Origin of the sequence: Pseudomonas sp. 58 R 12, from assembly GCF_900005865.1 — a bacterium.
Taxonomy (GTDB): domain Bacteria; phylum Pseudomonadota; class Gammaproteobacteria; order Pseudomonadales; family Pseudomonadaceae; genus Aquipseudomonas; species Aquipseudomonas tritici.
Window position 1 is genome coordinate 623,211 of sequence record NZ_CVTP01000016.1, and the last position, 56,936, is coordinate 680,146.

53 protein-coding genes (1 of these 53 only partly in view) are annotated in these 56,936 nt (G+C 59.1%); 22 read left to right on the forward strand and 31 right to left on the reverse strand.

The features are described 5' to 3' along the window. The 8 genes from BFP95_RS12195 to mnmG all read right to left on the reverse strand — a co-directional run. Positions 1-28, reverse strand: partial view of a F0F1 ATP synthase subunit B gene (locus tag BFP95_RS12195; RefSeq protein ID WP_008439543.1) — the 5' end (the start) only. It extends 443 nt beyond the left edge of the window; only the first 28 of its 471 coding nucleotides appear in the window; the start codon lies at positions 26-28; the stop codon falls past the left edge of the window. A 55-nt stretch (positions 29-83) separates the two neighbouring features. Further along, a complete protein-coding gene (atpE, locus tag BFP95_RS12200; protein WP_002555987.1) occupies positions 84-341 on the reverse strand; it encodes a F0F1 ATP synthase subunit C in 258 nt (85 codons plus the stop codon). Positions 342-474: 133 nt separating this feature from the next. Continuing rightward, positions 475-1,344 carry a F0F1 ATP synthase subunit A gene (gene atpB / locus BFP95_RS12205; protein ID WP_049710820.1) on the reverse strand — a complete coding sequence of 290 codons (870 nt, stop codon included), beginning with the start codon at positions 1,342-1,344 and terminating at the stop codon, positions 475-477. Positions 1,345-1,360: 16 nt separating this feature from the next. Further along, positions 1,361-1,768, reverse strand: a complete 408-nt coding sequence (locus BFP95_RS12210) for a F0F1 ATP synthase subunit I (RefSeq protein ID WP_003177069.1) — start codon at positions 1,766-1,768, stop codon at positions 1,361-1,363. A gap of 148 nt (positions 1,769-1,916) precedes the next feature. Beyond that, entirely contained in the window at positions 1,917-2,789 is an 873-nt protein-coding gene (locus tag BFP95_RS12215) for a ParB/RepB/Spo0J family partition protein (RefSeq protein WP_065875572.1), read from the reverse strand. A gap of 9 nt (positions 2,790-2,798) precedes the next feature. Next, the gene (locus tag BFP95_RS12220) at positions 2,799-3,596 is read right to left on the reverse strand and encodes a ParA family protein (RefSeq protein ID WP_049710818.1); all 798 of its coding nucleotides are present in this window, start codon (positions 3,594-3,596) and stop codon (positions 2,799-2,801) included. Between the two features lie 18 nt (positions 3,597-3,614). Further along, the gene (gene rsmG, locus BFP95_RS12225) at positions 3,615-4,259 is read right to left on the reverse strand and encodes a 16S rRNA (guanine(527)-N(7))-methyltransferase RsmG (protein WP_065910158.1); all 645 of its coding nucleotides are present in this window, start codon (positions 4,257-4,259) and stop codon (positions 3,615-3,617) included. Next, on the reverse strand, positions 4,256-6,148 hold the full coding sequence (gene mnmG, locus BFP95_RS12230; RefSeq protein WP_065875670.1) for a tRNA uridine-5-carboxymethylaminomethyl(34) synthesis enzyme MnmG: 1,893 nt from the start codon (positions 6,146-6,148) through the stop codon (positions 4,256-4,258). The genes rsmG and mnmG overlap by 4 nt, the downstream gene beginning before the upstream one ends. Before the next feature lie 563 nt (positions 6,149-6,711). Between mnmG and BFP95_RS12235 the strand changes: the two genes are divergently transcribed. The 3 genes from BFP95_RS12235 to BFP95_RS12245 all read left to right on the forward strand — a co-directional run bounded on the left by BFP95_RS12235 (position 6,712) and on the right by BFP95_RS12245 (position 10,692). Further along, complete coding sequence (locus tag BFP95_RS12235) at positions 6,712-7,218, forward strand: sigma-70 family RNA polymerase sigma factor (RefSeq protein WP_065875574.1); 507 nt, start codon at positions 6,712-6,714, stop codon at positions 7,216-7,218. Then, a complete protein-coding gene (locus BFP95_RS12240; protein WP_065910160.1) occupies positions 7,218-8,162 on the forward strand; it encodes a FecR domain-containing protein in 945 nt (314 codons plus the stop codon). The genes BFP95_RS12235 and BFP95_RS12240 overlap by 1 nt, the downstream gene beginning before the upstream one ends. A gap of 91 nt (positions 8,163-8,253) precedes the next feature. Further along, on the forward strand, positions 8,254-10,692 hold the full coding sequence (locus BFP95_RS12245; protein WP_065910162.1) for a TonB-dependent siderophore receptor: 2,439 nt from the start codon (positions 8,254-8,256) through the stop codon (positions 10,690-10,692). A 17-nt stretch (positions 10,693-10,709) separates the two neighbouring features. Here BFP95_RS12245 and mnmE read toward each other — a convergent pair whose 3' ends face one another. The 5 genes from mnmE to rpmH all read right to left on the reverse strand — a co-directional run bounded on the left by mnmE (position 10,710) and on the right by rpmH (position 14,659). Further along, positions 10,710-12,080: a tRNA uridine-5-carboxymethylaminomethyl(34) synthesis GTPase MnmE gene (gene mnmE / locus BFP95_RS12250; protein ID WP_065910167.1), complete on the reverse strand. Its 1,371-nt coding sequence runs from the start codon at positions 12,078-12,080 to the stop codon at positions 10,710-10,712. A gap of 79 nt (positions 12,081-12,159) precedes the next feature. Beyond that, positions 12,160-13,863, reverse strand: coding sequence for a membrane protein insertase YidC (yidC, locus tag BFP95_RS12255; RefSeq protein ID WP_065875578.1), 1,704 nt, complete (start codon positions 13,861-13,863; stop codon positions 12,160-12,162). 2 nt (positions 13,864-13,865) lie between these two features. Next, positions 13,866-14,111 carry a membrane protein insertion efficiency factor YidD gene (gene yidD / locus BFP95_RS28945; RefSeq protein ID WP_083207160.1) on the reverse strand — a complete coding sequence of 82 codons (246 nt, stop codon included), beginning with the start codon at positions 14,109-14,111 and terminating at the stop codon, positions 13,866-13,868. Beyond that, the gene (gene rnpA / locus BFP95_RS28950; RefSeq protein WP_020302575.1) at positions 14,104-14,511 is read right to left on the reverse strand and encodes a ribonuclease P protein component; all 408 of its coding nucleotides are present in this window, start codon (positions 14,509-14,511) and stop codon (positions 14,104-14,106) included. Before rnpA ends, yidD begins: the two co-directional genes overlap by 8 nt. A gap of 13 nt (positions 14,512-14,524) precedes the next feature. Next, positions 14,525-14,659 carry a 50S ribosomal protein L34 gene (rpmH, locus tag BFP95_RS28955; protein WP_003213577.1) on the reverse strand — a complete coding sequence of 45 codons (135 nt, stop codon included), beginning with the start codon at positions 14,657-14,659 and terminating at the stop codon, positions 14,525-14,527. A gap of 585 nt (positions 14,660-15,244) precedes the next feature. Between rpmH and dnaA the strand changes: the two genes are divergently transcribed. Genes dnaA through gyrB form a run of 4 tightly spaced genes read left to right on the forward strand, consistent with a single transcriptional unit; the run spans position 15,245 to position 21,444 of the window. Continuing rightward, positions 15,245-16,756, forward strand: coding sequence for a chromosomal replication initiator protein DnaA (gene dnaA / locus BFP95_RS12265; protein ID WP_065910168.1), 1,512 nt, complete (start codon positions 15,245-15,247; stop codon positions 16,754-16,756). A gap of 38 nt (positions 16,757-16,794) precedes the next feature. Next, positions 16,795-17,898 (forward strand): DNA polymerase III subunit beta, encoded by a 1,104-nt coding sequence (dnaN, locus tag BFP95_RS12270; RefSeq protein ID WP_065875580.1) that lies wholly within the window; start codon positions 16,795-16,797, stop codon positions 17,896-17,898. A gap of 20 nt (positions 17,899-17,918) precedes the next feature. Beyond that, the gene (gene recF / locus BFP95_RS12275; RefSeq protein ID WP_012721452.1) at positions 17,919-19,022 is read left to right on the forward strand and encodes a DNA replication/repair protein RecF; all 1,104 of its coding nucleotides are present in this window, start codon (positions 17,919-17,921) and stop codon (positions 19,020-19,022) included. 4 nt (positions 19,023-19,026) lie between these two features. Further along, complete coding sequence (gene gyrB, locus BFP95_RS12280; protein WP_065875581.1) at positions 19,027-21,444, forward strand: DNA topoisomerase (ATP-hydrolyzing) subunit B; 2,418 nt, start codon at positions 19,027-19,029, stop codon at positions 21,442-21,444. A gap of 105 nt (positions 21,445-21,549) precedes the next feature. Here gyrB and BFP95_RS12285 read toward each other — a convergent pair whose 3' ends face one another. Continuing rightward, positions 21,550-22,272: a response regulator transcription factor gene (locus BFP95_RS12285; protein ID WP_049710807.1), complete on the reverse strand. Its 723-nt coding sequence runs from the start codon at positions 22,270-22,272 to the stop codon at positions 21,550-21,552. Positions 22,273-22,557: 285 nt separating this feature from the next. Here BFP95_RS12285 and BFP95_RS12290 point away from each other — a divergent pair, with 285 nt between their 5' ends. Next, complete coding sequence (locus tag BFP95_RS12290; protein ID WP_065910169.1) at positions 22,558-23,496, forward strand: FecR family protein; 939 nt, start codon at positions 22,558-22,560, stop codon at positions 23,494-23,496. Then, entirely contained in the window at positions 23,493-25,772 is a 2,280-nt protein-coding gene (locus BFP95_RS12295) for a CHASE2 domain-containing protein (RefSeq protein ID WP_065910170.1), read from the forward strand. Before BFP95_RS12290 ends, BFP95_RS12295 begins: the two co-directional genes overlap by 4 nt. Before the next feature lie 182 nt (positions 25,773-25,954). On the opposite strand, the gene BFP95_RS12300 is transcribed toward BFP95_RS12295, so the two are convergent. The 4 genes from BFP95_RS12300 to glyQ all read right to left on the reverse strand — a co-directional run bounded on the left by BFP95_RS12300 (position 25,955) and on the right by glyQ (position 30,350). Then, complete coding sequence (locus BFP95_RS12300; protein ID WP_049710804.1) at positions 25,955-26,725, reverse strand: lysophospholipid acyltransferase family protein; 771 nt, start codon at positions 26,723-26,725, stop codon at positions 25,955-25,957. 81 nt (positions 26,726-26,806) lie between these two features. Continuing rightward, positions 26,807-27,343, reverse strand: a complete 537-nt coding sequence (gene gmhB / locus BFP95_RS12305) for a D-glycero-beta-D-manno-heptose 1,7-bisphosphate 7-phosphatase (protein WP_175403036.1) — start codon at positions 27,341-27,343, stop codon at positions 26,807-26,809. Between the two features lie 2 nt (positions 27,344-27,345). Further along, positions 27,346-29,400 (reverse strand): glycine--tRNA ligase subunit beta, encoded by a 2,055-nt coding sequence (glyS, locus tag BFP95_RS12310; RefSeq protein WP_065910172.1) that lies wholly within the window; start codon positions 29,398-29,400, stop codon positions 27,346-27,348. Beyond that, complete coding sequence (gene glyQ, locus BFP95_RS12315; RefSeq protein WP_003187265.1) at positions 29,397-30,350, reverse strand: glycine--tRNA ligase subunit alpha; 954 nt, start codon at positions 30,348-30,350, stop codon at positions 29,397-29,399. The genes glyS and glyQ overlap by 4 nt, the downstream gene beginning before the upstream one ends. Positions 30,351-30,431: 81 nt before the next feature. Here glyQ and BFP95_RS12320 point away from each other — a divergent pair, with 81 nt between their 5' ends. Further along, entirely contained in the window at positions 30,432-30,989 is a 558-nt protein-coding gene (locus BFP95_RS12320; RefSeq protein ID WP_065910174.1) for a DNA-3-methyladenine glycosylase I, read from the forward strand. Positions 30,990-31,029: 40 nt separating this feature from the next. Then, positions 31,030-31,917, forward strand: coding sequence for a lysophospholipid acyltransferase (locus BFP95_RS12325; RefSeq protein ID WP_065875586.1), 888 nt, complete (start codon positions 31,030-31,032; stop codon positions 31,915-31,917). 130 nt (positions 31,918-32,047) lie between these two features. Here the strand turns inward: BFP95_RS12325 and BFP95_RS12330 are convergent, their stop codons facing one another. The 5 genes from BFP95_RS12330 to def form a co-directional block, all read right to left on the reverse strand. Continuing rightward, positions 32,048-32,359 (reverse strand): tetratricopeptide repeat protein, encoded by a 312-nt coding sequence (locus BFP95_RS12330; protein ID WP_065875587.1) that lies wholly within the window; start codon positions 32,357-32,359, stop codon positions 32,048-32,050. A gap of 139 nt (positions 32,360-32,498) precedes the next feature. After that, positions 32,499-33,872, reverse strand: a complete 1,374-nt coding sequence (gene trkA / locus BFP95_RS12335) for a Trk system potassium transporter TrkA (RefSeq protein ID WP_065875588.1) — start codon at positions 33,870-33,872, stop codon at positions 32,499-32,501. Positions 33,873-33,894: 22 nt separating this feature from the next. Further along, positions 33,895-35,205, reverse strand: coding sequence for a 16S rRNA (cytosine(967)-C(5))-methyltransferase RsmB (gene rsmB / locus BFP95_RS12340; protein ID WP_065910176.1), 1,311 nt, complete (start codon positions 35,203-35,205; stop codon positions 33,895-33,897). Next, positions 35,202-36,155: a methionyl-tRNA formyltransferase gene (gene fmt / locus BFP95_RS12345; protein WP_065880346.1), complete on the reverse strand. Its 954-nt coding sequence runs from the start codon at positions 36,153-36,155 to the stop codon at positions 35,202-35,204. The genes rsmB and fmt overlap by 4 nt, the downstream gene beginning before the upstream one ends. A 69-nt stretch (positions 36,156-36,224) precedes the next feature. Further along, positions 36,225-36,731 (reverse strand): peptide deformylase, encoded by a 507-nt coding sequence (gene def / locus BFP95_RS12350; RefSeq protein ID WP_049710796.1) that lies wholly within the window; start codon positions 36,729-36,731, stop codon positions 36,225-36,227. A gap of 135 nt (positions 36,732-36,866) precedes the next feature. Here def and BFP95_RS12355 point away from each other — a divergent pair, with 135 nt between their 5' ends. The 3 genes from BFP95_RS12355 to BFP95_RS12365 all read left to right on the forward strand — a co-directional run bounded on the left by BFP95_RS12355 (position 36,867) and on the right by BFP95_RS12365 (position 39,413). Then, complete coding sequence (locus tag BFP95_RS12355; RefSeq protein WP_065910178.1) at positions 36,867-37,643, forward strand: peptidoglycan-binding protein; 777 nt, start codon at positions 36,867-36,869, stop codon at positions 37,641-37,643. Between the two features lie 63 nt (positions 37,644-37,706). Continuing rightward, entirely contained in the window at positions 37,707-38,801 is a 1,095-nt protein-coding gene (gene dprA / locus BFP95_RS12360) for a DNA-processing protein DprA (RefSeq protein WP_065910180.1), read from the forward strand. 54 nt (positions 38,802-38,855) lie between these two features. Continuing rightward, positions 38,856-39,413: an L-threonylcarbamoyladenylate synthase gene (locus BFP95_RS12365; protein WP_012721468.1), complete on the forward strand. Its 558-nt coding sequence runs from the start codon at positions 38,856-38,858 to the stop codon at positions 39,411-39,413. Positions 39,414-39,544: 131 nt separating this feature from the next. On the opposite strand, the gene BFP95_RS12370 is transcribed toward BFP95_RS12365, so the two are convergent. Further along, the gene (locus BFP95_RS12370; RefSeq protein WP_065910182.1) at positions 39,545-40,522 is read right to left on the reverse strand and encodes an NADPH:quinone reductase; all 978 of its coding nucleotides are present in this window, start codon (positions 40,520-40,522) and stop codon (positions 39,545-39,547) included. Positions 40,523-40,681: 159 nt separating this feature from the next. Here BFP95_RS12370 and hemF point away from each other — a divergent pair, with 159 nt between their 5' ends. Both hemF and aroE read left to right on the forward strand, forming a co-directional pair. Next, positions 40,682-41,614 carry an oxygen-dependent coproporphyrinogen oxidase gene (hemF, locus tag BFP95_RS12375; protein ID WP_065875594.1) on the forward strand — a complete coding sequence of 311 codons (933 nt, stop codon included), beginning with the start codon at positions 40,682-40,684 and terminating at the stop codon, positions 41,612-41,614. Next, the gene (aroE, locus tag BFP95_RS12380; RefSeq protein WP_065910186.1) at positions 41,614-42,438 is read left to right on the forward strand and encodes a shikimate dehydrogenase; all 825 of its coding nucleotides are present in this window, start codon (positions 41,614-41,616) and stop codon (positions 42,436-42,438) included. Before hemF ends, aroE begins: the two co-directional genes overlap by 1 nt. Positions 42,439-42,562: 124 nt before the next feature. Here the strand turns inward: aroE and BFP95_RS12385 are convergent, their stop codons facing one another. The 3 genes from BFP95_RS12385 to betC all read right to left on the reverse strand — a co-directional run bounded on the left by BFP95_RS12385 (position 42,563) and on the right by betC (position 46,678). After that, entirely contained in the window at positions 42,563-44,131 is a 1,569-nt protein-coding gene (locus BFP95_RS12385; RefSeq protein WP_065875596.1) for a SulP family inorganic anion transporter, read from the reverse strand. Between the two features lie 99 nt (positions 44,132-44,230). Continuing rightward, complete coding sequence (gene choX, locus BFP95_RS12390) at positions 44,231-45,145, reverse strand: choline ABC transporter substrate-binding protein (protein ID WP_065875597.1); 915 nt, start codon at positions 45,143-45,145, stop codon at positions 44,231-44,233. A gap of 18 nt (positions 45,146-45,163) precedes the next feature. Next, positions 45,164-46,678 carry a choline-sulfatase gene (betC, locus tag BFP95_RS12395; RefSeq protein ID WP_065910188.1) on the reverse strand — a complete coding sequence of 505 codons (1,515 nt, stop codon included), beginning with the start codon at positions 46,676-46,678 and terminating at the stop codon, positions 45,164-45,166. Positions 46,679-46,781: 103 nt separating this feature from the next. On the opposite strand from betC, the gene BFP95_RS12400 reads away from it, so the two are divergent. The 6 genes from BFP95_RS12400 to BFP95_RS12425 all read left to right on the forward strand — a co-directional run bounded on the left by BFP95_RS12400 (position 46,782) and on the right by BFP95_RS12425 (position 52,387). Further along, positions 46,782-47,732 carry a choline sulfate utilization transcriptional regulator gene (locus BFP95_RS12400; RefSeq protein ID WP_065910190.1) on the forward strand — a complete coding sequence of 317 codons (951 nt, stop codon included), beginning with the start codon at positions 46,782-46,784 and terminating at the stop codon, positions 47,730-47,732. Positions 47,733-47,763: 31 nt separating this feature from the next. Then, positions 47,764-48,093, forward strand: a complete 330-nt coding sequence (locus tag BFP95_RS12405) for a DOPA 4,5-dioxygenase family protein (protein ID WP_065875600.1) — start codon at positions 47,764-47,766, stop codon at positions 48,091-48,093. A gap of 96 nt (positions 48,094-48,189) precedes the next feature. Further along, positions 48,190-49,149, forward strand: coding sequence for a 2-dehydro-3-deoxygalactonokinase (locus tag BFP95_RS12410; protein ID WP_065910192.1), 960 nt, complete (start codon positions 48,190-48,192; stop codon positions 49,147-49,149). Between the two features lies 1 nt (position 49,150). Then, positions 49,151-49,771 (forward strand): 2-dehydro-3-deoxy-6-phosphogalactonate aldolase, encoded by a 621-nt coding sequence (locus tag BFP95_RS12415; protein ID WP_065875602.1) that lies wholly within the window; start codon positions 49,151-49,153, stop codon positions 49,769-49,771. 48 nt (positions 49,772-49,819) lie between these two features. Beyond that, complete coding sequence (gene dgoD, locus BFP95_RS12420; RefSeq protein WP_012721479.1) at positions 49,820-50,968, forward strand: galactonate dehydratase; 1,149 nt, start codon at positions 49,820-49,822, stop codon at positions 50,966-50,968. A gap of 114 nt (positions 50,969-51,082) precedes the next feature. Further along, complete coding sequence (locus BFP95_RS12425; protein WP_065875603.1) at positions 51,083-52,387, forward strand: MFS transporter; 1,305 nt, start codon at positions 51,083-51,085, stop codon at positions 52,385-52,387. 37 nt (positions 52,388-52,424) lie between these two features. Here the strand turns inward: BFP95_RS12425 and BFP95_RS12430 are convergent, their stop codons facing one another. From BFP95_RS12430 to trpB, 4 genes are all read right to left on the reverse strand, one after another. Further along, positions 52,425-54,083, reverse strand: a complete 1,659-nt coding sequence (locus BFP95_RS12430; RefSeq protein ID WP_065875604.1) for a BBE domain-containing protein — start codon at positions 54,081-54,083, stop codon at positions 52,425-52,427. Positions 54,084-54,255: 172 nt separating this feature from the next. Further along, positions 54,256-54,696, reverse strand: coding sequence for an anti-virulence regulator CigR family protein (locus tag BFP95_RS12435; RefSeq protein WP_065875605.1), 441 nt, complete (start codon positions 54,694-54,696; stop codon positions 54,256-54,258). Positions 54,697-54,832: 136 nt separating this feature from the next. Beyond that, on the reverse strand, positions 54,833-55,642 hold the full coding sequence (gene trpA, locus BFP95_RS12440; protein WP_065875606.1) for a tryptophan synthase subunit alpha: 810 nt from the start codon (positions 55,640-55,642) through the stop codon (positions 54,833-54,835). Then, a complete protein-coding gene (gene trpB / locus BFP95_RS12445; RefSeq protein WP_065875607.1) occupies positions 55,642-56,883 on the reverse strand; it encodes a tryptophan synthase subunit beta in 1,242 nt (413 codons plus the stop codon). Before trpB ends, trpA begins: the two co-directional genes overlap by 1 nt. Positions 56,884-56,936: the final 53 nt, after the last annotated feature.

The window sequence follows — 56,936 nt, forward strand, 5'->3', positions numbered from 1 at the left end:
GACCAATAATGGTTGCATTAATGTTCACGCCAATACCTCGCTCATTCGTTGCACAACACACCAATCACTCGAAAAACGAGTGATTAACCGGCGAGTTGACCAACGAAAGGGTTCGCGAAGGTGAAGAACAGAGCGATACCAACACCGATCATGGTCACGGCGTCGAGCAGGCCGGCGACGATGAACATTTTAACTTGCAGCATTGGAACCATTTCTGGCTGACGCGCGGCGCCTTCCAGGAATTTGCCGCCCAGCAGGCCGAAACCAATGGCAGTACCCAGGGCGCCCAGGCCGATCAACAGTGCAACAGCGATAGCGGTTAGACCAACTACAGTTTCCATCTTTCCTCCCGACTTTTACGTCGTATGGTTTAGGTTTTTTAGATTTTAAAGCGGTAAAACAAATCGTTTCATAGCCCTGGTGGGCCACCTTCCCGTTTCACCGGGAAGGACATCAGACTAGTCGAGACTGGCCTTAATGGTTCTCTTCGTGCGCCATCGACAGGTAGACGATGGTCAGCATCATGAAGATGAAGGCCTGCAGGGTGATGATCAGGATGTGGAACACAGCCCACGCCCACTGCAGAACGATGCCCAGGCCGCTAAGCCAGAGCAGGCCGCTGCCGAACATCACAGCGATCAGAATGAACACCAACTCGCCGGCATACATGTTGCCGAACAGTCGCAGAGCCAGGGAAATCGGCTTGGCGATCAGGGTCACGAATTCCAGCAGGAAGTTCACCGGGATCAGCAGGGCTTGAACAAAGATGTTCTTGCTGCCGAACGGGTGCAGGGTCAGTTCGCCGATGAAGCCGCCGATGCCCTTGATCTTGATGCTGTAGAAAATGATCAGCGCGAACACCGACAAGGCCATGCCCAGGGTAGCGTTCGGGTCAGTGGTCGATACCGCGCGGAATGGGATGTGCGGGTCGCCGGAGATCAGGATGGCCAGCTGAGGAATCCAGTCAACCGGGATCAGGTCGACGGCGTTCATCAGGAACACCCAGACGAAGATGGTCAGTGCCAGCGGTGCAATCACCGGGCTACGGCCATGGAAGCTGTCTTTCACGCTGCCATCGACGAATTCGACCAATACTTCAACGAAGTTCTGCAAAGCACCTGGCTGACCGGAAGTTGCCTTCTTGGCCGCCATGCGGAAAATCAGAACGAAGATCAGACCCAATGCGACCGACCAGCCCAGAGTATCCAGGTGGAAAGCCCAGAAACCCATTTCTTTGGCTTCTGCTGCGGAGTGGGCAAAGCCCCAGCCGCCATTAGGAAGCTGACCGAAGGTCAGGTTCTGCAAGTGGTGCTGGATATAGCCCGAAGCGGTTGTTTCTGCCATGGTTGCCTCAAACGCCCTAAGGTTTCGAAAGTCTTGTTTTCATTAGCAGGGGAGCGAACCAGCTGACCAGTTGGGTCAACACGAAGACGCCGAATACAGCCAGCGGCGCCAATGGCTTCACACCTGCAAAGGTCAGTGCAAACAGCACTGCCGTCAAAATCAGTTTCCCCGCCTCGCCGGCATAAAAAGACCGGACGATAGCCTGGGCTGCTCGGGCGCCGGAAAACCGAAAGGCCCTGTGAGCAAAATACATATTGGGCAGCAAGGCTATCAGGCCTCCGCAGAGTCCTGAATATCCGGCTACGACTCCATGCCCGTACCAAAGCGCCAAAGCGGCGATCAGTAAAATCACAAATTGAGCCAATAAAACCGGAAAAACGGCCAGGCGATGGAACGGCAACGTGTTTGGCGTGCGGGTTTCCATCACTTTTGCTCCTCAATGGTCGGCTGCCGGAAATCAATAACTTGGCATAATTTGTGCCGACAAAATGCGCGCAGAGTATAGGGGCGGTTCAGCCCCTATTCAACTGCCGGGTAGTGATTTCCGATCGCGCGCTACATGAGCAAATGTTTCAGCGGATGTGAGCAAGAACACCCTGAAGCTCATCCAGCGAGTTATACCCGATAACCAGTTGCCCTTTGCCCTTCTTGCCGTGACGAATTTGCACCGAAGAGCCCAGCCGCTCGGCCAGGCGCTGCTCAAGACGCGCGATATCCGGATCAGGTTTGGCCGTTTCGACCGGTGCAGGTTTGCCGCTGAGCCACTGGCGAACCAGGGCCTCGGTCTGACGAACGGTGAGACCCCGTGCGACAACGTGTCGCGCCCCTTCAACCTGTTGATTTTCCGGCAAACCGAGCAAGGCACGGGCGTGGCCCATTTCCAGGTCGCCATGGGACAACATGGTCTTGATGACTTCCGGCAAGGCGATCAGGCGCAGCAAGTTGGACACGGTCACGCGGGACTTGCCCACCGCGTCCGCGACTTGTTGCTGGGTCAACTGGAATTCCTGCTGCAGACGCTGCAAAGCGATCGCTTCTTCGATCGGGTTGAGGTCTTCACGCTGGATGTTCTCGATCAACGCCATGGCGATGGCGGTTTCATCCGGCACATCGCGCACCATCGCCGGGATGGTTTCCTTACCAGCCTGCTGGCTCGCGCGCCAGCGGCGTTCACCGGCGATGATTTCATAACGGCCGTCACCAATCGGGCGTACCACGATTGGCTGCATCACGCCCTGAGCCTTGATCGAATTGGCTAACTCCTCCAGCGCCTGGGGGTCCATGTCCCGGCGTGGCTGGTATTTGCCGCGCTGGATCAGGTCCAGGGGCAGGTGCTGCAGCTCGCGCTCGTCGGCCTGCACCGCTTGTTCTTCAAGCGATGTGACGGTCGGACCACTCAGCAGTGCATCCAGTCCACGTCCGAGACCTCGTTTCTTGACGGCCATGGGAATTCCTTAAGTTGGCTGGGCTGCAGCGGTGCGTGAGTTGCGGCGTTGGCGACGAACCATCTCGCCGGCCAGTGCCAGGTAAGCAATGGCACCGCGCGACGTTTTGTCATAGGCCAACGCGGGCATGCCATAGCTTGGCGCTTCGGCCAGGCGGATGTTGCGTGGAATCACGGTGTCGTACAACTGCTCGCCGAAGTGTTCCTTAAGCTGCGCCGACACATCGTTCATCAGGCTCAGGCGCGGATCGTACATCGTGCGCAGTAAGCCTTCGATCTGCAGGTTCGGGTTGAGCAACTCGGCGATTCGCTTGATGTTATCCACAAGGTCGCTCAAACCTTCCAGTGCGAAGTATTCGCACTGCATGGGGATAATCACCCCATCGGCGGCCACCAACGCGTTGAGCGTGAGCATCGATAGCGACGGTGGGCAGTCGATCAAAATGTAGTCGTAGTTCTCGCGGATCGGCGCCAAGGCGCTGCGCAGACGGCTTTCTTTCATCTGCATTTCGAGCAGCACCACTTCCGCCGCGGTCAAATCGCGGTTGGCCGGCAGCAGTTGATAACCGCCGTGCTCGGAATAGTGCATGGCCTGAGCCAGGTCGCACTCGCCAATCAGCACGTCGTAGACCGAGTTTTCCAGGCCGTGTTTATCCACACCGCTACCCATGGTGGCGTTGCCCTGTGGATCGAGATCGATCAACAGCACCCGACGCTTGGTGGCGACCAGGGATGCTGCGAGGTTGATGCAGGTGGTGGTTTTACCCACGCCACCTTTCTGGTTCGCTATTGCGAATACCTTAGCCATTCTTGCTTGTGTTCCCAATCATGCCGTGCGGCGCAGTATCAGCAGATGGCGTTGGCCTTGGCAACCGGGTACGGCCAAGGCGTGTTCGCTATCGAGGTGGAAGTCTGCCGGCAATGCTAACAGCTCGTCGCTTGGATGAACGCCCTTCATTGCCAGCCAGCGCGTGTCACGGTCGCCAAGGTGGCGAGTCCAGTTGCTGAAGTTCTCCATGCTGCTGAACGCCCGGGAAACAATTCCGTTGAAGGGCTGCTCAGGCGTGAAGTCTTCGACGCGGCTGTGGATAACCTGCAGGTTGTCCAGTTTGAGTTCGAGTTTGACCTGGGTCAGGAAGCGGGTTTTCTTGCCGTTGCTGTCAAGGCAGGTCACTTGCGACTCGGGAAACAGGATGGCCAGCGGGATGCCAGGCATGCCGCCGCCACTGCCCACGTCCAACCAGCGACCGTTTTCGATGAATGGCATTACGCTCAAGCTATCGAGCAAGTGACGCGAAACCATTTCATCAGGGTCACGCACGGCAGTCAGGTTGTAAGCCTTGTTCCACTTGATCAACAGGGCCAGGTAGCCCAGCAGCAATTCGTGCTGGGCCGGGGTCAGGTCGATGCCCAACTGGCACGCACCTGTGGATAACTCTTCGGCGTGTTGCGAGGTAACAGACGAACTCAAGCGCTTTGCTCCAACTGACGGCCCGCGCCGCGTTTTTTCAAATGAATCATCAACAGCGAAATGGCTGCCGGGGTGACACCGGGGATACGTGACGCCTGGCCCAGGGTTTCTGGCCGAGTTATCCCCAGCTTGCTTTGAATTTCTTTCGACAACCCGGAAATCCCGGTGTAGTCGATATCCACAGGCAGCTTGGTGTTTTCACTGGCGCGCAGGCGAGCGATCTCATCCTGCTGGCGGTCAATGTAACCGGCGTATTTGGTCTTGATTTCGACCTGCTCGGCAACTTGTGGGTCTTCTGCGCCGTGGCCGGTCACTTCGACCAAGCCAGCGTAGTCGATTTCCGGACGGGACAGCAGGTTCAGCAAGTTGTATTCGTGGGTCAGCGGCGTGCCAAATTTTTCGGCGATCGCGTCGCCCTGCTCGGTGCCCGGGCGAACCCAAGTGCTTTTCAGGCGCTGCTCTTCCAACGCAATGCTTTCGCGTTTTTTGCAGAAAGCTTCCCAGCGTGCGTCATCGACCAGGCCCAGCTCGCGGCCTTTTTCGGTCAGACGCAGGTCGGCGTTGTCTTCGCGCAGGATCAATCGGTATTCCGCCCGGGAAGTGAACATCCGGTACGGTTCCTGGGTACCCAGGGTAATCAGGTCGTCGACCAATACGCCGATATACGCTTCATCGCGGCGCGGGCACCAGGTGTCTTTGCCCTGCGCGCGCAATGCCGCGTTGGTCCCGGCCAGCAAACCTTGGGCGCCGGCTTCTTCGTAACCGGTGGTGCCGTTGATTTGCCCGGCGAAAAACAAACCGCCAATGACTTTGGTTTCCAGGCTGTACTTCAGGTCACGCGGGTCGAAGTAGTCGTACTCGATGGCGTAGCCCGGACGCACGATGTGCGCGTTTTCCATACCGCGAATCGATTGCACGATCTGGATCTGTACGTCGAACGGCAGTGAGGTGGAAATCCCGTTCGGGTACAGCTCGTGGGTGGTCAAGCCTTCGGGCTCGATGAAGACCTGGTGGCTTTCCTTGTCGGCAAAGCGGTGGATCTTGTCTTCAATCGACGGGCAATAACGTGGGCCGATGCCTTCGATCACCCCGGAATACATCGGCGAACGGTCGAGGTTCGCCGCGATGATTTCGTGGGTGCGTGCATTGGTGTGGGTGATCCAGCAGCTGACCTGTTTGGGGTGCTGTTCTTTGGAGCCCATGAACGACATGACCGGGATCGGTGTATCGCCGGCTTGTTCGGTCATCACCGAGAAATCCACAGAACGCCCGTCGATACGCGGCGGGGTCCCGGTTTTCAAACGGCCGACGCGCAGCGGCAATTCACGCAGTCGTTTAGCCAGGGCGATCGAGGGGGGGTCACCCGCACGGCCGCCGGAATAGTTCTGCATACCGATGTGGATAAGTCCGCCGAGGAACGTACCGGTGGTCAACACCACGGATTCTGCGTGAAAACGCAGGCCCATCTGCGTGACAACACCGCGTACCTGGTCTTGCTCGACGATCAGGTCATCCGCTGCCTGCTGAAATATCCACAGGTTCGGCTGGTTTTCCAGGGTTTCGCGTACCGCCGCCTTGTACAGGATGCGGTCGGCTTGAGCCCGGGTAGCCCGTACGGCCGGGCCTTTGCGGCTGTTGAGCACGCGAAATTGAATACCACCTTTGTCAGTCGCCATGGCCATCACGCCGCCAAGGGCGTCGATTTCCTTGACCAGATGGCTTTTGCCGATCCCACCGATGGCGGGGTTGCAGCTCATGGCACCGAGGGTTTCCACGTTATGCGTCAACAACAGGGTTTTGACACCCATGCGTGCTGACGCCAGTGCTGCCTCGGTACCGGCATGACCGCCGCCGATGACGATCACTTCAAAACGGGAAGGGAAATCCACCACGCACCTCGTGCCTGCTTATGTAGGTAATCAGGAATTGTCTGTTGAAAGAGATTGGAGCAATGCCGGCAAGTATAGGGACTTAGCCCTTGCTAAAGAACCCTTTGCACAAAATTTAACCAGCTGTGGATGAATCACAGACAATAGAAATTAAAAGAGAGAAATTTATTAAATCTTTGTTTTTATGTTTATTTCTACTGATCACCTTTTCTGTGGATAGATCTCTACAAGCCCCTATTTACAATGTGTACAGAGATTCAAAAGTCTGTGGTCATGTGCCAATGAGGCCCTTGGATAAGTGGTTTAAGCCTGTGGATTAAACAGGTGGTTATCCACAGGCAGGTTTTTACTCAGGTTTCAGGCCCTGTTATCAACTGGGCACAAGGGCGGTTATTCACAGGGTTTAATCCACAGAAATTGGTTCAACCGTGTGTATTTCGCCCACACGCAGGCCAACCAAATCCTCACATTCGTTGGTAAGCGCAGAAAGTAGAGATCTATTGTGGGAACACCGTAGGGCAGTTAATAATAGCGATTATCATTAACCTAGTTCGTCATGCCCTATGTCCCCTTCTTCACACACGGTTGCAGTCCAGCATATCTATGAGCAGCACCATTCCTGGTTGCACGGGTGGCTCAAAGGGAAGTTGCATAACGCCTGCGATGCCGCCGATGTGGCGCACGATACGTTCGTGCGGATACTAGGCGGACGGCATGCGGCGCAGATCGTTGAACCGCGGGACTATCTGGCGACCATCGCCAAGGGCCTGGTGATTGATCGTTATCGCCGGCACGCCATCGAACAGGCCTACAGACAAACACTGGCTGAACGGCCTGAAGGCACCGCCATCAGTGAAGAAGACAAGGCCATCATCATTGAGACCCTGGTGGCTGTGGATAAAGCCCTGTCCGGACTCGGCGAGCGGGCGCGGCGGATTTTCATGATGTCGCAGATCGAAGGGCTGACTTATCAACAGATCGCCAATCAACTGCAGGTGTCACTGACCACAGTGAAGAAGCATATGATTCGGGCATTGACTGAGTGTTCGCTGATCATGGCCAGCCTGTAATGGCGATTCCCGATCGCAAGACCTTCGAGTCCGCAGCCAGTTGGTATGTGCAATTTCAATCCCAACCGGCTACACCCGCAGAACGCCAGGCCTGGCAGCAATGGCTCAACGATGATCCGGCCCATCAGGCGGCATGGAACCAGATGGAGCAATTACAGCGCAGTCTTGGCGCTCTGCCCCAGGATTTAACCCGCCGTGCATTGTCGACCACGCAGCAACGTCGCCAGGTACTGAAGTGGATGCTGGTGTTGGGCGGTACCGGGTACTTGGGCTGGAATGTTCAGCAACACACGTCTCTGGGCAATGTATTGGCCGACTACCGGACTTCCGTGGGTGAACGCCGGCGTATCGAATTGGCCGATGGCACGCGGCTTGATCTCAACACCGGCACGGCGATTGATGTGGTGTTCGACGGGCGTCAGCGTTTGATCCGCCTGCGCGAAGGTGAAGTACTTATCCACACGGGAAAATTGAGCGGGCACACGCCCTTTTATGTCGAAACCCGCCAAGGGCGAGTCCAGGCATTGGGTACCCGATTTACCGTGCGCCAACTGTCGGACACCACACGTGTCGGCGTTCTGGAGGATCGCGTGAGCGTGTCGCCAGGTGACCAGCCCAACCATGTCCGCGTGCTCGGAGCAGGTGAAAGCGCTGACTTTGATCGCCAAAACGTCGGGCCGAACATTGTGTATCGCGGTTCCCAGGCGGCCTGGGTCGATGGCCAGTTGATCGTATTGGATGCTCGACTCGGGGATGTACTCGACGAGCTCGCGCGTTATCGGCCGGGCGTATTGCAATGCGACGTGGCTTCGGCACGTCTGCGCGTTTCCGGTACGTTGCGCCTGGATTCAACGGATGCGGTACTGGCCAATCTGCAAGCGACCTTGCCGATCAAAGTGAAGTATTTCACTCGCTATTGGGTTTCGGTGAAGCGAATCAGCTGACTGGAAAAATTATCCATAAGGGGGTTATCTTTTTTTTGCCTGGTGCGGCCCTACAGGTAATCACGACGCAACCTTCAGGGCTAACCCACCTATGCGCCTCCCTACCAAGTTTCGCCAGCGGCTTTCCTACCACGGTTTGACCGGCAGCCTACTGCTCAGTACTGCAGCCACGGCCGCTGTTTTGCTATCAACCAGCGCCATGGCCGCCAGCACGGTGCAACACTACGCCATTGCTGCAGGCCCGCTGGATAATGCCTTGAGCCAATTTGCTGCCAGGGCGAATGTGATTCTGTCTTTTTCGCCCCAGCAAACTACGCGTTTGAACACGCCAGGGTTGGAAGGTGACTATTCGGTGGATCAAGGCTTTGCGCTACTGCTGCAAAACTCGGGATTGCAGGCGGTCGTCCAGGCGCCCGGCAGTTATGTCCTGCAGGCCATGCCTGCTGGCGAACTCACACTGGCGCCCACCACGGTAAGCACTTATCAACAGGCTGGTTTCAATCAGGAGATCGCCGGTGACGTGGGCTACAAGGCGCAAAACAGTCGCATCGGCACCAAGACCAGCACGCCTTTGTCAGAAACACCGCGTTCGGTTTCGGTTGTCACCGGCCAACGCATCAAGGACCAGAAGTCGCAGACGCTGACTGAAGTATTGGGCTATGTGCCTGGCATCTTCGCCCCGCCTTTTGCGGCCGGCGATGGCTTGGCCGGTGACCTGTTCTTCATCCGCGGTTTCAACGCCACGGATTACGGCTACGGCCTACTGCGAGACGGCCTACGCGTACAAGGCAATCGGTACGACACAACGAGCGAGCCTTACGGTCTAGAGCGAGTCGAAGTATTCCGCGGCCCTTCTTCCCTGCTCTACGGTGAAAACGCACCAGGTGGGTTGGTGAACCTGGTCAGCAAACACCCGACCGCCACACCGCAAGGTGAGGTGCAACTGGGTTACGGCTCAAACAACCGACGCCAAGTGGGTGTGGATATCTCCGGCCCGCTCAATGACAGCGACAACATTCTTGGGCGAGTGGTGATGCTTGGCCGCAAGTCCGATACACAGACCGATCACGTCCCAGACGATCGACTCTACATTGCGCCTTCCCTGACCCTGAATTTTGACGACTACAACACCCTCACCCTGTTGGCCAATTACCAGAAGGACCACACCAACCTCGAACTTGGCCTACCAGCCGCAGGTACCTTGCTTACAAACCCCAATGGCAAGCTGTCCAAGCACACCATGCTCGGTAACCCGGATTGGAACACCTTTGAACGCGAATCCTGGAGCACCGGCTACGAATTCAGCCACAGCTTCAACGACGATTGGCAGTTCCGCCAGAACTCGCGCTATATGCAGTCGCGCATTAACCGTCATGAAACCTGGCCTGGCGCGTTGAATAACCGTGGCTTTGGCACTCAGCTGAACATGACTGCCTACGACCGCTACAACAAGTCGATGGTCTACTCCCTGGATAACCAACTGGAAGGCAAATTCCAGGTCGGCGGGCTGGAAAATACCGTGCTGTTCGGCGCGAGCTATGACCGTACCTCGTTCAACCAGGATTGGGACGCAGGCTCTGCCGGCACCATCAATGTGTATAACCCTGTGTACCTGCGAGATCCTTTGACGCCGGTGGCTGTGCAAAACACCTTGCTCGAACAACAGATGAAAGGGGTTTATGCACAGATCCAGAGCAAGTATGACCACTGGTTGTTCTTGCTTGGCGGTCGCCAGGATTGGGTCGACAGCGATTTTCGCGACAAGGTGAACAAGGCCAGCAACACAGGCTCCGAAGACCGCAAGTTCACCTACCAGGGTGGGGTGATGTACCAGTTCGACAACGGCCTTACGCCGTATGTCAGCTACTCCACCGCGTTCGTCCCGGTGCAGCAGATTTCCAACGCCGGTTCACCGTTGAAACCGATCACCAGCAGCCAATACGAAGTGGGTGTGAAATACGAGCCGATCGGCTGGGATACGGCGATGACGGTTTCGGTGTATGACTTGCGCAAGCAGGACGACACTTATCTCGATGCCACCACCAACAGCTATCGCCAAGTCGGCGAAAGCCGGGCCAAGGGCGTGGAAGTTGAGGTGAACAGCGCCATCACGCCTAACCTGAATGTGACTGCGGCCTACACCTACACTGACGCGCGGATTACCAAGGATTCGGCCACCTCGCTGGTTGAGGGGCACCAGATGACGGGCGTTCCACGTAACCAAGCGTCGATCTGGGGCAAATATCGATTCCTCGACAGTCAACTCAAAGGTCTGTCCCTGGGGGGCGGTGTGCGCTACTTCGACAGTACGTTTGCCTACACGGCACCCAGCCTTTACGGAAAACTGGATGCCGGCAGCGTGACGCTGGTAGACGCTGCAGTTGGCTATCAAATCGACAAAAACTGGTCAGTCGATTTAAACGCCAAGAACCTGTTCGACAAGGAATATGTATCTGGTTGCAACGATGCAGGGCGTTGCTATTGGGGTGACAGCCGTACCTTGCTCGGTACGGTGTCTTACAACTGGTAAGGTTGTGGATAACTCGGTTATTTACCAATGCAGAAGCTGGAGAAGATCCGGCCTAACAAATCATCTGAGCTGAATGCGCCGGTGATTTCCCCCAACAGCTGCTGCGCCTGACGTAAATCCTCAGCCAGCAGCTCCCCTGCGCCCGCCAGGGTTAATTGTGCCCTACCGTGCTCCAAGGCTGCGCTCGCATGGCGCAACGCCTCCAAGTGCCTGCGGCGCGCACTGAAGCTGCTTTCCGAGGTCTGCTCGTAGCCCATGCAGGCCTTGAGGTGATCACGCAGCAATTCCAAGCCATCACCTGCTGACTTTGCGCTGAGGTTGATAGTGACATGGCCATCCGCGCTGGTTTCCATCGCGATGGCTTCACCCGTCAAATCGGCTTTGTTGCGAATCAACGTGACCTTGGCCGGGTCTGGACGTTGCTCGAGGAATTCCGGCCATAGGGCGAAAGGATCCACAGCCTCGGGCGCCGTCGCATCCACCACCAGCAACACCCGATCCGCTTCGCTGATGGCCTTAAGGGCGCGTTCCACGCCGATCTTTTCAACCTGGTCATCGGTATCGCGCAAACCCGCAGTGTCAACCACGTGCAGTGGCATGCCGTCGATGTGGATATGTTCGCGCAGGATATCCCGGGTCGTGCCGGCGATCTCAGTGACGATGGCTGCTTCACGTCCCGCCAGTGCGTTGAGCAGACTGGATTTGCCCGCATTGGGCCGCCCAGCGATCACTACCGTCATTCCATCACGCAACAAGGCGCCCTGCCCGGCTTCGCGCAGCACTGTGGATAACTCGTCGCGCACCTTGTCCAGCATCGCCAATACGTGGCCATCGGCAAGAAAGTCAATTTCTTCCTCGGGAAAATCAATCGCCGCCTCGACGTAGATACGCAGGCTGATCAATTGTTCGGTCAAGTTATGCACACGCAAGGAGAACGCCCCCTGCAGCGAGCGCAACGCATTGCGCGCCGCTTGTGCAGAACTGGCTTCGATCAAGTCAGCGATCGCTTCGGCCTGAGCCAGGTCGAGCTTGTCGTTCAAAAACGCGCGTTCGCTGAATTCTCCTGGGCGGGCCAAGCGGCAGCCCAATTGCAGGCAGCGCTGCAACAACATATCCAGCACAACGGGGCCGCCATGGCCCTGCAATTCGAGGACGTCTTCGCCGGTGAAGGAATTTGGGCCCGGGAAATAAATTGCCAGGCCTTCGTCCAATACGCTTTCGTCAGCGTCCAGGAACGGGCCGTAATGCGCATAGCGCGGTTTCAACTCACGACCACTGATGGCCTTCGCTGCCAAGCCCGCGAGCGGCCCGGAAATTCGAACGATACCGACACCGCCGCGACCTTGAGCGGTAGCGACAGCAGCGATGGTTTCACGACGAGCGCTCATCAGCAGGTTCCAGAACAAAAGTGACGGAAAGCAAAACGCCCCACTAGGGGGCGTCTTGAGTGGTTATCCACAGAGTAAATTACGCCTCGGCTTTTTTGGTAGCCGCTTCGATTTTACGTGTGATGTACCACTGTTGAGAGATCGACAACACGTTGTTGACCACCCAATACAGCACCAGACCAGCTGGGAACCACAGGAAGAAGAAGGTGAAGATGATTGGCATCATTTTCATTACCTTGGCCTGCATCGGGTCCGGCGGAGTCGGGTTCAGACGCTGCTGGATAAACATGGTTGCGCCCATGATGATCGGCAGGATAAAGAACGGGTCTTTGATCGACAGGTCAGTTATCCACAGCATGAACGGTGCCTGGCGCATTTCCACGCTTTCCAGGAGTACCCAGTACAGCGACAGGAATACCGGCATCTGTACCAGAATCGGCAAGCATCCACCCAGCGGGTTGATCTTCTCTTTCTTGTACAGCTCCATCATGGCCTGCGACATTTTCTGCCGGTCATCGCCATGTTGCTCTTTCAGTGCCGCCAGTTTCGGCGCCACGGCACGCATGCGCGCCATCGACTTGTAGCTGGCTGCCGACAGAGGGAAGAAGATCCCTTTGATCAGCATGGTCAGGAAGATAATCGACCAGCCCCAGTTACCGACAATGCTGTGGATATGTTGCAGCAGCCAGAAAATCGGCTGGGCAATGAACCACAGGAAGCCGTAATCCACAGTCAGTTCGAGACCTGGGGACAACTCTTTCAGTACAGCCTGGCTTTTCGGACCGGCGTACAGGGTGGCGCTGGTTTCTGCCTTGGCACCTGGAGCAACGGTCAATGCCGGGCCAGTGTAGCCAATGATGTAATTGCCTTTGGTGTCCTTGCGAGCCGCAACCACGTTGTTCTGGCCAGGCTGAGGAATCCACGCCGTCACGAAGTAGTGTTGCAACCAGGCAACCCAGCCGCCGTTCACGTTATAGGTGATCGGTGCCTTTTGTTTGTCTTCGTTGACCTTGTCGATATCTTTCATCGACACTTTTTTGTAAGGCTCCGAACTTGTCCACAGGGCTGCGCCCAGGTACGTCGCGGTGCCAGTGGCGGTGCTGGACGACGGATCGGAGCTGGCATCACGCTTGAGCTGCGCAAACATCGCGCCGGTCCAAGGCTGAGCGCTCTGGTTGTCGATCAAGTAGGTGACAACAACGTCGTACAGGCCACGTTTGAGGGTGAACCGCTTGATGTAGTTGACGCCGTCCTTGCTGAACTTCAAGTCAACAACCAATTGGTCCTGGCCGTCGGCCAGTTGGTAACTCTTCTTCTCCGAAGAGAAAACCGGACGACCGGTAGCGCTTGCATCGGGACCGTTGGTGCCGATCAGGCCACTTTGAGCCAGGTAAACACGCTCGCCACCGTTATCGAACAGTTGGAATGGAATTTCCGGATGATCCTGACGGCGCGGATACAGCGGAAGCGTCAGCTTGGCAACATCGCCACCTTGCGGGTCGATAGCCAGGTCCAATACATCCGTCTTGATCTGGATGAGGTCCGTGCTGGCGGCAACTGGAACTTCGGCAGGTGCGTTTGTCTCGCCCGGTGCACGTGGAATGTCGTCACTGGCGGCAGTTTTGGTGCCACTCACTGTGTCGGGAAGCCCCGCAGGAACAGCATTGGCAGCAACATTCTGAGTCGGCAGGGCAGCTTGGCCGTAGTCCTGGTTCCACTTAAGAACCATGACGTAGGACACGATTGCCAGGGCGACGATCAGGATCGTGCGTTTAATATCCATGATTACTCGGCCATCGAAGAAGAACGGGAGGTAGGGATAGATGGAACCGGGTCATAACCACCGGGATTCCACGGATGACAGCGACCTAAACGACGAAAGGTCAGCCAGCCACCGCGCAGAAGACCATGATTTTCTATGGCCTCTAACGCGTAGCAGGAACAACTGGGGTAGAAACGACAGTGGCTGGCCATCAGAGGACTAATGGCATAGCGATAAAACTGGATCGGAACGATTGCCAGTTTACGCATCAAGGCTGTCTACCCCTACAGTTTCGGTGCTGACTGCTGGTGCTGGCTTGTGGGTACGCGCCAAACGTTTCCAGAGCTTGCCGAAATGCTGAATCAATTCGGGGTTTTCTACGTCCCCCAAGCCTTTGCGCGCGACGATAACAATATCCCAACCAACCAGAGTGTCCTGGTGGAGGCGAAACGATTCGCGCATCAGACGCTTGAGGCGATTGCGCTCAACGGAGAGCTTTACGCTCTTCTTGCCGATCACCAACCCGAGACGGGGGTGATCAAGATCGTTGTTACGCGCAAGGAGCAGGAGATTTTTCCCCGGAACCTTGCCGGTGGGGGAGTCAAAGACTGCCTTGAAATGCCGGGGGGTCAGCAAACGCTTTTCCCGACTGAAGTCCTGACTCACCACCAGTACCGGATTATCAAACTGCCAGACGCGCACGACCTTTGGCGCGACGACGCGACAGGACAGCACGGCCGTTCTTGGTAGCCATGCGAGCACGGAAGCCGTGAGTGCGGGCGCGTTTGATGGTGCTTGGTTGGAAAGTACGTTTCATGGCGTTGTTACCTGGTTCGTCCACAACGGGCCGGAATGGCCCCCGTTTTAAGAGACCGGCGATTCTAGAGAAAGCAAGCCTCTAGGTCAATTTCCAACCAGCTTTTCCTTCAATTAGATCTCTAGGCTCCATTTGGCCTTTTCTGTCTGCTTGGCCTTCACGGGCAGTGGCATAGATATAAAAATAAAGAAGGAAGTTATTTAAAGCTTTTCTGTAAAGCTTATAAAAGCTAGGCAGGCCATCCTCTGTGGATAAGTGCCTTTAGGCCATATTCCACGTGATGTACAGAGAATGACAACACGGGGGAGAAACGGTGCTCTGCCTGTGCTGCGCTGTCGGATAAGCTGTGTGTGGAATGGTCTGTTATCCACAGGCCAGTTACCCACAGACTTTCGCCCCCACTTGTACAACGACCTTAGGAGCGCTTATCCACAGAGCTTATGCACAGACCATTGGTCGACTTCTTTACCGTTAAGACGTTGATTTTGGCTGGCCTCTGATCAACCTACATGTGGATAAGTGGGCGGCTCGCCGCTACAATGGCGGCTGTTTTTGCCTCACCGGCTTTCAACTTAGGGGATATCCGTGTCAGTGGAACTTTGGCAGCAGTGCGTGGAGCTTTTGCGCGATGAGCTGCCTGCCCAGCAATTCAACACCTGGATCCGTCCGCTACAGGTCGAAGCCGAAGGCGACGAGTTGCGTGTCTACGCGCCCAATCGTTTTGTCCTCGACTGGGTCAACGAGAAGTACCTGAGCCGCGTTCTCGAATTGCTCGACGAACATGGCAACGGCCTCGCGCCCGTGCTTTCCTTATTAATAGGCAGCAAACGCAGCTCCGCACCTCGTGCTGCGCCGAATGCGCCGTTGGCCGCTGCTGCGTCGCACGCTCAAGCCGCTGCTGCACCGGCCCACAGTGCACCTGCGCCGACAGCCTCCAAGTCCTCTGCGCAAAAGAATGCAGCACAGCATGAAGAGCCGTCCCGTGACAGTTTTGACCCGATGGCCGGGGCCGCCTCCCAGCAAGCACCGGTTCGCGCTGAACAGCGCACCGTGCAGGTAGAAGGCGCGCTCAAGCACACGAGTTACCTGAACCGCACGTTTACCTTCGAGAACTTCGTTGAGGGTAAATCCAACCAGCTGGCTCGTGCAGCTGCTTGGCAGGTAGCCGATAACCCCAAGCACGGCTACAACCCACTCTTCCTTTATGGCGGCGTTGGCTTGGGTAAGACTCACTTGATGCACGCTGTGGGTAACCACCTATTAAAGAAGAACCCGAATGCCAAGGTCGTGTACCTGCACTCGGAGCGCTTCGTGGCTGACATGGTCAAGGCCTTGCAGCTCAATGCCATCAACGAATTCAAGCGGTTCTACCGGTCGGTTGACGCCTTGCTGATCGATGACATTCAGTTCTTCGCCCGCAAGGAACGTTCCCAGGAAGAGTTTTTCCACACCTTCAACGCCCTGCTCGAAGGCGGCCAACAGGTCATCTTGACCAGTGACCGTTATCCGAAAGAAATCGAAGGCCTGGAAGAACGTCTGAAATCGCGCTTTGGCTGGGGCTTGACCGTAGCTGTAGAGCCGCCGGAACTGGAAACCCGTGTCGCGATCCTGATGAAAAAGGCCGACCAGGCCAAGGTCGACTTGCCGCACGACGCGGCGTTCTTCATCGCCCAACGCATTCGTTCCAACGTTCGTGAGCTGGAAGGCGCGCTCAAGCGGGTTATCGCGCACTCGCACTTCATGGGCCGCGACATCACCATCGAGCTGATTCGTGAATCCCTCAAAGACTTGTTGGCACTGCAGGACAAACTGGTGAGTGTGGATAACATCCAGCGCACTGTGGCCGAGTACTACAAGATCAAGATTTCCGACCTGCTGTCCAAGCGCCGTTCGCGTTCGGTAGCACGTCCCCGTCAGGTGGCCATGGCGCTCTCCAAGGAGCTGACCAACCACAGCCTGCCGGAAATCGGTGATGTGTTTGGCGGGCGTGACCACACGACAGTCTTGCACGCATGCCGCAAGATCAATGAACTTAAGGAATCCGACGCGGATATTCGCGAGGACTACAAGAACCTGCTGCGTACACTGACAACTTGATGACACCAGCGCAGCTTATTAAGGCAAGGGACTAGACCATGCATTTCACCATTCAACGCGAAGCCCTGTTGAAACCCCTGCAACTGGTCGCAGGCGTCGTCGAGCGCCGACAGACCTTGCCGGTGCTTTCCAACGTATTGTTGGTCGTCGAAGGCCAGCAGTTGTCCCTGACCGGTACCGATCTGGAAGTGGAGCTGGTCGGTCGTGTGCAGCTGGAAGAGCCTGCCGAACCTGGCGAGATCACTGTGCCTGCGCGCAAGCTGATGGATATCTGCAAAAGCCTGCCAAATGACGCGTTGATCGACATCAAGGTTGATGAAGCCAAGTTGGTGGTCAAGGCGGGTCGCAGCCGTTTTACCCTGTCCACTTTGCCAGCCAATGATTTCCCAACGGTTGAAGAAGGCCCAGGTTCGCTGACCTGCAGCCTGGAGCAGAGCAAACTGCGTCGCTTGATCGAGCGCACCAGTTTCGCCATGGCGCAGCAGGACGTGCGTTACTACCTCAACGGCATGCTGCTGGAAGTGTCGGAAGGCATCATCCGTGCCGTGGCTACCGACGGTCACCGCCTGGCGATGTGCTCGATGCGCGCCGATATCGGTCAGCCAGACCGTCACCAGGTGATCGTGCCGCGTAAAGGTATTCTCGAGCTGGCGCGCCTGCTCACCGAGCCGGAAGGTAATGTCAGCATTGTGCTGGGCCAGCACCATATTCGCGCCACCACCGGCGAGTTCACCTTCACTTCCAAACTGGTCGATGGCAAATTCCCGGATTACGAGCGCGTGCTGCCTAAAGGTGGCGACAAGCTGGTGATCGGTGACCGTCAGGCCCTGCGTGAAGCTTTCAGCCGCACCGCGATTCTTTCCAACGAAAAGTACCGTGGTATTCGTCTGCAGTTGGCCAACGGTCAGCTGAAAATCCAGGCCAACAACCCTGAGCAGGAAGAAGCGGAAGAAGAAGTGGGCGTCGACTACAACGGCGGTTCGCTGGAAATCGGCTTTAACGTGAGTTACCTGCTGGACGTGCTGGGTGTGATGACCACTGAACAGGTTCGCCTGATCTTGTCGGACTCTAACAGCAGCGCTCTGGTGCAGGAATCCGATAACGACGACTCGGCTTATGTTGTCATGCCGATGCGCCTGTAATCATGCTCAGCAGAAGCTAGATGTCCCTCAGTCGCGTCTCGGTCACCGCGGTGCGCAATCTGCACCCGGTGACCTTCTCCCCTTCTCCCCGCATCAATATCCTCCACGGCGCTAATGGCAGTGGCAAAACCAGCGTGCTGGAAGCCATCCACTTGCTGGGGCTTGCCCGTTCATTTCGCAGTGCCCGCCTGCTACCGGTTATCCAGTATGAACAATTGGCGTGCACGGTGTTTGGCCAGGTCGAACTGGCTGAGGGTGGGCACAGCAGTCTTGGAATATCCCGTGACCGCGGCGGAGAGTTCCAGATTCGCATTGATGGGCAAAATGCTCGCAGTGCTGCGCAGTTGGCGGAAATCCTGCCACTGCAACTGATCAACCCTGACAGCTTTCGTCTGTTGGAAGGCGCGCCGAAAATCCGTAGGCAATTCCTCGATTGGGGAGTGTTCCACGTGGAACCGCGTTTCATGGCCACTTGGCAGCGCCTGCAGAAGGCCCTGCGGCAGCGGAACTCATGGCTGCGGCATGGTACACTTGACGCCGCTTCGCAAGCGGCCTGGGACCGGGAACTGTGCCTGGCCAGCGACGAAATAGATGAATACCGCCGTGCCTATATCAAAGCCTTGAAACCAGTCTTTGAGCAGACCTTGAGTGAGTTGTTGGACCTCGAGGGCCTGACGCTGAGTTACTACCGTGGTTGGGACAAAGAGCGTGAGCTGAGTGCTGTGCTCGCGACGTCCTTACAGCGGGATCAGCAAATTGGCCATACCCAGGCCGGACCCCAACGGGCTGATTTGCGTCTTAGATTAGGCGCTCACAATGCTGCGGACATTTTGTCCCGTGGTCAGCAAAAGTTGGTGGTGTGTGCGCTGCGGATCGCCCAAGGCCATTTGGTTAGCCAGGCCCGGCGCGGTCAGTGTATTTATCTGGTGGATGACTTGCCGTCCGAACTAGACGAGCAACATCGCCGCGCGCTATGCCGTTTGTTGGAAGAATTACGCTGCCAGGTGTTTATCACCTGTGTAGACCACGAATTATTGAGGGAAGGCTGGCAGACGGAAACGCCAGTCGCTTTGTTCCACGTGGAACAAGGCCGTATCACCCAGACCCACGACCATCGGGAGTGAAGGCATGAGCGAAGAAAACACGTACGACTCGACCAGCATTAAAGTGCTGAAAGGTTTGGATGCCGTACGCAAACGTCCCGGTATGTACATTGGCGACACTGATGACGGTAGCGGTCTGCACCACATGGTGTTCGAGGTGGTCGACAACTCCATCGACGAAGCTCTGGCCGGTCACTGCGACGACATCAGCATCATCATCCACCCGGATGAATCTATTACCGTGCGCGACAACGGTCGCGGTATTCCGGTAGACGTGCACAAAGAAGAAGGCGTTTCGGCGGCAGAGGTCATCATGACTGTGCTCCACGCCGGCGGTAAGTTTGACGATAACTCCTATAAAGTCTCCGGTGGTTTGCACGGCGTAGGTGTGTCAGTCGTGAACGCGCTGTCCGAAGAGCTGATCCTGACTGTTCGCCGTAGCGGCAAGATCTGGGAACAGACCTACGTGCACGGTGTTCCACAAGAACCGATGAAAATTGTCGGTGACAGCGAAACTACCGGTACGCAGATTCACTTCAAACCGTCTGCCGAAACCTTCAAGAATATCCACTTCAGCTGGGACATCCTGGCCAAGCGTATTCGCGAGTTGTCCTTCCTTAACTCCGGTGTGGGTATCGTCCTCAAGGACGAGCGCAGCGGCAAGGAAGAGCTGTTCAAATACGAAGGCGGTCTGCGTGCGTTCGTTGAATACCTGAACACCAACAAGACTGCGGTCAACCAGGTGTTCCACTTCAACATCCAGCGTGAAGACGGCATCGGCGTGGAAATCGCCCTGCAGTGGAACGACAGCTTCAACGAGAACCTGTTGTGCTTCACCAACAACATTCCACAGCGCGACGGTGGTACTCACTTGGTGGGTTTCCGTTCCGCACTGACGCGTAACCTCAACACCTATATCGAAGCCGAAGGCTTGGCCAAGAAGCATAAAGTCGCCACCACCGGTGACGATGCGCGCGAAGGCCTGACCGCGATCATTTCGGTGAAAGTGCCGGATCCCAAGTTCAGCTCCCAGACCAAAGACAAGCTGGTGTCTTCCGAAGTGAAGACCGCAGTGGAACAGGAGATGGGTAAGTACTTCTCCGACTTCCTGCTGGAGAACCCGAACGAAGCCAAGCTGGTTGTCGGCAAGATGATCGATGCTGCACGCGCCCGTGAAGCCGCGCGTAAAGCCCGTGAGATGACCCGTCGTAAAGGTGCGCTGGATATCGCCGGCCTGCCGGGCAAACTGGCTGACTGCCAAGAGAAAGACCCTGCCCTTTCCGAACTGTACCTGGTGGAAGGTGACTCTGCTGGCGGCTCCGCCAAGCAGGGTCGTAACCGTCGCACCCAGGCTATCCTGCCGTTGAAGGGTAAGATCCTCAACGTCGAGAAGGCTCGCTTCGACAAGATGATTTCCTCCCAGGAAGTCGGCACCTTGATCACGGCGTTGGGCTGCGGTATCGGCCGTGACGAGTACAACATCGACAAGTTGCGTTACCACAACATCATCATCATGACCGATGCTGACGTCGACGGTTCGCACATCCGTACCTTGCTGCTGACCTTCTTCTTCCGTCAGTTGCCAGAGCTGATCGAGCGTGGCTACATCTACATCGCCCAGCCGCCGTTGTACAAAGTGAAAAAGGGCAAGCAAGAGCAATACATCAAAGACGACGACGCCATGGAAGAGTACATGACGCAGTCGGCTCTGGAAGATGCCAGCTTGCACCTGAACGATGAAGCCCCGGGCATCTCCGGTGAGGCGCTGGAGCGCTTGGTTAACGACTTCCGCATGGTGATGAAGACCCTCAAGCGTTTGTCGCGCCTGTACCCTCAGGAACTGACCGAGCACTTCATCTATCTGCCAGCCGTGAGCCTGGAACAGTTGGGCGATCATGCGCACATGCAGGATTGGCTGGCCCAGTACGAAGTGCGCCTGCGCACCGTCGAGAAGTCTGGCCTAGTGTACAAAGCCAGCCTGCGTGAAGACCGTGAACGTAACGTGTGGCTGCCAGAGGTCGAACTGATCTCCCACGGCCTTTCCAACTACGTCACCTTCAACCGCGACTTCTTCGGCAGCAATGACTACAAGACAGTGGTTACCCTGGGCGCGCAGTTGAGCACCCTGCTGGATGACGGCGCTTACATTCAGCGTGGCGAACGCAAGAAGCAGGTTAGGGAATTCAAGGAAGCCCTTGACTGGCTGATGGCTGAAAGCACCAAGCGCCACACCATCCAGCGATACAAAGGTTTGGGCGAGATGAACCCCGACCAGCTGTGGGAAACCACCATGGACCCCGCTCAGCGCCGCATGCTGCGTGTGACCATCGAAGACGCCATTGGCGCAGACCAGATCTTCAACACCCTGATGGGTGATGCGGTCGAACCTCGTCGTGACTTCATCGAGAGCAATGCGTTGGCGGTTTCTAACTTGGACTTCTGATACAGATAATCGCAAACACAAAAAAGGCCAACGCTTAGCGTTGGCCTTTTTTATTGAGTGCAGATGGGTGACTTTCCAAATGCTCCACGTGGAACATCATCATTTTCAGTCTTGAGATGCCGCTGCCACACTCTCCAACCGATACCCGTACCCGTAGATCGTCAGCAACTGCCAACCGCGGTCTGCGGTCAACCCCAGCTTGTTGCGCAGCCGATAGATATGCGTATCGAGCGGCCGCGACGAGACCATTTCTTCATGGGTCCAGAACCGCTCGTAGAGATACTCTCGGGACAGTGGCCGCGCCAGGTTGGCAAACAAGCAGCTAGCCAGACGATACTCACGTTCGGTGAGGTTGATCGGTTTACCTGCGCGCGTCACGGTCAGTTCAGCATCGTCAAAGGTCAGGTCATTAAAACTCTGTACTTCGTGAGTTGCTGACTTCTGCAGGCCGTGGCGACGTAGAACCGCGGTGACTCGTGCTTTCAACTCATTAGGACGAAAGGGTTTGCTGACGTAATCATCGGCGCCGCTGTTCAGCGCAGTGACGATATCGCTCTCGGCATCACGGCTGGTGAGCATGATTACCGCGGGTGGCGACTCCATGTGTTCACGGGTCCAGCGCAGCAGCGCGATACCGGTGATGTCCGGCAGTTGCCAGTCGAGTATCAATAGGTCGAAGGTTTCGCGACGCAGTTGGCGTAGCAGGTCTTCACCGCGTTCGAAGCAATGCAGGGTCCAGGGCTGTTCGGCGGTGCTGGGGATTTGTCGCAGTGTCTGTTCCACCCGTCGCAATTCCGCGGGCTCGTCATCCAGTATTGCGACACGCATGAGTGGGTCCTTTCTTGAAGAGTACAGCAGCCGTCGGCCGGTTTATTTACAGGCACATACAGCGCAGATGCCGGTCTTTGAATCTGAATAATTGTGCTCAGATTCGTCGACCCCTTGGATCTCTCTATACGATGACATCAATGAGCTATTAACCCATTGAAAGTCTTCGATACCGATGGGGGAAAGATACCGGCTCCCGACCGTAAGGAAAAGGATCAGCCGACGCATGCGCTGTCGTAAACTCGTGTTCGCTGATGTCAGATGCCCTCTGGAATCCCAACCGTGATGAGCACCATGATCCTTTCCCCCAACTGCTTGCGCCTTGCCCTCCCCTCATTGTTGATCATGGTGTTCGGTTCTGTGGATGCTGCCGCCAAGATTCGCTCGCCTTACATTGATGACAACCAGCTGTGTCGCGCCCAGCCTTTGCCGGCAGTAGTCCTGCACCTCACGGGGGACGCCTGGAAGCTCGATCCCAAGGGCAAGGCGAGCCCTTTGCTTGAAGGCATGACCATTGATGAACAGGAAGGCGTGAAGACCTCGTCGACCGCGTTTGTCAGCCTGTTGCTCGGCGATGGTTCCCGTGTGGTGTTGCCCGCCAGCTCCCAAGTGCGATTGCACCTTGAGAAAAAGCTTTCGATTCCCCAGGTCGTGCTCGAACAGGGCCAGGCCGAGGCCTATGTGATCAAGCGCGCCAGTGACCACGACCGCTTTCAGATCGTGACGCCGGTGGGTGTACTGGGCGTGCGAGGTACGCACTTTCGGGTGCGCAATGATGCGGAGCAATCGGTGCTTGAGGTGTTGGAAGGCCAGGTAGCGGTCAAACGCGAGACGAAAACCAAGCCAGTGGAAAACGAAGTAAAAGTGGGTGCGCGGCAAGGTCTGCTTTTCAAGACACAGGGTGAACTGAAACCCGTGGAACTGCTCGCCGCACCGAAGCTTGTTGGGCAGGACGGTCAGAAAGGCGACGCTCCCGTCTGGAGTTTGTACCTTCGGCCTTTGCCCGGTGCCCAGCGATACCGTGCCCAGGTCGCCACTGATAGAGCCTTTATGAACATCAAGCAGGAAAATTTTTCCAGCGTGCCGAAAATGAGCTTCACTGGGCTCAAAGCCTCGTTTTATCACGTGCGGCTGTCGGCATACGATGAAAACGGCCTGGAGGGAGAAACCGGGGTCTATGACATCTTTTACTACCCGCCCACCACTCAGGCACATGAGCAATGATGCTCTGGCGCAAGACCGAGAAACGTCAACCTACCCATGCTCAGCGCCTGTTCCATGGCTTGGTGCGTGAGTGGTTATGGATTGGTTTGCTGCTGCTGCCCTTCACCGCTTATCTGTCATTGAGCCCAGGCCTGGCTCTGAATAACCCGTTGTACGACAGCCTGCGCCGTCTCACTCCCCTGCCGGTCGACCCGCGTATCCTGCTGGTGACCATCGATGATCCCAGCCTGAAAAAGCTCGGCCAATGGCCCTGGCCGCGAAGCCTGCACGCGGATCTGATCGACCGCCTGAGTGCCGCCCAGCCCGCGGGTATTCTGTTCGATGTGATCTTCAGTGAACCCGGCGATCCTGCACAGGATAAGCGCCTGGCCGATTCGGTCTGCAACGCCGGCAATGTCTTGTTGCCGCTGGTGCGCGAAGGTACGGCAAGCTACAGCCAACCCGGCGCGCAGATGCTGCCGTTGCTCAAATGTGCCAAGGGCGTGGGCCACATCAATGTGGAGGCGGACAGTGATGGCATAGTCCGTAGCTTGTATATGCGTGAAGGCCCACCCGATGCTACGGCGCCGCAACTGGCCTGGCTGGCCTACGAGATGAGCGGTGAGTTATCAGAGATGCCGGGTGAACCTCAGCGGTCGATCACCCAGCACTGGCATCGTGAACATGCAATCCGTATCCCGTTTATCGCGCCACATGCGCGTTTTCCCAGTGTGTCCTATGTCAGTGTCCTGCGCGGTGAGGTACCTCCCGAGCAGCTGCGCAATCGACTGATCCTGGTCGGGTCGACGGCTTCCGGGATGGGCGATCGGTTCGTTACACCACTCTCCTCCACGGTCGGCAACACGGCGGGCGTGGAGATCCAGGCCAACGTGCTGAATGGCTTGCTGCAAGGCCGCAGCATCGTTGATCTGCCGGGCTGGCTCGCGGCGCTGATGGCGACCTCCCTGGTGGCGTTGCTGCTGGGCCTGCTGCTCTACCGACCGCGCTATGCGCTCTGGATGACCCTGGGCTGCATGGCCATCTCTCTGCTGGGCGCCTGGGCGTTGCTGCGCCTCGGCCATTGGTGGTCGCCCGCGGCCTGTTTGATCGGCTTGTTGCTCAGCTACCTGATCTGGAACTGGCGTCGTCTCAGCGTGATCATCGCCTACTTCGGTTGGGAACTGACCCGCCTTGATAACGAGCCCAAAGTACTGCCCGAACGCCGCCGTGCGCCCGCCAGCAAAGGCGATGTGCTACAGGCGCGTATCTTTGCCCTGGAACAAGCCGTAAGCCGCACGCGCGACACACGACGCTTCATGTCCGATGGTCTGGAGTGCTTGCCGGTAGCGACGCTGATTACCGATCCCAAGGGCAATATCCTGCTGGCCAACCGCATCGCCCGCGAAGTGTTCGGTAATGTCCTGGTCAATGAAAACCTGTTGGAGCAACTGGCAGATCTCGGCTACCCGCCGCTGCACAATGGCGTCCGCCCTGCCCTCTCAGCGCTGGAGCTCGTCGAGTTCCGGGATATCCACCAGCGCAGCCTGCGCATGGAGCTTGCACCGTTGCTACCGGCCGAGGGCGATGTTGCACTTGGATGGCTGCTAAGCCTGACGGACTTGAGTAAGGAACGCGAAGCCCAGCAACACCGCGAGACCATGTTGCGGTTCCTCTCCCACGACCTGCGCGCACCGCATTCGGCGATCCTCGCGCTGCTGGATGTGCATAACGGCGAGTCACCGGTTTTCGCTCAGATCGAACAACAAGTGCGTCGCGCCTTGAGCCTCACCGAATCCTTCGTGCAACTGGCGAAAGCCGAAGCTGACGGTTACCAGTTCCAGCCAACGTTGTTCGCCATGTTGGTAATGGATGCCTTTGATCAAGTGGCAGTGATCGCCCAACTGAAGGGGATCCATCTGGTTCACGACCTGAATGAAGCCGATGAGGGTATGGTCTCGGCTGACCAGTCACTGCTTACGCGTGCGTTGTTCAACGTGCTTGAGAACGCCATCAAGTATTCGTCCTCCGGTACGACCGTGAGGTTGAGGAAAAGCAGCGCGCAAGGCTGGTTGGAATGTCGCATCAGTGACCAAGGCCCAGGGATTGCCGAAGAGGACTTGCCGGAACTGTTCAGCCAATACCGTCGCTTCGATTCAGCTCAGGGCAGCGAGGGATTAGGATTGGGACTGACCATGGTCAAAGCCGTGGTGGAGCGTCATGGTGGGCGCATCAGTTGCGAAAGCGTGGTGGGCAAAGGCAGCACTTTCAGCCTGCAACTGCCGCTGCTGGAAGACTGAAAAAATCGACTTTAGCGCTGTGCATAAAAAACCGGTCACAAGGACCGGTTTTTTTATGCTGAAAAAACTTATGCACGTTTTTCGTGATTTTATGAGCTTTTGAAATATCTAACAAAATCAAATTCTTATAAGACAAAAAGGGCAATTCGCCAACAATCCGTGCACAGCTTATCCACAGATACTCAGATCACGGGTGTGTCGACCACAATCGGCTCCGGCGGCAGCGAACCCATCGCCCGTTGCTGCGCTTGATTCCATGCCTGGGCACGGTCATTCAACGCGGCAATTGCCCGTGGACCTTCACCTTCGGCGTACATCGGTTCGCCAATGACCACCGTGATAGTCCCCGCGCGTTTGGCCCAGCCAGTCTTAGGCCAAAATTTGCCGGCATTATGCGCAATCGGCAGCACTGGCAGGTTGGCGTTGACCGCCAAAGCCGTACCTCCGCGCGAGAACTTGCCTACGGTGCCGAAGGGCACACGTGTACCTTCGGGGAAGATCAGTACCCAAACGCCATCCTTGAGCAGCTCGTCGCCCTTCTTGGCCACATGCTTGAGCGCTGCCTTGGGGTTGTCACGGTCAATAGCGATCGGACGCAACATGGCCATGGCCCAGCCGAAGAACGGCACGTACAGCAGCTCACGCTTGAGCACCTGGCTCAACGGCGAGAAGTACGCCGAAAGAAAGAACGTCTCCCAGGTGCTCTGGTGGTTCGACAGAATCACGCAGGGCTGGTCCGGGACATTTTCCGCGCCTTTGATCTCGAAGCGAATGCCCAGGAACACCTTGGTCAACCACAACGCGCAACGGCACCAATAGACATTGATAAAGCGATAACGCGCTTTGAATGGCAGGAACGGTGCAATAAAAAAGCTCAGGGTGCACCAGAGAAACGAACTGGTGCCCAGCAGCAGGTAAAAGAAAAAGGTTCTGATGGCCTGCAAAATCGACATGGCGGCATTTACCGTTGCGGGACAACGCCCGCCTGTTAAAAGCGCTCTCCCGAACATCCTTGGTCAGGAAGTCGAGGGCAGCTAGTTGTTGATAAGTTCTGCGGCCACGGCCGCCAGATCGTCAAAAATCAAAGTGCCTACCGGCAGGTTTTTCGCCTGGGTCTTTTCGCCTTTTCCGGTCTTAACCAAAACTGGCTGAGAGTCGACGGCTTTGGCCGCCTCCAGGTCACCGAGGCTGTCCCCGACGAACCATATCCCAGCCAAGGGCACCTTGTAATGTTCTGCAATGGTTTTCAACATGCCGGGTTTGGGTTTGCGGCAATCGCAGCCCTCATCCGGCCCGTGGGGGCAATACACCACCAACCCTACCTCGCCACCCTGCTCGGCCACCAAGGTGCGCAGGCGCGTGTGCATGGCGTCCAGGGTTGCGATGTCGTAGTAGCCACGGGCGATGCCGGACTGGTTGGTGGCGATGGCCACCGTCCAGCCGGCTTTGCTCAACTGCGCGATGGCCTCGATCGAGCCGGGCAGTGGAACCCATTCCGCCACCGACTTGATGTAAGCGTCGGAGTCGTAATTGATCACCCCGTCCCGATCGAGAATCAGCAGTTTCACCATGGTCAGCTCAGCGTCGAAATGTCAGCGATGTTGACGAACAAGCCACGCAGACGCGCGAGCATGGCGTAGCGGTTTTTCCGCACGCCTGCATCTTCGGCATTGATCATCACGGCTTCGAAAAACGCATCCACCGGCTCACGCAAGGTCGCCAGGCGCGCCAGTGCTTCGGCGTAATTACGCTCAGCGATCAGCGGTTTCACTGCGTTTTCAGCCTTGGCGATGGCTGAGTTCAGCGAGAACTCCTTGGCATCGGCGAACAGGCCAGGGTCGACGTCAGCGTTGCCCAGGCCTTCGGCCTTGCTCAGCAGGTTCGACACACGCTTGTTCACGGCAGCCAATGCGTCGGCTTCCGGCAGTTTGCGGAAGGCCTGCACGGCTTGTACGCGCTGGTCGAAGTCCAACGCCGAACCCGGTTGCAGGGCACGCACAGACAGGTACACCGACACATCCACGCCTTCATCTTCGTAGCGCGCGCGCAGGCGGTCGAACACGAATTCCAGCACTTGCTCGGCGAGGCCGGCTTGCTTGACCTTGGCACCGAACTGGCCGACCGCGAACACCACGGCCTGGGTCAGGTCGAGGTCCAGCTTCTTGTCGATCAGGATGCGCAACACGCCCAGGGCCGCACGGCGCAAGGCATACGGGTCTTTACTGCCGGTGGGCAGCATGCCGATACCAAAGATGCCAACGAGCGTGTCGAGCTTGTCAGCGATGGCCACGGCTGCACCGGTCAGGGTGCTTGGCAACTCAGCGCCAGCACCGCGCGGCATGTACTGCTCGTTCAGCGCCAAGGCAACGTCATCCGGCTCGCCGTCGTTGAGCGCATAGTAGTAGCCGGCAACACCTTGCATCTCCGGGAACTCGCCGACCATCTCGGTGGCCAGGTCGCACTTGGACAGCATGCCCGCACGCGCCGCCCAAGCAGCATCGCCGCCAATGCGTGGCGCAATATAAGCGGCCAGCTTGGAAACCCGCACGGCCTTGTCGTAGACGCTGCCGAGTTTTTCCTGGAACACCACGTTTTGCAGGCGCAGGTTGAAGTCTTCGAGCTTCTGCTTTTTGTCTTGCTTGAAAAAGAACTCGGCGTCGGTCAGGCGCGGGCGAACGACTTTCTCGTTACCGGCGATGATCTGCTGCGGGTCCTTGCTCTCGATGTTGGCCACGGTGATAAAACGCGGCAGCAACTTACCGTCAACGTCCAGCAGGCAGAAATACTTCTGGTTGTCCTGCATGGTGGTGATCAGCGCTTCTTGCGGCACATCGAGGAAACGTTCTTCGAACGAGCACACCAGCGGCACCGGCCATTCGACCAATGCGGTCACTTCGTCGAGCAGGCTTGGCGGCACGATAGCGGTGCCTTCCTGCAGGCGGGCCAGCTCCTCGGTGCGCTTGCTGATCAACTCGCGACGCTCATTGGCGTCGGCCAGCACGTAGGCGGCACGCAGGTCGGCGGCGTAGTTGGCCGGCGAAGTGATGCGCACAGCTTGCGGGTGGTGGAAGCGATGACCACGGGAATCACGACCTGCTGTTTGGGCGAGGATCGTGCAGTCGATGACCTGGTCACCGAGCAGCATTACCAGCCACTGGGTCGGACGTACGAACTCTTCTTTGCGTGCGCCCCAGCGCATGCGCTTCGGGATCGGCAAGTCGTTCAGCGAGTCTTCAACGATGGTGGGCAACAAGCTGGCGGTCGGTTTGCCAGTGATGACCTGGCTGAACCGCAGTTTCGGGCCGCTCTGGTCGATCTCGCTCAGCTCGACGCCACACTTCTTGGCGAAGCCAAGGGCGGCTTGAGTCGGGTTGCCTTCGGCGTCGAACGCAGCCTGGCGTGGCGGGCCGTCGATGTTGATGCTGCGGTCCGGCTGCTGGGTTTCCAGTGCGGTCAGCAGTACAGCCAGGCGACGTGGCGCGGCGTAGACCTTCTTCGCTTCGAACTTCAAGCCAGCGCTTTGCAGGCCTTTTTCGATACCGGCCAGGAACGCGTCGGCCAGTGTGTTGAGAGCCTTGGGTGGCAGCTCTTCGGTGCCCAGTTCAACCAGGAAATCTTGAGCACTCATTGTGCAGCCTCCAGCTTAGCCAACACTTCATCACGCAGGTCCGGGGTTGCCATCGGGAAGCCCAGCTTGGCGCGAGCCAGCAGGTAGGCTTGGGCGACGGAACGCGCCAGCGTGCGTACACGCAAGATGTATTGTTGACGCGCGGTCACCGAGATAGCACGGCGCGCATCCAGCAGGTTGAAGGTATGGGACGCCTTCAACACCATTTCATAGCTTGGCAACGGCAGCGGCTGGTCGAGTTCGATCAGGCGCTTGGCTTCGCTTTCATAGAAGTCGAACAGTTCGAACAGCTTGTCGACGTTGGCGTGTTCGAAGTTGTAGGTGGACTGCTCCACTTCGTTCTGGTGGAACACATCGCCGTAGGTGACCTTGCCGAACGGACCGTCAGCCCACACCAGGTCGTAGACCGAGTCCACGCCCTGCAGGTACATGGCCAGGCGCTCGAGGCCGTAGGTGATTTCGCCGGTCACCGGGTAGCATTCGATGCCGCCCGCTTGCTGGAAGTAAGTGAACTGCGTCACTTCCATGCCATTGAGCCAGACTTCCCAGCCCAGGCCCCAGGCGCCCAAGGTTGGCGATTCCCAGTTGTCTTCGACGAAACGGATGTCGTGCACCAGTGGGTCCAGGCCGACGTGTTTGAGCGAGCCCAGGTACAGTTCCTGGAAGTTGTCCGGGTTCGGCTTCAATACCACCTGGAACTGGTAGTAGTGCTGCAGACGGTTCGGGTTTTCGCCGTAGCGGCCGTCAGTCGGGCGACGACTGGGCTGCACATAAGCGGCGTTCCAGGTTTCCGGGCCGATGGCCCGCAGGAAGGTAGCGGTGTGGAAAGTGCCGGCGCCTACTTCCATATCGTAGGGCTGAAGTACCACACAACCTTGCTCGGCCCAGTATTGCTGGAGGGCGAGGATCAAGTCTTGGAAGGTACGCACGGCTGGCGTAGGCTGGCTCACGAAATTCACCTGTTACTTGGGCTGCGATTTAAAGAGCGGGAGTATACCCGATTCGGCCGCGCCACCATCCCCTGGAGCCTTATGCCACGCTGCTTTTGGTGTTCTGAAGATCCGCTGTACATGGCTTATCACGATCAGGAGTGGGGAACGCCGCTGCGCGATGCGCAGGGTTTGTTCGAGTTGCTTTTGCTCGAAGGGTTCCAGGCGGGCCTGTCCTGGATCACCGTTTTACGCAAACGCGAGCATTATCGAAAGGTCTTGTTCGGGTTTGATGCGCAACGGTTGGCGCAGTTGAGCGATGGCGAGATCGAAGCCCTGATGCAGGATCCTGGCATCGTGCGCAATCGACTCAAGCTCAACGCCACTCGACGCAACGCTGCGGCCTGGCTGGAATTGGACGACCCAGCGGGGTTGCTCTGGTCGTTTGTCGGCGGCAAACCCAAGGTCAATCATTTCAAGGACCACAGTGAAGTCCCGGCGATCACGCCCGAGGCCGAAGCCATGAGCAAAGCCCTGAAAAAAGCCGGCTTCGCCTTTGTCGGGCCAACCATTTGCTACGCGTTCATGCAGGCTTCGGGGATGGTCATGGACCACACTCAGGACTGCGACCGTTACGCGGACTTGGCCAACGCCGGTTAGAATGCCCGCTTTGCGCACCACACACGAACAGGAGTGACCTGTGGAAAAGTTTAAAGGCGCCTTGCTGGTAGGCGCTCTCCGGTTGTTTGCCCTGCTGCCTTGGCGCGCAGTCCAGGCCGTCGGCACGGCGATTGGCTGGATCATGTGGAAAACCCCCAACCGTTCCCGCGAGACGGTGCGGATCAATCTTTCCAAATGCTTCCCCGACATGGACCCCGCCGAGCGCGAAGCGTTAGTCGGCCGCAGCCTGATGGACATCGGCAAGTCCCTCACCGAAAGCGCCTGCGCCTGGATCTGGCCAGCCCAGCGCTCCATCGACCTGGTGCGCGAAGTCGAAGGCCTGGACGTGCTGCACGAAGCCTTGGCTTCGGGCAAAGGCGTGGTCGGCATCACCAGCCACCTGGGCAACTGGGAAGTGCTGAACCATTTCTATTGCAACCAGTGCAAACCCATCATTTTTTACCGGCCGCCCAAGCTCAAGGCAGTGGATGAGTTGCTGCGCAAGCAGCGGGTGCAACTGGGTAACCGGGTGGCGGCGTCGACCAAGGAAGGCATCCTCAGTGTGATCAAGGAAGTGCGTAAGGGCGGCCAGGTGGGTATTCCGGCGGACCCGGAGCCGGCGGAATCTGCGGGGATCTTCGTACCGTTCTTCGCCACCCAGGCGCTGACCAGCAAGTTTGTGCCAAATATGTTGGCGGGCCACAAAGCGGTCGGCGTGTTCCTGCATGCGCTGCGGCTGCCGGACGGTTCGGGTTACAAAGTGATCCTGGAAGCGGCGCCGGAAGATATGTACAGCACCGACACCGCCACGTCCTGCGCGGCGATGAGCAAGGTGGTGGAGCGGTATGTCGGCGCTTACCCGAGCCAGTACATGTGGAGCATGAAGCGCTTCAAGAAACGCCCGCCGGGTGAGGCGCGGTGGTACTGAGCCACCTCTGACTCAAGACCCGTGAAGATCTGATGTGAGAACTGGCTTGCCTGCGATGGCATCACCTCGGTGTAACTGAGAGACCGAGTTGCCTGCATCGCAGGCAAGCCAGCTCCCACAGAAGATCGGCTCAAGTTTGGCGATCGAGTTTCTTCAAGAACACCGTCATCTCTTTTTCGGCCTGTTTATCACCATGGGCCTGGGCCGCTTCGATGCCCTTCTCCCACGCCAGCCGTGCCGCTGCGCGATCCTCCAATCCCATATGTGCCTTGCCCAACAGCTTCCAAGCCGCCGAATACTTAGGATCGAACTCGACGCATTTGTGCAAATGCTCCGCTGCCTTGGCGTTTTCCTTCAAGTCCAGATAACCCTTGCCCAAACCAAAGCGAAGCAGTGAGTTATCCACGCCCTTGGCGAGCATTTTTTCCAGGGATTCGAGCATTTACTGTCACCTTGAGCGAAAGAAGGCTGTTGTGGCGAGGGAGCTTGCTCCCGCTCGAGTGCGAAGCGCTCGCAAAATCTACGGGACCGCTACGCAGTCCAACGGGAGCAAGCTCCCTCGCCACAGTGGAATACCCGATTTAGAAGAAGCTCAACCCCACGTGGAACAGTTTCTCCACATCGCGGATATGTTTCTTATCCACCAGGAACAGGATCACATGGTCCCCGGTTTCGATCACCGTATCGTCGTGGGCAATGATCACCTCTTCGTCACGAATAATCGCGCCGATGGTCGTCCCCGGCGGCAAGCCGATATCGCGGATGGCCTTGCCGATCACCTTGCTCGACTTCGAGTCACCGTGGGCAATGGCCTCGATGGCTTCCGCCGCGCCACGGCGCAGGGAGTGCACGCTGACGATGTCGCCCCGGCGCACGTGGGCGAGCAAGGTGCCGATGGTGGCCAGCTGCGGGCTGATGGCGATGTCGATATCGCCGCCCTGGATCAGGTCGACATAGGCCGGGTTGTTGATGATGGTCATCACCTTCTTCGCGCCCAGCCGCTTGGCCAGCAAGGAGGACATGATGTTGGCTTCGTCATCGTTGGTCAGGGCCAGGAAGATATCCGCGTCGGCAATGTTCTCCTCCATCAGCAGGTCGCGGTCCGAGGCGCTGCCTTGGAGTACGACGGTGCTGTCGAGGGTGTCGGACAAATGCCGGCAGCGTGCCGGGCTCATCTCGATAATCTTCACCTGATAGCGGCTTTCGATGGCCTCGGCCAATCGCTCGCCGATCTGCCCGCCGCCCGCGATGACGATGCGCTTGTAGGTCTCATCGAGTCGGCGCATTTCGCTCATGACGGCACGAATATTCGCCTTGGCGGCGATGAAGAAGACTTCGTCGTCGGCCTCGATCACCGTATCGCCCTGCGGCAGGATCGGCCGATCCCGCCGGAAAATCGCCGCGACGCGGGTTTCCACGTTGGGCATGTGCTCACGCAACTGGCGCAGTTGCTGGCCGACCAGTGGGCCGCCGTAATAGGCCTTCACCGCGACCAGTTGCGCCTTGCCGCCAGCAAAGTCGATTACCTGCAAGGCGCCCGGAATCTCGATCAGGCGCTTGATGTAATGGGTGACCACCTGTTCCGGGCTGATCAATACGTCCACTGGAATCGCGTCGTTGTCGAACAAACCGGCGCGGGTCAGGTAGGCCGCTTCGCGCACACGGGCAATTTTGGTCGGGGTGTGGAACAGGGTGTGAGCGACCTGGCAGGCGACCATGTTGGTTTCGTCGCTGTTGGTCACAGCCACCAGCATATCCGCGTCATCGGCACCGGCCTGGCGCAGCACCGTCGGGAACGACGCGCGGCCTTGTACGGTGCGGATGTCGAGGCGGTCGCCGAGGTTGCGCAGGCGCTCGGCGTCGGTGTCGACCACGGTGATGTCGTTGGCTTCGCTGGCCAAATGTTCAGCCAGCGTGCCGCCGACCTGCCCTGCTCCAAGGATGATGATTTTCATCCGGTCACTCCCTTAAAACCATTCAGCCGCGCGCGGCGGCAATCTTGATCAGTTTGGCGTAGTAGAAGCCATCGTGTCCGCCTTCTTGCGCCAGCAGTTGGCGACCGTGGGGCTGCTTGATGCCGGCGGTTGTGGCGAGATCCAGCTCCCGAGCACCACTGGTGCGGGCGATGAAGGCTTCGATCACCTCGGTATTTTCAGTCGGCAAGGTGGAGCACGTGGCGTAGAGCAGGATGCCGCCGACTTCCAGGGTCGGCCACAGCGCGTCGAGCAGCTCGCCTTGCAGCACGGCCAGGGCGGCAATGTCGTCGGGTTGGCGGGTGAGCTTGATGTCTGGGTGGCGGCGGATCACACCGGTGGCGGAGCACGGTGCATCGAGCAGAATGCGCTGGAACGGTTTGCCGTCCCACCAGGTGGCGGTGTCACGGCCATCGGCGGCGATCAGCTCGGCGCTGAGGCCCAGGCGTGCAAGGTTTTCCCGCACGCGCACCAGGCGCTTGGCTTCGAGGTCGACAGCGACGACACCGGCGAGGTCTGTTTCGACTTCCAGAATGTGACAGGTCTTACCGCCAGGTGCGCAGCAGGCGTCGAGCACGCGTTGGCCGGGCGCCAGGTCGAGCAGGTCGGCAGCCAATTGTGCGGCTTCATCCTGCACGCTGATCCAGCCTTCTACAAAGCCCGGCAGGCTGCGCACATCGGCGGCCGCTTCGAGCACGATGCCGTCGACGCTGTACACGCACGGCGTAGCGTTGATGCCAGCGTCGGTGAGCAATTGCAGGTAGGCGTCGCGGCTGTGATGACGACGATTGACCCGCAGGATCATCGGCGGGTGCGCATTGTTGGCTGCGCAAATGGCTTCCCATTGCTCAGGCCAGAACGCCTTCAACGATTTTTGCAGCCAGCGCGGATGGGCGGTGCGCACCACCGGGTCATGTTCCAGTTCGGCCAGCAGCGCTTCACTCTCGCGCTGGGCGCGGCGCAGCACGGCGTTGAGCAAGGCCTTGGCCCAGGGCTTTTTCAGCTTGTCGGCGCAACCGACCGTCTCGCCGATGGCGGCGTGAGCGGGTACGCGGGTGTAGAGCAACTGATAGAGGCCCACCAGCAGCAGCGCCTCGACGTCGGCATCCGCAGCTTTGAACGGCTTTTGCAGCAACTTGGCGGCCAGTGCCGACAAGCGTGGCTGCCAACGAGCAGTGCCAAAGGCCAGGTCCTGGGTGAAGCCGCGATCACGGTCTTCAACCTTATCCATCTGCGTGGGCAGCGAACTGTTCAGCGATGCCTTGCCGTTGAGCACGGCGGCAAGGGCCTTGGCGGCGGCCAGACGCGGGTTCATTGGGCGACCACCCCGAGAACAGTGCCCAGGGCAAACTTCTCACGACGGCTGTTGAACAAATCGCTGAAATTAAGCGCCTTGCCACCGGGCAATTGCAGACGGGTCAGGCACAGCGCCTGTTCGCCACAAGCGACCAACAGGCCGTCCTTGCTGGCGCCGATGATTTCACCCGGCGCGCCTGTGCCCTCGGCCAGGGTCGCGGCCAGTACTTTCAAGGCTTCGCCGTTGAGGGTGCTGTGGCAGATCGGCCACGGGTTGAAGGCGCGTACCAGGCGTTCCAGCTCCACGGCCGGGCGCCTCCAGTCGATGCGCGCTTCGTCTTTGTTCAGCTTGTGGGCGTAGGTGGCCAGGCTGTCGTCCTGCACGTCGCCTTCCAGGGTGCCGGCAGCCAGGCCGGCGATGGCCTGGATTACGGCGGGCGGGCCCAGCTCGGCAAGGCGATCGTGCAGGCTGCCGCCGGTGTCTTGGGCGGTGATCGGGGTGGTGACTTTCAGCAGCATCGGGCCGGTGTCCAGACCCGCCTCCATGCGCATTACGGTTACGCCGCTTTCGCTGTCACCCGCCTCCACCGCGCGCTGGATCGGCGCCGCGCCGCGCCAGCGCGGCAGCAGCGACGCATGGCTGTTGATGCAACCCAGGCGCGGAATATCCAGCACCACTTGCGGCAGGATCAAGCCGTAGGCCACCACCACCAGCAGGTCCGGCTTCAGGGCCGCCAACTCGGCCTGAGCCTCGGTGTTACGCAGGGTTGGCGGCTGCAGCACGGGAATGTTGTGTTCCAGCGCCAGTTGCTTGACCGGGCTCGGCATCAGTTTTTGCCCACGACCGGCCGGGCGATCCGGCTGGGTGTACACCGCGACGATGTCATAAGGGCTGGCAAGCAGTGCCTTCAGGTGTTCGGCCGCGAATTCAGGAGTGCCGGCAAAAACAATGCGCAGTGGCTCGGTCATGGGTGGTCTCGGTTAAAAGCAGTCACAAAAGAAAAAGGCTTGCCGCAGCAAGCCTTTGGAAGGAGGGCATCAAGCTTGCTGGCGATGCTTTTTTTCCAGCTTCTTCTTGATCCGGTCGCGCTTGAGCGTCGACAGGTAATCGACAAACAGCTTGCCGTTGAGGTGGTCGCACTCGTGCTGGATGCACACCGCCAGCAGGCCTTCGGCGATCAGCTCGAACGGCTTGCCGTCGCGGTCCAGGGCCTTGATCTTCACGCGCAGCGGTCGCTCGACGTTCTCATAGAACTCCGGCACCGACAGGCAGCCTTCCTGGTATTCGCCCATCTCTTCGGTCAGCGGTTCGAACTCGGGGTTGATGTACACCCGCGGCTCGCTGCGGTCTTCCGACAGGTCCATGACCACGACACGCAAATGCACGTTGACCTGGGTCGCGGCGAGGCCGATGCCCGGGGCTTCATACATTGTTTCAAACATGTCATCGACCAACTGACGAACCTTGTCGTCCACTACGGCCACCGGCTTGGCGACAGTGCGCAGGCGCGAGTCGGGGAATTCGAGGATGTTCAAAATAGCCATAAGCGTAATTGCTGCACATGTGAGGTAGAGGCAAATCGGCGTTGGGATGGACCCAGACCGCCGGTGTGAAACACCCAAAAGCCGCGAAGGCTCTGGCATTTCACGCGAACGCACATAATAAAGGAGATTCACCCCATGAGGAAATCGCTACTCGTCTTGCTGTTGTGGGCCCCGTTCGCCATGGCCCTGGTGCCGCCGCCCGTGCAGCGGCTGGATCAGCCGACGCAACAGGCTATCCAGCGCTTTTTACTGCATAACCGCATTCTTGATTCGCCTCGAGACCTGGACAACGCGCCGTACATCGTTGCCGCCGATGCTGGCCGAGTGCTGGGTGCCAATGGCGAGCGGGTATATGCCAGGGGCGACTTGGAGCCTTCCCAGCCGAATTACGGAATATTCCGACGAGGCAAGGTTTACACCGACCCGGTGACTAAAGAGCTGTTGGGCGTTAACGCCGACGACATTGGTACTGCGCGATTTGTCGTGGCGGGCGACCTTACTACCCTGACCGTACAGCGCGTCACGCAGGAGGTGCGCGCCGGAGACCGCTTGCTGCGTGCACAACCACCTATCGACCCGACAACCCTTGCGACCGCGCCCACCGTGCCCTTTGTTGAAGGACACATCATCGATATCCCCAAGGGTGTTACGCACATCAGCGTGCTCGACGCGGTGACCCTCAACAAAGGCCGACGCGATGGTCTGGTCGAAGGCCAACTGCTCAGCGTGATCAAGACCGGCGCCACCGTCCGCGACAGCCTCACTGGCGCGCCGACGCAACTCCCTGATGAACGCGCCGGCACCCTGCTGGTGTTTCGCACCTACGAAAAGCTCAGTTACGGCCTGGTGCTCAGTGCTTCACGGCCGCTGGCGGTAATGGACCGTTTCAAGACTGCCCATCAAACACAATAAATAGCCTGCTAAATAAGTTACCAACAGAGTTATCCACAGCTTGTTCCGGTCAAGGACGATCACATGCATCCCATAAACAACCGCGAAGTATCCCCGTCAGAACTGGAAGCCCGACTACGCTTGCACAGGCTGCCGGAACTGGGTCCGAAGCGTTTTCGCTTACTGATCGAAGCGTTCGGCTCGGCGTCAAAGGCCATCAGCGCGCCTGCGAGTGCCTGGCGTTCGCTGGGGTTGCCAGCCATCAGCGCCGATGCCCGGCGCAGTCATGAGATCCGCGACGGCGCCAGTGCGGCATTGGCCTGGCTGGCGTTCCCGACCCAGCATTTGCTGATGTGGGACCAACCGGAGTACCCCGCTCTGCTCGCCGAGATTGACGATGCGCCGCCGCTTTTATTCGTCGCCGGTGACCCTTCAATCCTGGAAAGACCGCAACTGGCGATGGTCGGAAGTCGTCGCGCTTCTCGTCCTGGTATGGACACCGCCGCTGCGTTTTCGCGCAGTCTGGCGAGCGCCGGTTTTGTCATCACCAGTGGCCTTGCATTAGGCATCGACGGCGCAGCCCATCAAGCGGCATTGGATGTGGGCGGTCAGACAATCGGCGTACTCGGCACTGGGCTCGAAAATTTTTATCCACAACGCCACAGACGGCTCGCGGAGGCGATGATTGACCAGGGCAGCGCCGTGGTTTCCGAGTTTCCACTGGACGCACCGCCCCAGGCCAGCAACTTCCCCAGGCGTAACCGGATCATCAGTGGTTTGTCCCTGGGCGTACTGGTGGTGGAAGCCAGCATGGCCAGTGGTTCGCTGATCACCGCGAAGCTGGCCGCCGAGCAGGGGCGTGAGGTGTATGCGATCCCGGGCTCCATCCATCATCCCGGCGCCAAGGGCTGTCATCAGTTGATCCGCGACGGCGCTGTGCTGGTGGAGACCATCGAGCACATCCTTGAAGGTTTGCGTGGCTGGCAAGCGCTGTCGCGCCCGGCGCCGATGCCTGTCATCCATCCGCTGGTGGCGCTGTTGCACGCAGCACCCCAGACCAGTGAGGCCTTGGTGATTGCCAGCGGGCGCCCGTTGTCCCAGGTGCTGGCGACGCTGACCGAGTTGGAGCTGGAAGGTCAGGTTATCTGTGAAAATGGGCGCTGGCTTGCGCGCTGCTAGGTTTTGTAAAGAAGATCGGTAAACTGCGCAGAGCTTTAGTCTGGAGAGTAAACAATGGTCAACCGGTGGCGTGTGCTGGAAACCGCACGAGAAATTCGCGCAGGCGCGGTGATTGCCTATCCGACCGAAGCGGTCTGGGGCTTGGGCTGCGACCCGTGGAATGAAGAAGCAGTGGACCGTTTGCTCGCCATCAAGAACCGCTCGGTGGACAAGGGCCTGATCCTGGTGGCGGACAATATCCGCCAGTTCGACTTTCTGTTCGAAGACTTCCCGCAGGATTGGATCGATCGCATGGCCAGCACCTGGCCTGGCCCGAACACCTGGCTGGTGCCTCACCAGGGGTTGCTGCCGGAATGGGTAACAGGTGTGCACGACACCGTGGCGGTGCGGGTCACTGATCATCCGCTGGTGCGGGATTTGTGCTCGTTGGTGGGGCCGTTGATTTCCACCTCGGCCAACCCTCAGGGGCGCCCGGCTGCGCGCACACGGATTCGCGTGGAGCAGTATTTCCGTGGGCAGGTGGATCTGGTGTTGGGTGGTGCGTTGGGTGGGCGCAAGAACCCGAGCCTGATTCGGGATTTGGTGACGGGTGAGGTGGTGCGGCCTTCCTGAGACCGAGTCATGGCCATCGCGGGCAAGCCCGGCTCCCACAGTTGATCGGTGTCCTTCATGACAACGCGGTCAAATGTGGGAGCCGGGCTTGCCCGCGATGAGGCCCTTACAGACTCCAGATATCCATAGCCTTATGGCAGGAGAATGGTCGACCCAGTAGTCCGCCGCCCCGACAACGCCGTCTGTGCCTTCGCCGCATCCGCCAGCGCATACCGCTGGTTGATATCAATACGCACCTTGCCGCTCTTGATCATCGAGAACAGGTCATCAGCCATCTCCTGCAAGTTCTGCGGATTATTGGCATAGGTCGCCAAGGTAGGCCGGGTGACATACAGCGAGCCCTTGGCCGACAGAATCCCCAGGTTCACCCCATCCACCGCGCCTGACGCGTTGCCGAAGCTCACCACCAGCCCGCGCGGCGCCACGCTGTCCAGCGAGGTCAGCCAAGTGTCCTTGCCGACGCCGTCGTACACCACCGGCACTTTTTTGCCGTCGGTCAATTCCAGCACGCGCTGTGCGACGTTTTCCTTGCTGTAGTCGATGGTTTCCCAGGCGCCGAGGGATTTGGCCAGTGCGGCCTTTTCCGGCGAACTGACGGTACCGATCAACTTCACGCCCAGGGCCTTGGCCCATTGGCAGGCCAGCGAGCCCACGCCACCGGCAGCGGCGTGGAACAGGATGGTTTCACCGGCTTTCACTTCATAGGTCTGGCGCAGCAGGTACTGTACGGTCAGGCCCTTGAGCATGGCGCCGGCCGCTTGTTCGAAGCTGATCTCGTCCGGCAGGTGCACCAGGTGGGCGGCGGGCAGCACGTGCAATTGGCTGTAGGCACCCAACGGACCACTGCCGTAGGCCACACGGTCGCCGACCTTGAATTGGGTGACTTCGCTGCCGACCGCGTCGACCACGCCGGCGCCTTCTGCGCCCAAGCCCGATGGCAGGGCTGGCGGCGCGTACAGACCACTGCGGAAATAGGTGTCGATGAAGTTCAGGCCGATCGCCTCGTTACGTACGCGAACCTGCTGCGGGCCAGGCTCCGCTGGCGTGTAGTCGACATACTCAAGCACTTCGGGGCCGCCATGGGCACTGAACTGGATACGTTTTGCCATCTGCCTTCTCCTTGGTTCGAACTCGCGTAGCCGCCTATCGAACTCCTAAGCTTGATCTTCGTCAACTGCGACGCAATGGGGTGCGGTGTTATCCTGTGCGCCCATTTGCCGCCGACGCCCAATGGCTTCGCGTAGCTTTGCCCGATTCAAGGTGATGCCATGACTACCCGCACCGAGGCCGTAAAAGCCTACCTGCTTGACCTGCAAGACCGCATTTGCAGCGCCCTGGAAACCTTCGAGACGGACACTCGCTTTATCGAAGACGCCTGGACCCGGCCTGCGGGCGGCGGCGGTCGCACCCGTGTGATCGCAAACGGTTCGGTGATTGAAAAAGGCGGCGTTAACTTTTCCCACGTATTTGGCAGCGGTCTCCCACCGTCCGCGAGCGCGCATCGCCCAGAGTTGGCCGGTCGCGGCTTTGAGGCCCTGGGCGTGTCGCTGGTGATCCACCCGCATAATCCCCATGTGCCGACCTCTCATGCCAACGTGCGCTTTTTCATCGCCGAAAAAGAAGGCGAAGAGCCGGTGTGGTGGTTTGGCGGCGGCTTCGACCTCACGCCCTACTACGGTAACGAAGAAGACTGCATCCACTGGCACCGCGTGGCCGAGCAGGCCTGTGCGCCATTCGGCGCGGACGTGTATTCGCGCTACAAGGCTTGGTGCGACAGTTATTTTCATATCAAGCACCGCAACGAACCGCGTGGCATTGGCGGCCTGTTCTTCGATGACTTGAACGAGTGGGACTTCGACACCTGCTTCGCTTTCATCCGCGCCATCGGCGACGCTTTTATCGACGCCTACCTGCCGATCGTGCAACGGCGCAAGGCCATCGCGTACACCGAGCAACAGCGCGAATTCCAGGAATTCCGTCGCGGCCGCTACGTTGAATTCAACCTGGTCTACGACCGTGGCACCCTGTTCGGCCTGCAATCGGGCGGGCGCACTGAGTCGATCCTGATGTCGCTGCCGCCGCAAGTGCGCTGGAGCTATGACTGGAAGGCTGAGGCTGGCAGCGAAGAAGCGCGCCTTACCGATTACTTCCTGCAAGACCGCGATTGGCTGGGCATCGCTGCGCCCAAGGCGGCGGTCTGATGGATCGTTATGTGGTATTTGGCAACCCCATCGGCCACAGCAAATCGCCGCTGATCCACCGCATGTTCGCCGAGCAGACGGGCGAGCAACTGGACTACAGCACCTTGCTTGCGCCGCTTGCGGATTTCACCGGCTGCGCCCGTGAGTTTTTCCTACAAGGCCGTGGCGCCAATGTGACTGTGCCGTTCAAGGAAGACGCCTACCGCCTGGCCAACACCCTCACCGAGCGCGCCCAACGCGCTGGCGCGGTGAACACGTTGAGTAAACTCGCCGACGGCACCCTGCTCGGCGACAACACCGACGGTGCTGGCCTGGTGCGCGACCTCAAGGTCAACGCCGGGTTGACGTTGCAAGGCAAACGCATCCTGCTGCTGGGCGCCGGTGGGGCGGTGCGCGGCGCGCTGGAGCCGTTACTGGCCGAGCAGCCGGCTTCGCTGATCATCGCCAACCGAACGGTGGAAAAGGCGGAGTTGCTTGCCGAGTTGTTTGCCGATTTGGGCCCGGTGTCTGCCAGTGGGTTCGACTGGCTGCGTGAGCCGGTGGACGTGATCATCAACGCTACGTCGGCCAGCCTGTCAGGCGATGTACCGCCGATTGCTGGCAGCCTGATCGAGCCGGGTAAGACCTTTTGCTACGACCTGATGTATGCCAAGGAACCTACCCCGTTCTGCCGCTGGGCGACTGAACAAGGCGCAGCCGTGGCAATGGATGGGTTGGGCATGTTGGTGGAGCAAGCGGCCGAAGCTTTCTACCTGTGGCGCGGTGTGCGCCCGGAGTCGGCGCCGGTGTTGGCTGAGCTGCGCCGGCAGTTGGCTGCCAACTGATTTCACGCCCATGAAGATCTAATGTGGGAGCTGGCTGGCCTGCGATGGCGGTCCAGCAGATACAGATGTAATGGCTTATCCACCGCTATCGCAGGCAAGCCAGCTCCCACAGTTTTAACTGCGTTCAGTCTTCGAAATGGAGGGGGCAGTTTGCCGGTCCTTCCAGCTTCTTCAGTTCTTCCACCACCTGCGGCCTGGCCCGGCGCAATGTCAAACTTCGCCCCAACCCCTTCAACCTTCGCGCTTCCTGGTGCAGCATCTCCACCCCCGAATAATCGATAAAGTTGATCTGCTGCGCCTCAATCACCACCCGCTCGCCCTGCAAACTTTGCAGGCGTACCTGCAGATAATGGCTGGCGCCAAAAAAGATCGAGCCGCCCACCCGCAGCACATCTTCATCCCCGTCTCGCCATTGCTGAACCCGAGGTTGCGACGTGCGTTTGAGATAGAAAAACAGCGACGCCAATACCCCGGCGTAAATCGCCGTTTGCAGCTCCAGCAACAAGGTCGCCACGCACGTCAGGCTCATCACCACAAACTCAGCGCGACTGACGCGGAACAACGCGCGAATGCCGCGATGGTCCACCAAACCCCAGCAAATCAGCAGGATGCTCGCGGCCATGCTCGGGATTGGAATGTGCGCGATCAGCGCCGCACCCAACAACGCGAACAACGCCACCCACAGCGCGGAAAACACGCCGGCCAACGGCGAGCAGGCGCCCGCCTCATAGCTGAGGCCCGAGCGGGTAAAGGAGCCGGCCGACAGATAGCCGGAGAAAAATCCGCCAACGATATTGGATAAACCCTGCGCACGGACTTCCTGGTTGGCATCAAGCAATTGCTGTGAACGCGCCGACAGCGAGCGGGCAATCGACAGGCTGGTCACCAGCCCCAACATGCCCACCGCCACGGCGCTGGGCAGCAGGCGCAGGATCATGTCCAGGTCCATCGGCAACGGGCTGAACGGTGGCAGTTTGCCGATAAACGAACTGACCCGTGCCACATGTCCGAACAGGGCGGGCCACAGCCACGCCGCCAGGCTGCCGAGTGCCAGGGCGATCAACAGCGTCGGCCAGCGGGGCACCAGGTATTTGAGCAGTGCGCCGACCAGCAAAGTGCCTAGGCCAAGGGTGAGAGAGGCGTGGTCCCATTCTCCACCGTGATCCACAAGCGCCAGTAAACTCTTGATCGCCGTGGCCTGGCTCGGCAAATCCAGGCCCAGCAGGTTGGGCAACTGCCCCAGTGCGATCACGACCGCAGCACCCAGGGTGAAACCCAGCACCACCGAATGGGAGACGAAATTCACCAAAGTGCCAAAGCGCAGCATGCCGAGTAACCACTGAAACACCCCGGCAAGGAATGTCAGCAGCAGGATCAGCGTGATGTAGTCCTGTGACCCCGGCACGGCCAACGGACTGACGCTGGCGTAGAGCACAATGGAGATCGCCGCCGTGGGGCCGCAGATCAGGTGCCAGGATGAGCCCCAGAGGCAGGCGATCAATACTGGGATGATCGCGGCATACAGGCCGTACTCGGGTGGGAGACCCGCGATCAGCGCGTAGGCAATCGACTGCGGCAGCGCGAGCACGGCGCCGCTGAGACCGACGATTGCATCGCGTCCGACGCTGGCGCGGGTTTGGCGCGGGAGCCAGGCGAGGAAGGGGAAAAGTGTGTGGCGGTTGGGCCGGGGCATCGAAGGCTCGGGTAGAAAAGGTTTGGCTCAGGGTATCAGTACACACCGGATCTTGTGGAAGCTGGCAAGCCAGCTTCCACAAGGGATTGGTGTTGGGCTTTAGAGTTTGGCTTTTACCGCCGCCAACGCATCCTTGCCATCCAGGGTTTTTACGCCGTCCAGCCATTTATCCAGCACCGCCGGATTCGCCCTGATCCACGCTTTCGCCGCATCCGCATTGCTGACCTTGTTGTTGGCCACCTCAGCCATGATGCTGTTCTCCATCTCCTGGGTAAAACTCAGGTTGGTCAGCAATTTGCCTACGTTCGGACAGGCCTGTGCGTAACCCTTGCGGGTCAGGGTGTACACGCTGCCAGTGTCGCCAAAGTATTTCTCGCCGCCTTTGAGGTAGTGCATTTTCAATTGCACGTTCATCGGGTGTGGCGTCCAGCCAAGGAAGGTGACGAATTTCTGCTTCTTAACGGCCCGCGAGACTTCGGCAAGCATCGCCTGTTCGCTGGACTCCACCAGCTTCCACTGGCCGAGATCGAAGTCGTTCTTCTTGATGATCTCCTGCAGCGAGATATTCGCCGGCGCACCGGAGCCGATGCCATAGATTTTCTTGTCGAACTTGTCCGCAAACGTGTTCAGGTCGGCAAAGTCATGCACCCCGGCGTCCCATACGTAGTCGGGCACGGCGAGGGTGAACTCGGTGCCGTCGAGGTTTTTCGCCAGTTGCACCACATCGCCATTGGCCACGAATTTGTCGTAAAAGCCCTGCTGCGCCGGCATCCAATTGCCCAGGAACACATCCACCTGGCCGTCCTTGAGCCCACCAAAAGTGATTGGCACCGCGAGGGTGTCGACCTTGGCCTTATAGCCCATGCCCGTCAGCAAAAAACCGGTGATGGCATTGGTGGCGGCGATATCGCTCCAGCCCGGATCAGCCATCTTCACGGTCTCGCAACTGGCGTCCGCGTACACATTGGCGCTACTCAACACCAACATACCCAGCACTACAGTCAACTTTTGCATGGCCTTCCCTCAGTCTATTTATTGGTTTTGGCAGGGTTGTGGATAACGTGCCTTGCGCTCCAGGTCGTCGAGGTCGATGTGGTTGCGCATGTACTGCTGACTGGCGTCCACCCATGGCTGGTGATCCCAGCTCTTCAGCTTGCCTTGGGTCAGTGCTTCAAACACCAGGCGACGGCGACGTTGGCTGGCGAGCACCTGTTGGTGGATCGCCGGGATGTCCCATTTGGCCCGCGCCTCACTCAAAAACGCCTCGAACAGTGGCCGGTGTTCCGGTGACTGGCTGAGGTTTTCCCGCTCGTGCGGGTCGTTGTGTACATCGAACAGTAGACAAGGGTCGTCTTCGCTGTAGATGAATTTGTAGGCACCCCGGCGAATCATCATCAGCGGGCTGACAGTGCCTTCGGCCATGTATTCGCCAAACACTTCGTCGTGCCCGCCCTGCCCTTGCAAGTGCGGGACCAGCGAGCGGCCGTCCAGCGGCAGGCGCGGGTCAAGCTCGCCGCCGGCCAGTTCCACCAGCGTCGGCAGCAGGTCGGCGGTGGAGACGGCCTTGGTTACGCGGCCCGGCGCGAATTGCCCCGGCGCACTGACCAGCAGCGGCACGCGGGCGGCCATTTCAAACCAGTGCATTTTGTACCAGAGGCCGCGCTCGCCGAGCATGTCGCCGTGGTCGCCGGAGAAGATGATGACCGTGTCGTCAGCCAGGCCGGTGTCTTCCAGGGTTTGCAGAAGCTTGCCGACATTGTTGTCGATGTAGCTGCACGCGCCGAAGTAGGCACGGCGCGCATCACGAATCTTATCCACAGGCAGCGGCTTGTCCCACAGGTCGTAGACCTTGAGCAGGCGCTGGGAGTGCGGGTCGAGATCACCTTGCGCGGGCGTTGCAGGCAACGGGATGTCGGCGTCGTCGTACAGGTCCCAGAAAGGCTTGGGAATTGTGTACGGATCGTGTGGGTGCGTCATCGACACGGTCAGGCAGAACGGCTGGTCGCCGTCCTCGCGGATGTGGTCGAACAGGTATTGCTGCGCCTTGAACACCACTTCTTCGTCGAAATCCAGCTGGTTGGTGCGCACGCACGGGCCGGCTTGTAGCACCGAGGACATGTTGTGATACCAAGTCGGGCGTACGTCCGGCTCGTCCCAGTTCACCGCCCAACCGTAGTCGGCGGGGTAAATATCGCTGGTCAGGCGTTCTTCATAACCGTGCAGTTGGTCTGGCCCGCAGAAGTGCATCTTGCCCGACAACGCCGTGCGGTAGCCGAGGCGACGCAGGTAGTGGGCATAGGTCGGTACATCGGCGGGAAAATCGGCGGCGTTGTCGTAGGCGCCGATCTTGCTCGGCAACTGGCCGCTGACCAGCGTGAAGCGCGACGGCGCGCATAACGGGCTGTTGCAGTACGCCGCATCGAACACCACACCCTGTGCGGCGAGGCGGCTTAGATTAGGCAGCTTGATAGGCGAAGAACCGTAGAACGGAAGCAACGGCGCGGCCATTTGATCGGCCATGATAAAAAGAATGTTCTTGCGCTTCATGGGTTCTCGGCATTCCATAGGCGGTGTTTATGCGAATGAGCATGCAGCCCATGGAAATTGGGGTAAAGCCCATGAAAAGCAATGTCTAGGATAAGCACAGCTTATGTATGAAGCCCTCGGTGACGTGTCCCTCGATTTGCTGCGCGCCTTCGAAGCCGCAGCGCGCCACCGCAGCTTTACCGCCGCCGCGATGGAGCTGGGCACCACCCAACCGGCCATCAGCCAGCAGATCAAGCGCCTGGAAGAGCAACTGGCGATCCGTTTGTTTGATCGGATCTACCGGGGTATCGAACTGACCGACGCCGGTGCCCTGTTGTTCGAGCATGTGCAGGGCGGTTTACAGGCCATCAACGCGGGCCTCAGTGCGATTACCGAGCAGGATCAGCACGAGGTGCTGCAAGTGGCCACCGACTTCGCATTCGCCGCCTATTGGCTGATGCCGCGTTTGCATCGCTTTCACGCAGCCAACCCCCAGGTGGATGTGAGCCTGGTGACCAGCGAACGCAACCACGCCACCCTGCGCAGCGATATCGATGTGGCGGTGCTGTTTGGCGACGGGCGTTTCAAGCAGGGCGACAGCCTGTGGTTGTTCAACGAGGAAGTGTTCCCGGTGTGCAGCCCGCAGTGGCTGAAGAACCAGGCCACACCGCTGACTGTACAAAATTTGTACGATTTCCCCTTGCTGCACCTGCGCCAGGAAAATAACAGCCAGTGGTTCGACTGGAGCGGCGTGTTTCGCGAACTGGGCATCGCCACGGCGCCCACGCCCGGCCAACTGCGCTTCGACAACTACACGCTGCTGATCCAGGCCGCGATTGCCGGCCAGGGTCTGGCCATCGGTTGGCGCCATCTGGTGGATAACCTGTTGGAGCAGAACTGGCTGTGCCGACCGCTCAGCGACACCGTCATCTCGCGTTTCGGCTATTACGTGGTGCAGCCCCAACGCAAACGCCGGGGGCAGCTGGTGGAGCGGTTTGTCGACTGGCTGGTGGCCGAGCAGGCCAGCAGCGCGCAGTCGCTGACCGGGCTGGCCCTGCCGTCCATTGCGGTCTAGGATTTGGCGCACATTGGATCCGGAGTCGGTCATGCAACGTATCAAGGGCTATCACGCCCATATCTACTTTGACGCCAGCACCATTGAGCAGGCGCGCACCTTGTGCGAAGACGCCGCCAAGCTTTTCCCGCTGCGCATGGGCCGTGTGCACGAACGGCCCGTGGGCCCGCACCCGGACTGGAGCTGCCAGCTCGCGTTCGACGCCGAATACATTGGCGTGGTGTTGCCGTGGCTGGTCATCCATCGCAATGGGCTGGTGGTGTTCCTGCACCCGGATACCGGCGATGACCTGAAAGATCACACCGACTATGCCATCTGGATGGGGGCCATGCGGGAACTGAACTTGTCAGCTTTTTCTTAAATGCCATCCCTAAATATGGGATTGATATTTATATATTGAGACTTCCTCGCGCGTAGGTTTATATTCGCTGCATCCGCTCAGAACTCAGGTGAAGCGATGCAGGCGCAATTGATCGCGCTCGATTGGGGAACCAGTTCCCTTCGTGCTTATAAACTCGGCCCCGCAGGCGTAGTGCTGGAACAGCGCTCGCTGGCGTGGGGCATCATGCATTTGCCCAGCGAGCCCCGCGACATCGCCGGCGTGCGCTGCAGCGATGGCTTTGAGTTGGCGTTCGATGCGGCGTGCGGGGATTGGCTCGAGGCGCAACCCGGCCTCCCGGTGATCGCCTGTGGCATGGTCGGCAGCGCCCAGGGTTGGAGCGAAGCGGCTTACCGCAATACGCCGGTTGACGTTGCCCGCCTGGGCCAGGCGCTGCATAAGGTGCGCAGCTTGCGTGGGGTCGATGTGCATATCGTGCCCGGTGTAATCGAGCAGGTCGGTTTGCCTAACGTCATGCGCGGCGAAGAAACCCAAGTATTGGGCGTGCTGCAAGGGTTGGGCGCCGATGTATTGATCGGCCTGCCCGGCAGCCATTCCAAGTGGGTCGAGGTGGTCGATGGCTGCATCACTCACTTCGACACCTTCATGACCGGTGAGCTGTTTGCAGTACTGAGCAAGCACAGCATCCTCGGCCGTACCCAGCAACCGTCTGAAATATTCCAAGTCGAAGCGTTTGACCGAGGCGTGCAAGTGGCGCTCTCCAAAGACGGCCAGCGCGGCGTGCTGTCCACCTTGTTCAGCGCGCGCACCCTTGGGCTCACCGCCGAACTCGCCCCCGACGAACAGCCCGATTACCTCTCGGGTTTGCTCATCGGCCATGAACTCGCCGGCTTGCCCGGCAAGGCCAAACACACGCCGATCATTCTGGTCGGTGCCGCGCCACTCTGCGCCCGCTATCAACGCGCCCTGGCCCTCTGCGGCTTCGCCCACGTCAGCCTGGCGCAGGAAGCCAGCGAACGCGGCCTGTGGCAACTGGCAGTGGCGGCCGGGCTCACTCAACCTGTATCGGAGGCCTGACATGCTCAAGCAAGCACTCGCGCAAAACGGTTTGATCGCCATCCTGCGCGGTATCCGCCCGGACGAAGCCAAGGCCGTTGGCCAGGTGCTGTACGAGGCCGGATTTCGGGTGATCGAAGTCCCGCTGAATTCGCCCGACCCTTACACCAGCATCCGCACCCTGCGCGACAGCCTGCCCGCCGATTGCCTGATCGGTGCCGGTACGGTGTTGCTGCCTGAGCAGGTCGAGCAGGTGAAAGCCGCTGGTGGCCAGGTGATCGTGATGCCCCACAGCGATGCCAAGGTATTGCGCGCCGCCAAAGCAGCGGGCCTGTTCCTTTCACCGGGTGTAGCAACGCCCACCGAAGCCTTCGCCGCACTGGCCGAAGGTGCCGATGTGTTGAAGTTGTTTCCGGCCGAGCAAATGGGCCCGTCGGTGATCAAGGCGTGGCTGGCGGTATTGCCGGCAGGCACGTTGTTGCTGCCGGTGGGTGGCATCACCCCGGACAACATGCAGGTGTTTATCGACGCCGGCGCCAAAGGCTTCGGGCTGGGTTCCGGGTTGTTCAAACCGGGCATGACAGTGGATCAGGTAGCGAGCCGCGCCCAGGCGTATGTCGCCGCCTGGAAAGCCCTGAACTGAATTCAAGTTTCGCGCCCACAGGCGCCGCATCTATAAGAGAGATAACAGATGAAAATCACCAAACTGACGACCTTTATCGTCCCGCCGCGCTGGTGCTTCCTCAAGGTCGAGACCGACCAGGGTGTGACCGGCTGGGGTGAGCCCGTAGTCGAGGGCCGCGCCCACACCGTGGCGGCTGCCGTCGAAGAACTGTCCGACTACCTGATCGGCAAAGACCCACGCAACATCGAAGACATCTGGACCGTGCTCTATCGCGGGGGTTTCTACCGCGGCGGCGCCGTGCACATGAGCGCCCTCGCCGGTATCGACCAGGCGCTGTGGGACATCAAGGGCAAGGCTCTTGGCGTGTCGGTCAGCGACCTGCTCGGTGGCCAGGTACGTGACAAGATTCGCGTGTACTCGTGGATCGGCGGCGACCGCCCGGCCGACACCGCTCGTGCTGCCCAGGAAGCCGTGGCCCGTGGCTTCACTGCGGTGAAAATGAACGGTACCGAAGAATTGCAGTTCGTCGACAGCTTCGAAAAAGTCGACCTGGCTTTGGCCAACGTCGCCGCCGTGCGTGATGCGGTCGGCCCGAACGTCGGCATTGGCGTCGACTTCCATGGCCGGGTGCACAAGCCCATGGCCAAGGTGCTGATGAAAGAACTGGACCCGTACAAACTGATGTTTATCGAAGAGCCAGTGCTCAGCGAAAACTACGAAGCCCTCAAGGAGCTGGCACCGTTGACCAGCACCCCGATTGCCCTGGGCGAGCGCCTGTTCTCGCGCTGGGACTTCAAGCGCGTGCTCAGCGAAGGCTACGTCGACATCATCCAGCCGGACGCCTCCCACGCCGGCGGCATCACCGAAACCCGCAAGATCGCCAACATGGCCGAAGCCTACGACGTGGCCCTGGCCCTGCACTGCCCGCTGGGCCCGATTGCCTTGGCGGCTTGCCTGCAACTGGACGCGGTTTGCTACAACGCGTTTATCCAGGAACAAAGCCTGGGCATTCACTACAACGAGAGCAACGACTTGCTCGACTATGTGAAGGACCCGCGTGTATTTGATTACGACAAAGGCTTCGTGAAAATCCCTAACGGACCGGGCCTGGGTATCGAGATCAACGAGGAATACGTGATCGAACGCGCGGCCATCGGCCATCGCTGGCGCAACCCGATCTGGCGCCATGCCGACGGCAGCTTTGCCGAGTGGTGATAGTTCTCTGAAGAAACCCATTCAAAATGTGGGCGCTGGCGTGCCTGCTCCCACATTGACCGGGTTCTTTCAGCAAGATTTGTCCTCAATAAACATAAGAAGAGGCACCCCCTCATGCACCCTGAATCCTTCACCGGGCAGGCGTCTTTAGTCACGCCTACCAGAAAGCGTTTTTTCATCATGGTGCTGTTATTCATCACCGTGGTGATCAATTACCTCGACCGCAGCAACCTGTCGATCGCCGCCCCGGCGCTGACCAGTGAACTGGGGATCGACCCGGTGCACGTCGGCCTGATCTTCTCCGCCTTCGGCTGGACTTACGCCGCCATGCAAATCCCCGGTGGCTGGCTGGTCGATCGCGTGCCACCGCGCATCCTCTACACCGCAGCACTGCTGTTGTGGTCCATCGCCACCGTAATGCTCGGCTTCGCCGCCAGCTTTATCGCGTTGTTCGTGCTGCGCATGGCGGTGGGCGCGCTGGAAGCGCCGGCCTATCCGATCAACAGCCGTGTGGTCACCACCTGGTTTCCCGAGCGTGAGCGCGCCACGGCGATTGGCGTCTACACCTCGGGCCAGTTTGTCGGGCTGGCATTTCTCACGCCGGTACTGGCTTGGCTGCAGCATGCGTTTGGCTGGCACATGGTGTTTGTGGCGACCGGTGGCGTGGGGATTGTGTGGGCGGTGATCTGGTACGCGGTGTACCGCGAGCCCAAGGATTTCAAAGGCGCGAACGCTGCGGAAATCGAGCTGATCCGTGAAGGCGGCGGGCTGGTCGACATGCAGGAAAAAACCGTCAAGGCGCCGTTCAGTTGGGTCGACCTGGGCATCGTGTTGAGCAAGCGCAAACTCTGGGGGATCTACCTGGGGCAGTTCTGCCTCAACTCCACACTGTGGTTTTTCCTGACGTGGTTCCCGACCTATTTGGTGAAGTATCGCGGCATGGACTTCATCAAGTCCGGCCTGCTGGCATCGCTGCCGTTCCTTGCGGCGTTTGTCGGTGTGCTGTGTTCCGGGCTTTTTTCCGACTGGTTGATTCGTCGCGGCGCGTCGGTGGGTTTTGCACGCAAGCTGCCGATCATTGGCGGTTTGCTGATTTCCACGGCGATCATCGGCGCCAACTATGTGGACTCGACCGCGTGGGTGATTGCGTTCCTGGCGGTGGCGTTCTTTGGTAATGGCCTGGCGTCGATCACCTGGTCGCTGGTCTCGACTCTCGCGCCTGCACGGCTGCTGGGTTTGACCGGTGGTGTGTTCAACTTCATCGGCAACCTGTCGGCGATTGCCACGCCGATCGTGATTGGCTTTCTGGCCAGCGGTGATTCGTTTGCGCCAGCGATTACCTATATCGCGGTGCTGGCGTTGCTTGGGGCGCTGTCCTACATCTTGCTGGTCGGCAAGGTCGAGCGGATCGAGTTGTAAAAAAAAGGGCGACCTCGCGGTCGCCCTCTGCCCTGGGTCATGGCACAGACATTTCGTTGCGGAACACATTCAGCGGGTCCCAGCGCTGTTTGGTGCGGCGCAGGCGGCTTTCGATCATGAGGTCAGGGAAGAAGATCTTGTACCACTGCGGGTTCAGGCCCTTGCTTGGGTCGCCGCCAATAAACAGCATGTCGCGGTCCGGGTAATTGATGTAGCACCCCTGGAATTGGGCATTGACCGGAACGCCACTGTCATTGGCGAAGGCTGCGAAAAACAACCCTTGGATCCACTTCTCATGTGCTTGATCCGCCGCGATCTCTTCATCACGCCAATAGCACTGTGGTTGCCACTTCAAGTACGACGAGCGCTGCGCGACTGATGATTCACGGCGGACTGCGGCGCTGGCTTCATTGATCTGCCCACCGAACGACTGGATCTGGATCAGGCTTTGAGTCAGAAATTTCTCAGAATCATTCCACGTCAGCGTGTCCCAGATCGCCTGCAGCACCGTTGGGGTGAACACGCCTGTCTGGTAAGCCGACTTATACCGGCCACGCTGGTTGGGCCCGGACCCGTTGAGTGTCTGCTGGCAATGCAGCCAATCCATTTGACGTGTGGCCGCCAGCGCCGTCGACAGTGAGTTGATCGTGCGCCCTGCCGGGTTGCTGCGTGGCAGGTGGGTCGTGGGTAGTTGGCTGAGGCATTCGGTGGCGGGAATGCCGATGGCATTGAGCATGGCGGTCACGAAATCATCGAAGGCTGCCCGATCATTCAGCCCGCCATCCTTGTCCACATAATGAACATCCAGGGTGACATTGCCGGTGTTCTGATGGCGCATTTCCAACTTGGTCGCCAGGCCCCAGGTGTCTGGGTGGGCTTGGTTGCGGGCAAACCAGTCCTGATAAGCCGTCAGCAGGTTGTCGAGCGCTGGCTTGGTCAGCAGCGACCAGTCCCACTCCATCACCAGCCACAGCACTTCATTGGGGGCGTCAGGCAAGTCTTCGAAGTAGTAGCTGGTGATAATCCCGAACTGCCCGCCGCCTGCGCCGCAGCACGCGGCAAACAGATCCAGCTCGTCCTGATCTGTGCTATTGCGGGCTACATGCACCGGTATCAGGCCGTCGCCTTGGGCGTTTGGCACGAGCATATCGACACCGCTCAACCAGTCGCACACCAAACCATCCTTGCGCGACAGCAACCCATAGCCGCCCCCGCAGATATGGCCTCCCAGCCCGACCGAGTAACACGAGCCGCCGGGCAGGCTCTTGTTAGCCAATTTGTACAGCGCTACGTAGGCGTCCCAGTTCTGGCCGCCCGCTTCCAGGCGAAAGCTGTAGCGATGAGGTGAGGTGGGTACCAGGTCGGAGCGGATCTGTCCGTTGGCGTCGTACAGCACTTGGTTGAGTTGGCTGATATCCAGAATCGACAGTGCCTCATTGATGCTGTTGGGCATCTTGTTCGACACGAAACCTTCATAGCAATGACCGCCGCTGCGCACGGTGATCCGGCCATTGGGCACCGCCAGCGCCTGAGCGGCTGCGGCGATGATGTCCTGCGGGGTGTAACAAAGGTAAATCAGGTCGGCGCCATTAGGTGCGGATTGACCCTGCACATTGCCCAGTGGCCAGCGCAGGTTGAAGCCTTTTTGTAAGGTTGAGTGGCGGCGGTCCGATGCGGTGATGAGATCAAATGCCATGTTGTACTCCGGGGAGCCAAAGATGACTTCTGATGCGAATAACTTAACGACCGAGAGGCAAGAAATACGTGGCTTGCAGAGGTGGTTAGACGGCAATAGGCATGAAGTGGGTTAAGAGGGGAACGGTGTGTTCCCCTCCAAGCCTAGCGGAAGAAATGCAGCTGTCGCGTGGTCAGTTCAACACGCCATCCAGGATTTCATAAACGACGCCCGTGCCCACGGCGATCAGCACCACATCCGGCCCGGAGCGGCGCCATTCGTAACCCGGGTACACCGGCAGGCGTGCCAGGGCACGGCCGTCAAGGCGTTCGCCGTAGTAGCCACGCGGCAACGGCTGGCCACGCACCAGGCGCACATTCGGCGGTGGCGGTGCGCCACGGGAGAACTGGCCGTGATTGTCGTGGATGATCTGCCGCACCGGGCCGAAATCCTGGGGTGGGCCGCCGCGACGGTTGTCCTGCGGGCCGCGATGCTCGTCGCCACGTTGTTCGTGCTGGCCTGGTGGACCGCCACGGTCAGGGCCGCCTTGGTCGTACGGCGCGGCCTGCACCAGGGCGCTGGCGCCGAGCACCAGCACGCCAAGGCCTGCAATCACGGATTTGGGCATTTTCATCGGGTATTCCTCAGGGCACACACACAAAAAAGGGATCTCGAACGAGGTTCGAAATCCCTTGGTCTTGCTGTTTAGGCTGTGCCCGAGCGGGTTGATTCCTCTGTATCAGGAACTTTACCTACTGGTTACGGGGCCTTTACTTACGGGCGTTACGTACGCCTTCCGACAGCGCCGCGCAGAGGCTCAACACGCCGTCGATGGCTTGTTGGTCATTGCTGGCATTGGCGATGTGATCGATCAGCGCCGAACCCACCACCACACCGTCCGCCAAGCGCGCGATCGCTGCGGCTTGTTCCGGGGTGCGGATACCGAAACCAATGCTGATCGGCAGGTCGGTATGCCGACGCAGGCGAGTCACGGCTTCTTCGACGTGCTCCAGGGTAGCGGCGCCAGCACCGGTCACACCGGCTACCGACACGTAGTACACAAAGCCGGAGCTGCCGTTGAGGACGGTCGGCAGGCGCACGTCATCGGTGGTCGGCGTGGTCAGGCGGATAAAGTCGATACCGGCGGCCTGGGCCGGGTCGCACAGTTCGCCGTTATGCTCAGGCGGCATGTCGACCACGATCAGGCCATCCACACCGGCTTCCTTGGCGTCGGCGATGAACTGCGGCACACCGTATTTGTGGATCGGGTTGAAGTAGCCCATCAACACCAGCGGCGTGTCATTGTTGTCCTTGCGGAACTCGCGGACCATTTGCAGGGTTTTCACCAGGTTCTGCTTGGCTTCCAGCGCACGGATGTTAGCCAACTGGATCGCCGGGCCGTCGGCCATCGGGTCGGTGAAGGGCATGCCCAGCTCGATCACGTCGGCGCCAGCGGCGGGCAAACCTTTGAGGATGGCCAGCGAGGTGTCATAGCCTGGGTCGCCGGCGGTAACGAAGGTCACCAGGGCGGCGCGGTTTTGTTCTTTGAGTTGGGCAAAGCGAGTTTGCAGGCGGCTCATCAGTGTTTCTCCTGCTTTGCATGCTCTTGTTGAGAAAGGTCCATATGGTGCATGACGGTCTGCATGTCTTTGTCGCCACGGCCGGACAGGTTGACCACCATCAAGTGATCCTTCGGCAGGGTCGGTGCGCGTTTGAACACTTCGGCCAGGGCGTGGGCGCTTTCCAGTGCAGGAATAATCCCTTCCAGGCGGCAGCATTTGTGGAATGCATCGAGGGCTTCATCGTCGGTCACCGAGGTGTACTGGACGCGGCCGATATCATGCAACCAGGCGTGTTCAGGGCCGATGCCAGGGTAGTCCAGGCCTGCAGAAATCGAGTGGGCGTCGATGATCTGGCCGTCGTCGTCCTGCAACAGGAAGGTGCGGTTGCCGTGCAGCACGCCCGGTACGCCGCCGTTGAGGCTGGCGGCATGCTTGCCGGTTTCGATGCCGTGGCCGGCGGCTTCCACGCCGATGATTTCGACGCTGGTGTCATCCAGGAACGGGTGGAACAGGCCCATGGCGTTGGAGCCACCGCCGATGCATGCGACCAGGCTGTCCGGCAGGCGGCCTTCCTGGGCTTGCAGTTGGGTGCGGGTTTCCTTGCCGATCACGGCCTGGAAGTCACGCACCATCGCCGGGTACGGGTGTGGGCCGGCCACGGTGCCGATCAGGTAGAAGGTGTCTTCAACGTTGGTCACCCAATCACGCAGGGCTTCGTTCATTGCGTCTTTCAGGGTGCCGGTGCCGGCCACCACCGGGATCACTTCCGCGCCCAGCAGCTTCATGCGGAACACGTTGGCCTGTTGGCGCTCGATGTCGGTGGTGCCCATGTAGATCACGCATTGCAGGCCAAAACGCGCGGCTACGGTGGCAGTGGCCACGCCGTGCATGCCGGCGCCGGTCTCGGCGATGATGCGTTTTTTACCCATGCGCCGCGCCAGGAGGATCTGGCCGATGCAGTTGTTGATCTTGTGCGCGCCGGTGTGGTTCAGCTCTTCGCGCTTGAGGTAGATCTTGGCGCCGCCGCAGAACTCGGTCAGGCGTTCGGCGAAATACAGTGGGCTCGGGCGCCCGACGTAGTCGCGCTGGAAGTAGGCCAATTCCTCATTGAATGCCGGATCAATCTTGGCCGCTTCGTATTCGCGGGCCAGGTCGAGGATCAACGGCATCAGGGTTTCAGCAACGTAACGGCCGCCGAACGCGCCAAACAGGCCGCTGGCGTCAGGGCCGTTGCGTAGATCGGTCTGGGACTGAGTCATGGGACGCTCCAGGAAAGAATCGGTATGAGAAACAATGAGGGCCACTCTACCCC

Excerpts from the sequence above, each read along its gene's own strand:
- atpE (WP_002555987.1), bottom strand. The coding sequence starts at position 341 with ATGGAAACTGTAGTTGGTCTAACCGCTATCGCTGTTGCACTGTTGATC.
- atpB (WP_049710820.1), bottom strand. The coding sequence starts at position 1,344 with ATGGCAGAAACAACCGCTTCGGGCTATATCCAGCACCACTTGCAGAAC.
- BFP95_RS12210 (WP_003177069.1), bottom strand. The coding sequence starts at position 1,768 with ATGGAAACCCGCACGCCAAACACGTTGCCGTTCCATCGCCTGGCCGTT.
- BFP95_RS12215 (WP_065875572.1), bottom strand. The coding sequence starts at position 2,789 with ATGGCCGTCAAGAAACGAGGTCTCGGACGTGGACTGGATGCACTGCTG.
- BFP95_RS12220 (WP_049710818.1), bottom strand. The coding sequence starts at position 3,596 with ATGGCTAAGGTATTCGCAATAGCGAACCAGAAAGGTGGCGTGGGTAAA.
- BFP95_RS12235 (WP_065875574.1), top strand. The coding sequence starts at position 6,712 with ATGTCCCCTTCTTCACACACGGTTGCAGTCCAGCATATCTATGAGCAG.
- BFP95_RS12240 (WP_065910160.1), top strand. The coding sequence starts at position 7,218 with ATGGCGATTCCCGATCGCAAGACCTTCGAGTCCGCAGCCAGTTGGTAT.
- BFP95_RS12245 (WP_065910162.1), top strand. The coding sequence starts at position 8,254 with ATGCGCCTCCCTACCAAGTTTCGCCAGCGGCTTTCCTACCACGGTTTG.
- mnmE (WP_065910167.1), bottom strand. The coding sequence starts at position 12,080 with ATGAGCGCTCGTCGTGAAACCATCGCTGCTGTCGCTACCGCTCAAGGT.
- yidC (WP_065875578.1), bottom strand. The coding sequence starts at position 13,863 with ATGGATATTAAACGCACGATCCTGATCGTCGCCCTGGCAATCGTGTCC.
- yidD (WP_083207160.1), bottom strand. The coding sequence starts at position 14,111 with ATGCGTAAACTGGCAATCGTTCCGATCCAGTTTTATCGCTATGCCATT.
- rpmH (WP_003213577.1), bottom strand. The coding sequence starts at position 14,659 with ATGAAACGTACTTTCCAACCAAGCACCATCAAACGCGCCCGCACTCAC.
- dnaN (WP_065875580.1), top strand. The coding sequence starts at position 16,795 with ATGCATTTCACCATTCAACGCGAAGCCCTGTTGAAACCCCTGCAACTG.
- recF (WP_012721452.1), top strand. The coding sequence starts at position 17,919 with ATGTCCCTCAGTCGCGTCTCGGTCACCGCGGTGCGCAATCTGCACCCG.
- gyrB (WP_065875581.1), top strand. The coding sequence starts at position 19,027 with ATGAGCGAAGAAAACACGTACGACTCGACCAGCATTAAAGTGCTGAAA.
- BFP95_RS12285 (WP_049710807.1), bottom strand. The coding sequence starts at position 22,272 with ATGCGTGTCGCAATACTGGATGACGAGCCCGCGGAATTGCGACGGGTG.
- BFP95_RS12290 (WP_065910169.1), top strand. The coding sequence starts at position 22,558 with ATGAGCACCATGATCCTTTCCCCCAACTGCTTGCGCCTTGCCCTCCCC.
- BFP95_RS12295 (WP_065910170.1), top strand. The coding sequence starts at position 23,493 with ATGATGCTCTGGCGCAAGACCGAGAAACGTCAACCTACCCATGCTCAG.
- BFP95_RS12300 (WP_049710804.1), bottom strand. The coding sequence starts at position 26,725 with ATGTCGATTTTGCAGGCCATCAGAACCTTTTTCTTTTACCTGCTGCTG.
- gmhB (WP_175403036.1), bottom strand. The coding sequence starts at position 27,343 with ATGGTGAAACTGCTGATTCTCGATCGGGACGGGGTGATCAATTACGAC.
- glyS (WP_065910172.1), bottom strand. The coding sequence starts at position 29,400 with ATGAGTGCTCAAGATTTCCTGGTTGAACTGGGCACCGAAGAGCTGCCA.
- BFP95_RS12320 (WP_065910174.1), top strand. The coding sequence starts at position 30,432 with ATGCCACGCTGCTTTTGGTGTTCTGAAGATCCGCTGTACATGGCTTAT.
- BFP95_RS12330 (WP_065875587.1), bottom strand. The coding sequence starts at position 32,359 with ATGCTCGAATCCCTGGAAAAAATGCTCGCCAAGGGCGTGGATAACTCA.
- trkA (WP_065875588.1), bottom strand. The coding sequence starts at position 33,872 with ATGAAAATCATCATCCTTGGAGCAGGGCAGGTCGGCGGCACGCTGGCT.
- rsmB (WP_065910176.1), bottom strand. The coding sequence starts at position 35,205 with ATGAACCCGCGTCTGGCCGCCGCCAAGGCCCTTGCCGCCGTGCTCAAC.
- fmt (WP_065880346.1), bottom strand. The coding sequence starts at position 36,155 with ATGACCGAGCCACTGCGCATTGTTTTTGCCGGCACTCCTGAATTCGCG.
- def (WP_049710796.1), bottom strand. The coding sequence starts at position 36,731 with ATGGCTATTTTGAACATCCTCGAATTCCCCGACTCGCGCCTGCGCACT.
- BFP95_RS12355 (WP_065910178.1), top strand. The coding sequence starts at position 36,867 with ATGAGGAAATCGCTACTCGTCTTGCTGTTGTGGGCCCCGTTCGCCATG.
- dprA (WP_065910180.1), top strand. The coding sequence starts at position 37,707 with ATGCATCCCATAAACAACCGCGAAGTATCCCCGTCAGAACTGGAAGCC.
- BFP95_RS12365 (WP_012721468.1), top strand. The coding sequence starts at position 38,856 with ATGGTCAACCGGTGGCGTGTGCTGGAAACCGCACGAGAAATTCGCGCA.
- BFP95_RS12370 (WP_065910182.1), bottom strand. The coding sequence starts at position 40,522 with ATGGCAAAACGTATCCAGTTCAGTGCCCATGGCGGCCCCGAAGTGCTT.
- hemF (WP_065875594.1), top strand. The coding sequence starts at position 40,682 with ATGACTACCCGCACCGAGGCCGTAAAAGCCTACCTGCTTGACCTGCAA.
- aroE (WP_065910186.1), top strand. The coding sequence starts at position 41,614 with ATGGATCGTTATGTGGTATTTGGCAACCCCATCGGCCACAGCAAATCG.
- BFP95_RS12385 (WP_065875596.1), bottom strand. The coding sequence starts at position 44,131 with ATGCCCCGGCCCAACCGCCACACACTTTTCCCCTTCCTCGCCTGGCTC.
- choX (WP_065875597.1), bottom strand. The coding sequence starts at position 45,145 with ATGCAAAAGTTGACTGTAGTGCTGGGTATGTTGGTGTTGAGTAGCGCC.
- betC (WP_065910188.1), bottom strand. The coding sequence starts at position 46,678 with ATGAAGCGCAAGAACATTCTTTTTATCATGGCCGATCAAATGGCCGCG.
- BFP95_RS12400 (WP_065910190.1), top strand. The coding sequence starts at position 46,782 with ATGTATGAAGCCCTCGGTGACGTGTCCCTCGATTTGCTGCGCGCCTTC.
- BFP95_RS12405 (WP_065875600.1), top strand. The coding sequence starts at position 47,764 with ATGCAACGTATCAAGGGCTATCACGCCCATATCTACTTTGACGCCAGC.
- BFP95_RS12410 (WP_065910192.1), top strand. The coding sequence starts at position 48,190 with ATGCAGGCGCAATTGATCGCGCTCGATTGGGGAACCAGTTCCCTTCGT.
- BFP95_RS12415 (WP_065875602.1), top strand. The coding sequence starts at position 49,151 with ATGCTCAAGCAAGCACTCGCGCAAAACGGTTTGATCGCCATCCTGCGC.
- dgoD (WP_012721479.1), top strand. The coding sequence starts at position 49,820 with ATGAAAATCACCAAACTGACGACCTTTATCGTCCCGCCGCGCTGGTGC.
- BFP95_RS12425 (WP_065875603.1), top strand. The coding sequence starts at position 51,083 with ATGCACCCTGAATCCTTCACCGGGCAGGCGTCTTTAGTCACGCCTACC.
- BFP95_RS12430 (WP_065875604.1), bottom strand. The coding sequence starts at position 54,083 with ATGGCATTTGATCTCATCACCGCATCGGACCGCCGCCACTCAACCTTA.
- BFP95_RS12435 (WP_065875605.1), bottom strand. The coding sequence starts at position 54,696 with ATGAAAATGCCCAAATCCGTGATTGCAGGCCTTGGCGTGCTGGTGCTC.
- trpA (WP_065875606.1), bottom strand. The coding sequence starts at position 55,642 with ATGAGCCGCCTGCAAACTCGCTTTGCCCAACTCAAAGAACAAAACCGC.
- trpB (WP_065875607.1), bottom strand. The coding sequence starts at position 56,883 with ATGACTCAGTCCCAGACCGATCTACGCAACGGCCCTGACGCCAGCGGC.